Source organism: Streptomyces sp. WM4235 (assembly GCF_001279725.1).
Classification (GTDB): Bacteria; Actinomycetota; Actinomycetes; order Streptomycetales; family Streptomycetaceae; genus Streptomyces.
On record NZ_LGDE01000271.1, the window covers coordinates 1 to 54,735 of the forward strand.

A 54,735-nucleotide genomic window follows, 5' to 3' on the forward strand; every position below is an offset into this window, starting at 1 on the left:
TCCGCCAGAGTCCAGCCGTTCTTCCGCTCCAACGGCGCGATCAGACCCCGCATATACGCAAGCGCCCGACCCCGCGGCTCCGACCTCACGAAACGCGATCCGACCCGGGCATGCAGCCCGCCCAGCACCCCGTCCCACTCCTCAACCAACCCCACCCCGAGCTCAGTCACACACCAACTCAACCACACACAAGTGTGATTGCAGTACTAGCTGTCCAGTCGCATCCACTTCACGAGGGCCTTGGTCAACTGCCGTGTGATGTGGCCTTGTTTGGCCTGACGCTCCCCGACGGGAAGCTCACCGAGGGCCGCCACCCGACGATCGCGTTCCTCGGTCAAGCTGCCAGCCCACATCTGCCCGGCGGCTTTGACGACCTCTAGGACGTCAACGCCGTACCGCTCCGCAAAGGCAAGGTCGGCCTCGATCAGGATGTCTCGCCCCCCGCGGCGCACCTCGTCGAGGGCAGCCCGGACGCCGTCGTCACCCATCACTGTGAAGCTCGCGTCCTCGGCAGACAGCCAAGCCCTCAGCTCGGCGCGCGTGGCCTGCGCCCACGCTTCCGGGAACTCCGATCGCGGGGTGATCATCACGTTGCCCTCGCCGGCGAAGAAGTCGTGTAGCCGGACATCGAGAGCCTGCGCGAGGATCACGAGACTCCCGAGATCCACTGTCTCGCGTCGCGCACTCTCCAGGTCGGAGATTTGGGTGCGCTTCCACTTCAGGCCGGTTAGAGCCAGTTCAGCAGCCAGCGCTCCTTGCGTGACGCGGCGCTCCTGGCGCAGGGCTTTCAGGTTCTCCCCCACGACCTTCCCCACCGTGGGAGGCGCTTCGGGCTCTTGTGTCATAGCCCGAGCCTCCCACATCGCGTGCGTAATGACAACGCGCGAATCTGCTTTCTCGTCCGTGGGTTGACTCGGCATTCCATCTCGTGCACTCTGCTCCTAGGTCGTCTGCGTGATGAGGCGGACACCGAAGATGCAGGATGATCACGCAATCGAGAGGGTTCCTGATGACGCCCCCGACGCTCGACGAGCTGCGCACGTGGCCCGCCACGGTCGATGTGAACCGTGCCGCAATGGCCCTCGGCATCTCGCGGAGTCAGCTGTATGCCCTGATCAAGAGGAACGAGGCGCCCGTCCGGGTCCTCGACTTCGGCTCGAAGCGCGTTGTGACCAGCAGTCTCGTGAAGCTGCTCGAAGCCGCATGAAAGCGGCCCCCAGCAGGTGCGCTAACACCTGTCGCCGGGGGCCCGAAGCACCGCCATCCGATCCGGAACAGCCGAACGGCCGCGCGGGATGCCAGTCCCTGATGCGCGGCCGTAAAGGAGCTTCAAGTGAAGACTAAGACCCTTCCCCGCTTCAACGCCAGTGCACTCGCCCTCCGCGATAACGCCCTCGACCCGTTCGACGCGGACCAGCGCACCCGGATCCCGGCCGCCGCCGGTGTCGCCGCAGTCACCCCGGCTGTTCTCCCGGTCGCGGAGCGGATCGCCGACCGCATCACCACCGAGGTTCCGACGCTCGCCGCGAAGATCAGCCGCGACCACATCGCGAACCTGATGGACGAGACCATCCGCGAGGCCTGCCGGCCGGCCCACCTTCCGCCCCTCCGGCCCGGCGCGGTCCGCGTCCTCGTGCAGATCGCCGAAGCCAAGCGGGATCAGCCGGCCGAGATGGTCGAGTTCCTCGACTACATCGCGGCCTTGATCTGGCGGGCCGGCGACGCCACGGGAATCCTCGACGAGGTCGCCGACCTCATCGACTCCGAGCGCGCGGCCACCCGGTGACCAGCAGCACCGAGGACCGTCCCCGCCCGGCCATGACGGCCGGGCGGGGGCACCTCCGCTCCGTCCCCCCGCACGTCACCCCCGGGCAGGTCACCGGCCTCCGCGCAGAGGCGCAGATCGCCGCGCTCGGCGTCGCGCAGTGGCCCCTGTACGGCTCGATCGGCTGGCTGCAACTCGACCCCACGGACCCGCGTTGCTACGCGGCCACCCTCGAAGCAGCCGAACGGTACCGGCGCATGATGGCCGATCCCGACCTGCCGGACGCCGAATGGGTCGCCGCGGTGTACGGCGACGCGCGCGAACTCGCCGCCCGGAAGCTGGCCGCGACCCGCCGGATCCGGAGCGTGCGAGAGATCCGCGACGCGAGAGCCCAACCCCGCCTCGCCCACCCGCTCAAGGCCACCCCCGGGTGGCCCCCGATCGCGGTCCCGGGCCAGCCCGGCCGCTACCTGGTTCACGGTCAGGAGACCGCCGAGTGACCACCACGCACGACCCCGTAGGCCTGCCGCCGGAATCCATCCTCGCGGCAGGCCTGCGGGGCGTTCCCGCACAGACTCCGGACGCGCCCCCGATCTGGCTCCCCGACGACACCGCCACCACGGCGCCGCCCGGGAAGCTGTGGGTACCCGAGCCCCGGGGCGGCCCGACGTCCGAGGAGCACTTCGAGCAGCGCGTGGCCGCCATGGCGGGCGAACTCCTCGACACCGACGGCCTCGACAAGATCAAGCCGCTGGAACCCCTCCTCGGCGATCTGCTGCACTGCAACACTCTCGCCCGCGCGATCGGCCCCTCCGGCACCTTCAAGTCCTTCGTACTGCTCGACATGTGCGGGCACATCGGGACCGGAATCCCGTGGCACGGCCACTACGTCCGGCAAGGCCTCGTCGTCTACCTCGTCGCCGAGGGTGCGGAGGGCATCCGCAAGCGCGTCCGTGCGTGGGAGCAGCACCGCGGCGTCCGCATGGACAACGTCAGGTTCCTGCCCCGCCCCGTCCAGGCCATGGACCCGGAATGGGAAGTCCTCACCGAGGTCATGCGCCGGCTGGAACCCGTGATGATCGTGGTGGACACGCAGGCCCGAGTCACGGTCGGCATCGAAGAGAACTCCAACACCGAGATGGGCCGCGTCGTCGCCCGCCTCGACCGGCTCCGCGAGGTCACTGGCGCCTGCGTCACCCTCGTCCACCACACCGGCCACATCGGCGAGCACGGCCGCGGCGCGTCGGCGGTCAAGGGCGCTCTGCAATCCGAGCTGATGATCAGCCGCAAGGGCGACCGCCTCAGCAACCTCGTTCTCAGTATCAAGAGCGGCAAGCAGAAGGACGAGGAGGAGGGCGACGGGCACCTGTTCGGCGTGCAGAAGGTGTCCATCGACGGCGAGTTCAAGCCCGACGGCCGGCCCGTCACGTCGCTCGTGCTGGTCTCCCTCGACGCCGTCCCGGACCGGGAACCGCTCGAAAACTCGGTCGAGTGGATTGTGGCCCGCCTCGACGCTGCGAACGTGCCCAGCGACTACGGGCGCCGCCGACTCCGCACCGAACTCCAGAAGCTCGGCATCCCCGCCCGCGACGAGAAGCTCCAAGAGGTGGCGAACCTCCGCAAGGACCGGCGCCCGGACCGGTTCCCGGGCCAAGCACCCCTAGCGGTTCCCGGCACCGGAACCGATGCAGCAGAAAGCGCAGGTCAGACCGGTTCCGCACCGGTCCGGAGCATGCAAGAACCACCCCCATGCACGTCGGTGGTTCCCTCTCTCTTTCTAGAGAGGGAACCGGCGGCGGCGGAACCGCCGATCTGCTCCGTCTGCGGCGGCGAACTCGACGTCGAATGGGCCCAACAGGGCAACGACCACCACGTCATGTGCTGAAGGAGACACCCCCATGAAGCCCCACCACACCACCTACGCCGCCGGCCCCACCGAACTGATCGCCCGCATCGCCGCCAACTACCAGTGCGGGCACTGCAACAGCGAGACCGAAGCCCGCACCGACCAACACGGCACCATCCACCTCGTCACCCACCACGACGACGGATGCCCCGTCCTCGAAGGCACCCTCAGCGCCATCCCCGACACCCTCCGAGCCGCCAACACCCCCTGAACGTCCGGTCGCGGCGGCTCACGTCTCGCGCACGCGAGGCACGGCCGCCGCGCGTACCCGGTTCACACCCCCCTCGCGCGCACTCGCGCGCGAGCCCACCCCTGACCCTCGGAGGACCCTGTGAAGCTCGGCCTTGCTCAACTCCAGTGGAACACCCGCGTCACCGATCACGCCCGCTCCCTCGGATGGATGGCGTACACGCAGATCGGCCCGAACTCCCGCCCCGAGGACCCGTCGCTCATCCTCACGAGAGGCCCCCGCGTCGTCCTGGTGTACCTGCGCACGGGGCGCCGTCGCGCGGACCGTCAACCCCCCGTCGAGCGCTTCCCCGACGGCATGGTGACCGTGTGCTGGTACCCCGAAGACTGGCCGCAGGTGCTCGGGGTGCTGGCTGGCGGGCAGGCGTCCGGTGACATCGCCTGACGGGCCGCGGGTGGCGCCGGATGGGTCGGTCATCGTGCCGGCCCGCCTCGCCTCGACGGTGTTCGCGGCCACCACGCTCTACCTCTCGTCCCGCACACGCACGGACGGCGGTGCGTTGAGCCCCGAGGCCCGCGAACTCCTCCGGGCCCTGCACGCGGCGGCACAGGGTCCCGGTAGCGGATCCGACACCCCGCAGCTCAACTCCCGCACTGTGGAGCACGGGTCAGGTCCCGCGCTCGGTGTGGCCGAGGCGGCTGGCGTCCTGGGGTGCCACCCCTCGTACGTCCGCCGGCTCTGCCACACCGGAGCGCTCCCGGCCCAACGCAACCGGGGCGGCTGGGTGATCGAGGCCAACGCCCTCGACGACTACCGCCACGGGAGTACCGATGGGAAGCCAGGACCAGCACCGACGCCCTGAACTGGGGGGCGCCATCCGCGACCACTACGCGAGCAAGAAGGCCGCCGCGGACGCGAAGGCCGCACCCGAGCGCGAGCAGCAGGAAAAGCAGGCCAAGGCCGACGCCGCCCTGTACGGCACCCCCGCGTGGGACGCACTCAGCGACATCCGCAAGCGCCGCGCCGCCCAGTACGTCTCTCGCAAGGCCGAGAAGGAGGGCGACGCAGCATGACCCCCACCGAAGCACGCGAGACCCTCGACACCGCCCGCACCGAAGCCGCACAGGCGCACGAGACCATCGAGGCCCTCGCCGAGCGCGTACGAGCCGGCGACGAGCACGTGACCGCCGAGCAGATCGCCGGGCAACGTCAGCTCGCCGAACTCGCCGAACTCCGGGTGGAGGCCGCCGAACGCAAGCTCGCCGCCGCGGTCGCCGCCGACCGGGACGCCCGCGCAAATGCCATCGGCGCCGCCGTCCGTGAACTCGTCAACGAGGATGACACGCAGCCCCTGATCGAGGCCGTACAAGCCGCTGTGGCCGCGCTGGAACACCTCGTCAGGCTCGACGCCGCCCGCACCGCCCGCATCCACGCGGTGGCCCGTGACGTCGTAGCCATCAACGAGGAGCTGAAGCAGGTCGACCCGGCCGCCGGCTCCTGGCCCTCCGATGCGTACGACTTCCGAGGCCAGACGTTCCCGGCCTCCGTGACCGCCCTCCGCGAGGGCCGTACCGCCGCCGTGCCGCCCGGCCGCCTCGCCGCGGTCGCCCTCGCCCTCGCCCTCACCAGTGACCGGCAGATGGAGGCCGACGCACGCGAGACCCTCAAGGCCACCACCGACGCCGTGGTCGTCCGTGTGACTGGGGAGGTCCCGGGCCTGGCCGCTGCACTGCGTGTGTCCCCGGAGGAGTGGCAGGCCGCTTCAGTGGAAACCCGCTACCGCCTCAGGCAGCAGGGCCGGAACCCCATCGAGCAGCAGGAGCGTGCAGCATGACCACCTACTCGAAGTGGGGCGGCACCCGCGCCGCCCTCGCTCGCGCCGAGGACCGCCAGGCCGCCGAGACCATCCCGGCAGCCGGCCCCGCACCCGTCGCACCCGCGGCCGTCCCGGAGCTGGGAACGCCCGAGCACATCGAGGCCCTGGCCGACGCCGAGACCGCGCAGGCCGCCCGCGACCTCGAAGCGATCGAAGAGCGCGTCATCAACGGCGACGAGTCCGTGACCCCCGAGCAGGTCGAGCAGGTGCGAGGGCTGGCCCGCTTCGCCCACCTGCGCCGCGAGGCCGCCGCCCGCAAGGCGGAAGCGCAGCGGGAGCGGGAGGCGGAGGAGCGCCGTGTCGCCACCCTCGCCGAGGCACAGCGGCTCATGGACGCCGCGCCGAAGTCGGCGGTGTACGAGAAGCTGGCCGCCGCCCAGCAGGCCGTCAAAGAGCTACGTGAAGCGATCCACGCTTACAACCACGGGGCCCGTGCCGCGTTCGACACCCTCGCCGGTACCCCAGAGGTCGCGCCCGCGCCGTTCGACCCGTCGATCCCGAACCCGATCGGGTTCGGCTACGGCTATCCCATGGGGCAGCCGGCGCTGTGGCTGGACGGTGTCAACGTCCTGACCCTGGACGAGAACGGCATCGTCAAGCGCTCCCTCCACCAGGCCTGACGCTCGATCTAGGCGTCCGGTCCCTCAGGGTGAGGAGCCGGACGCGCTGTTCTCGGAGTCAGAACGGCTTGTCGCCGCTCCCGACGACCTTGATTCGGAAACTCCCTTGAGGGGAACCGAGCCAGTCGCCGACGGCCGGTCGGACGAACTTGCCCTTTCGCTCATCCTGGAGCTTGAGTCGACCTTGGGAGAGGTTCATCAGTTCTGCCAGCTGCTGGTTGGCTGGCACGGAGAGAGGGATCGTTGTAGCTGCTCATGCCCGAGGTTAGCCAGACCTGTGGCGCGCGCAGTCGATCCCTGCGGCTATATCCAGACAGACCACACGCTGGCGGCCGTGCCCGCCGCCAGACCAAGCAGGGCGAGGACTATCGATGCGGTGTTGTCCGCCGCCTGGTCGAGGACGGCAAGCCGGGTTACCTGGTGCAGGTAGTTCACGTCGTTCCAGGTCGACGTGCATAGGAGAGTCTGCCGCCTCAGTTCTTCCTGCTCTTCGGACGGAACCTGGCTCCGCATGATGATGTTGAGACCCCGAAGGCGCCATTCCAGGTCCTTGCGCTCGCGTCGGAGATGGCGCACCCCGCGCGTGACGCCTGCGGCGGCAACGGCACCAGCAGCGATCGCCAACGTTGCGTTGCTGACCTTGAGGCCAGCCAGGACCCCGGCAACCACCGGGGCGAGGACGAGTGCCGCGGCCCCGGCCGCAATGACGGTTCTGTCGTTCATTCAGGGAACCTACTGCGGCCGCACCACAGCGGCATAGGGGCTGCACCGGTCCTGCGAGCAATGGGGCGGGCGCTCTGTTGCTGGCCGGCCGTCCGCCGCTACGGTGCCCACGGAATCGTCACCTCGCACCAGGGAGATGCCCCATGGCCCGCCGCCTCCGCATGGTCGGTACGAACTCAGGGAACAACGGATGCCCGACGCTGTACGAGGACGTCGACACCGGCGAGTACCTCGTTCAGGGCGACGCGGTGACCGACCCCGCCGACGTCGCGCAGCTCCGCAACGTCAAGGCCGGCGAAGGGTTCGTCACCGTGCCTCGGGAACTCCTGGCGAACTTCGGCCCGAAGGAGCCCGTGCACGTGCCGCAGCGCATCAGCTTCGACGAGTTCGACGGCATGTTCAGCAGCCTCGCCCACTCCGCGTGGCGGCTGGAGACCCGCCGCCGGTACGCGTCCGACGAGCAGACCGACACCTACCGCCAGTTCGTCGCGGAAGGCGCGGTCGACTGGGACCTGACCGATCCGTGGTGTGCGGAGCGACGCGAGCAGAGCGCGCTGGGCAAGCGCTTCGAGCGGGTCCGGGTCCTCGACGAGCCGGCGACGACCGGTCAGGAGTACCTCCTCGACAACGCCCGCCGCAACAACGCGGTCGGCGAGGACGTCCGCACCCTGCCGCGGGCCCGCGCCGAGGAACTGCGACTGCCGCAAGAGGACTTCTGGATCTTCGACGGCCGGGTCGTCGCGCTCCTGCACTTCGACGAGGACGACCACATGACGGGCGTGGAACTCCTCACCAACCCCGTCGATGTCCTGCGCTACAGCCAGGCCCGAGAGGCCGCCTGGCACTACGCGAAGCCGGTACCGTCCAAGGAGTGAGCACCGACTACCAGCAGGCCCGACTTTCCCTCGGCGCGCGCCTGCGCGAGCTGCGCGCCGAGGTCACCGGCCGGGACCTCGCGAGCCGGCTCGGCTGGCCGCAGTCGAAGGTCTCGAAGCTGGAGACCGGCCGGCAGACCGCCACCGGCGCGGACCTGGAAGCGTGGGCCGCGGCCACCGGCCACCCCGAGGCCGTCGAGGACCTCAAGGCCCGCTTGCAGGGGCTGGAGTCCCGTTCCCGGTCCTGGCGGCGCCAACTCCGTGCCGGGCACCGGCCCGTGCAAGACGCGCTCACCGTCGAGTACCGGCGCTCCTCGTACCTCCGCGCATGGGAGGGCGCCATGATCGTCGGCATCCTGCAAACCGCGGACTACGCCCGTCACACGTTCACCAGGTACGCCGAGCTGCACCAGTCGATACCGGACGTGGAAGACGCCGTGCGGGCCCGCATGCGCCGCCAGGAGATCCTGTACGAGCCCGGCCGGTCCTTCGACATCGTCATGTGGGAAGCGGCCTTGCACGCCCGAGTGTGCCCGCCGCCCGTCATGGCCGCACAACTCGACCGCCTCGCCGGGGTCGTGGGTCTCGACACCGTGCACCTGGGCATCGTCCCGTTCAACGCGCCCCTGGCGATCCCGCCGGCCAACGGCTTCTGGATATACGACGAGCGGCTCGTGATCGCCGAGGACTGGCACGCCGAACTGTGGCTCGACGACGCCGACACCGTCGCCACGTACGGGCGGGTGTGGTCCACGCTCCGGGATGCGGCCGTGCACGGGGCGGCCGCTCACCGGCTGATCGCACGGGCACGGGCCTACCTCGACCACGCGTAAGCACATCGGAGAATCGCCGGACCGGCGGCGCGAATATTCGAGAATCACGGCGGACGTTGATTCGCCCGCGTCTCTAACGTCCTGGTCATGGCGATCGAGCAGGCCAGCCCGGTGGAGTTCCCCGTCCTCGCCGGCGGCTGGTGCAACTGGCACGACGGGCCCTCGGGGACCGCGCTGGAAGTCCAGTGGGGCGAGTCCAGCTCCGGCCCCCCAAAGCCGCTGTACGCGTGCGCACCGTGCAGGGAGCAGCGCGGCTTGACCCCCGCGCCGGCGCGCTGTCAGGACGTTCCGGTGCCGGGCGTGGCCGCTCTGTCCTGGGAGCAGATCCAGGGCCGGTACTGCATCGCGTGCGGTACCGGGCTCGGCGATGACCGCGTGTGGCGGGACACCGTCGTCGTGCATCAGGACGGGTACGGCCTGCCCTTCGACCTGTGGTGCTGCCCCGAGAGAGCCCCGCGGTGACGTCCCCGCCCACGTACCCGGCCGGCGGACAGACTGCCCAACCGTTCGCGTGCCCGCGGTGCGGAGCGACCCCGCTGCCGCTCGGCGGACCGGAGGGCGGCGCCGTGGTCCACAAGAGGGACTGCCCCCGACGATCCCGCACCCCTAGCTTCTGAGGAGACTTGATGATCGTTACCGACTTCGAGGTCACCAGCACGGACGTGGAGACGTGCGAGGCCTGTTGGCGTGCGCCTGTCGAGGCTGCCCGCCAGTCGTCGCCTGGTAGCCGGGACTTGCTGTGCATCGACTGTGCGGAGGCTGGCTATCCCGCCCGCACCGTGCTGTTCCCGCCGCTCGGGATTCGGGGGCTGACGCGGGCGAAGGTGGAGATGGGCAAGCACAAGGCGCCTGGTCCGCCGAAGATGCCGCCGGATCCGGGTCCGCCGCTGCCCACTCCGAGGCCCACGCCGACGCCGAACAAGCCGCCCGTGTAGGCCGCGTGCTCCCGCTCGTCCGTGGTCCGGCGGAACACGGCAGGGTGGGCAGCAAAGGGCCCCCGACGCGATCCGCACGCGCCGGGGGCTCTTTGTGCAACTGGTTGCAGAACCGTGGGTCAGTGCCCGCAGAACGGCTTACTCCACCACCCGCACGCCTCGCAGTAGTCGGCGCCGAGGAGACTCAACAGGGCACGGATCACGGCCGTTTCACCTCCTGCCGAACCGGGTGGATGATGAACACAACCCCTTCCGGGCCCCTCTCGACCCGATCCACCACGACCGTGTCATCTGCGAAAACGTCGCCAGAAGGGGCCGGCGGAAGCGGTGGGGGAGTGGCGGACGAATCGGACAACCACCAGACCGCCGCCAGCCATGCCGGGGGCACCGCGTAGATGAACTGCGGGGCACGGCCGAGCAGTAGCCCGTAGAACACGCCGCCGCCGAGGGGCACGGCGATCCGGAGCGCGAGGCCGCCGAGGGTGGGCACGTCGAACCAGCGGGACGGCGATTCGAGCAGCAGCCCGTTGCCGAGGGCCAGGCGCCGCCGCAACTCCGCGAGGGACAGCCGGATCCCGGTCACAGCAGGCCCACGATGGCGTCACCGGCGGTCGAGACGACCGGCGACAGGACGTAGCCCGCGACGCCGGCGACACCGGACGCCAGGCCGAGGCAGATCCCGGAGATCAGCGCGCGCACGACGAGCCAGTTGAAGCCGCGCCGCTTCACCCACACCGCGACGAGGACCACCGTCGAGATGAGGACGACCGCGTGCCCGCCGTCCGTGAGGACGAGGTTCGAGCCGCGGGTGACGACCGGGGTGCCGCCGCCGACGCCGTACGTCAGGGCCGCGTCACCGATCGCCGACGATCCCCACAGGGACCAGTCCGCGCCGGCGCCGAGCAGCCCGCCCGCGGAGAGGATGAGCAGCATGCCGTAGAGCCAGACGGCGACGAACGGCACGAGCTTGATCAGGTTCTTGATCTTCCGGGCCTGCTTCAGGCCGGGCCACCAGGTGGCGATCTCCCAGCCGAGGAGCGCGAGGCCGATGGTGACGCCGCCGAGCGACACGATTCCGTACGAGGGCAGGTTCATGGGGGTTCCTCAGTGGACGAGGGCCGCGCCGAGCGCGGCGAGAATGACGATGAGGGCGCACGTGCCGAGGGCGGGCAGCGCGTATAGGTCGCGGGCGCGGGGCGGGCCCGCGAGGCAGAGCCCCGCGAGACCGCCGATCGCCGCCGCGGCGAAGAACACGGCGAGGACCATCAGCCGGTGGCGCACGGGTAGTAGTCCGCGAACGCGTCGGCCTGCGCCGCGAGCTGATCCGCCGCGGCGCGCAGCTCGGCACACCAGCGGCGGGCCGTCTCGTCGTCGGCGAGGGTGTGCGCCGGCCGGGCCTCGACAACCGCGCGAGCTGCGGCGCATGCCTGGCTCACCGCCGTATCGGCCTGCGCCGCCCGGTGCGCCAGACGCTGCGCCACTGTGGTGGCCGGCGCATCTTCCTGGCTGAGGTCGCGGCGGACGGTGTCCTTTGAGACGCCGAGCTGTGCGGCGATCTGCCGGTTGGATGCGCCACCCTGCGCGAGTTGGCGCACGGTGGCGCGCCGCTCGGCTACTTCCGTCGGACTGGTCACCAGTCACCCCCGGCGCGGAGCACGGCCAGGCGCAGGGCCAGCCGGCGGAGTTCGGCCGCCTGCTCGTCGAGGATCGTCGCGAACGCTTCGAGGCCGGGCGGGTCGAGAGTGACGTCGGACGTGTCGACTTCGACGTGCAGGCTCACCGGCACGGGCCGGCTGCCGTACGGGTAGGCGACCAGCTCGGCGCGGAGTTCGATGCCGCCGCCGTAGTGGACGACGTGCTCGTGTCCGGAGTGGTGGACGTCGACGAGGGCCTCGACGGGCCGCTCGTCGTGGCCGGTGCACCATGCGGGTTCGGGGAGGGTGACCGGGCCCCGGTCCAGGGTCTGCACGGTGACCGTGCGGGCCCCGGTCATCGGCTGGCCTCAGCGTCGAGGGCGACGACGAGGGTGCGCAGCGCGTACTGGAGATCGCTGGCCGCGAAGTACATGGCGACCTGATCGCGGACGCTGGCGTTCTCGTGCTTGGCGAGCGCCTCGCGGGCGAGCTGGAGCGCCACCTCGGAGGAGAGCGCGCCCGGGGGAAGCTCGTGTGCGGGGTCGCGGAGCGGGCTGGTGGTCATCGGGCACCGCCTGCGGCCTGGCGCAGCTCCTCGGCGTACCGGCCGCGGCTCGTCCCCGGCTCGACGGCGGGCGCGTGCTTCAGGATCTGCTGTTCGGCCCACTCGGCGCGGGCGGTCCCGTGCCCGTGCCGGCGGGCGGCGAAGGTCAGGGCGAGGGCTTCGCGGATGCTGGGCCGCATGGGGTGCTGGGGGCGCTCGGCGGCGAGGCGCGCGGCGATCTGCTGAAGCAGCGCGCGGGTGTCCGCGTCGGGCAGGCGTGTACGTTCTGACATGGGTCTGGACTCCTTGACGCAGATGGGTCTGGATCAAGGCCTCGGCGGGGTGTTGCTGCACCACGCCGGGGCCGCCCGTCATCTCACGCATGTCTCACAGACCACACGTACAGTGACGGGATATGAGCCCCTGACCGGGATTCCTGCGGGTCCTGGTGGACCCTCTGGAACCCTTGGAAGGTGTCTATGTCGGAAGCGGTGGAGTACGACGTTGTGGTGCTGGGTGCGGGCCCGGTCGGGGAGAACATCGCCGACCGGACCCGTGCCGCCGGGTTGAGCACGGCCGTGGTGGAGAGCGAGCTGGTGGGCGGCGAGTGCTCGTACTGGGCCTGTGTGCCGAGCAAGGCGCTGTTGCGTCCGGCGCTGGCCCGGGCGGACGCGCGCCGGGTGCCGGGCCTGGCGGGCGCGGTCCAGGGCCCCCTGGACGCGGAGGCGGTGTTCGCGCACCGCGACTACTGGACCGGGAACTGGAAGGACGACGGCCAGGTCGACTGGCTGGACTCCATCGGGGCGGATGTCTACCGGGGCCACGGGCGGCTCTACGGGATCCGCAAGGTCGCCGTCACCAGCCCCGAGGGAGAGCACCACGTGCTCGCCGCCCGGCACGCGGTGGTCGTGGCCACCGGCACCAGGGCCGTGATCCCCGAGCTGCCCGGCATCGCCGGCGCCCGGCCCTGGACGAGCCGCGAGGCGACCTCCGCCCGGCAGGTCCCCGGCCGGTTGCTGATCGTCGGTGGCGGTGTCGTCGCCGCCGAGATGGCCACCGCCTGGCAGGCGCTGGGTTCCCGGGTCACCGTGCTGGTGCGCGGCTCGCGGCTGCTGCCGAGGATGGAGCCGTTCGCCGGGGAGCTGGTCGCGCAGGCGCTGGAGGAGGCGGGTGCGGTGGTCCGTACGGGCGTCGCCGTCGAGGCGGTCGTCCGTGACGGTTCCACCGGTCCCGTCACGGTGGTGTTGGAGGGCGGCGAGACCCTGGAGGGCGACGAGTTGCTGATGGCGACCGGTCGCGCGCCGCGCACCGAGGACATCGGCCTCGACACCGTCGGTCTGACCCCCGGCGACTGGATCGCGGTGGACGACGGCTGCCGGGTCCCCGGCCACGACTGGTTGTACGCCGTCGGAGACGTCAACCATCGTGCGCTGCTGACCCACCAGGGCAAGTACCAGGCCCGGATCGCGGGTGCGGCCATCGCCGCGCGCGCGGCCGGGACCGGGCCCCTCGACACCGCCCCGTGGGGCGCGCACACGGCCACCGCCGACACGCGGGCCCTGCCGCAGGCGGTGTTCACCGAGCCCGAGGCGGCGTCGGTCGGCCGGACCCTCGCCGAGGCGGAACGCGCCGGACTGCGGGTCCGCGCCGTGGACTACGACCTCGGCAAGGTCTCCGGCGCCGGGCTCTACGCCGACGGTTACCGGGGCCGGGCCCGGATGGTGGTGGACCTCGACCGAGAAGTCCTGGTCGGAGCCACCTTCGTGGGGCCGGGCGCGGCCGAACTGCTGCACGCGGCCACCATCGCGGTCGCGGGCGAGGTCCCGATCGACCGCCTGTGGCACGCGGTCCCGGCGTTCCCGACCATCAGCGAGATCTGGCTGCGCCTGCTGGAGACCTACCGGGGCTGAGTCACCGCCTTCGAGGGCCCCGCCACCGCGTCCGGTGGCGGGGCCCTCACGCGTTTCGGTCATGCGAGCGGTATTCGGCCGCAGTGTCGGGGAGGGGTTCTGCCCTCGGCCAGATGAGGTTAGCCTTACCTAAGTCGATCTTCCTGTCGACCTCACTCGTTTGTCGGAAAGGTGTTCTCCCATGCGCGCTTCCCGCCTGCCCCGCACCGCCGTACGCCTCGCCGCCCGCGCGGCCTTCGCCGCCACCGCCGCCGTGGCCCTCGCGCTCGGCGTGAGCGCCGGGTCCGCCGCCGCGGCCGGCTCCTCCCGTACGGTCACCGACGGCGGTACGACCTACCACCTCGCCCTCACCTCGCCCGGCACCGCCGCCGCCGGCGGGCAGAACATCACGGTCTCCGGCAGCGGGTACAACACCGGCCGGGGCGTGTACGTGGGACTGTGCGCGGTGAGTGGTCCGCAGGGAGCCTCCAAGCCGACGCCCTGTCTGGGCGGTTCCGACCAGTCGGGCACGACCGGCGCCTCCCACTGGGTCTCCAACACCCTCGGCGGCACCCTGCCCAACACCTCACGGTTCGGCGCGGGCGGCACCTTCACCGTGACGATCCACGTCAAGGCCGACCTCGGCAACGGCCAGATCTGCGGCGAGACCGTCGAGTGCGCCGTCGTGACCCGCGCCGACCACTTCAACTCGGGCAACCGCGCCTACGACGTCCAAGTACCGGTGACCTTCAACTAGGCCGTCCCTTTCGACCCAGGCCGTCCGGCCACCACTCAGGACGATCCACGCCACGAGGACGCCATGAAACCCCACGCCCCCGTACTCGCGAGTGCGCTCGTGCTCGTCTGCGCCCCGGTCGCCCTCGCCGCCACCGGATCGGGCGCGGTGACGCAACCCTCGCGCGCGACCGCCGCCGGCTACCGGGAGGCGGGGGTCTTCACCTCGGCGGGCAAGCCCCGCGACCTGCTGCTGCACCCGGACTCGAAGAGGCTGTACGTGGCCTCGGACGACCGGCCGGAGACCCCCGAGGTCAACGAGAGCGGACTGCACGTCCTGGATCCGAAGACCGGCACGGTACGCGGCACCGTGAGCCAAATGCCCGGCCCCACCGGTGCGTCGAGCCGCCGCGCCGCCCATCGGCTCGTCGCCCCGCTGCCCGGCGACGGGGTGGTCTTCGGGTATCCGCTGCGGGGCATCGGCACGGCCGAGGAGGGCGACGCGGCGGCGAGCGGGGCCTGGATCACGGGAGCCACCGTCACCGACCTCGGCCCGGGACTCGCACCGGGGACGGTACTGGCCGCCCAGGGCCCCGTCCTGTCGGAGGCGGCCGTCGACGGCGCGGTGATCGGACGGTCCCTGACGCTGGAGGGCGGCGACTCCTTCGCGGTGGACCCGGTGCGCAAGGCGGTGTGGTTCGCGGACACGGGCAACCGTCGCCTGTACAAGGTGGACGCGGTCACCCTGACGGTCGCCGCGACCGTGGAACTCCCGCCGGGTGACGGGTTCGCCGGGTTCGTGGAAGTGGATCCGCGAACCGGCGCGGTCTGGGTCGGCCTCGACAACTCCGTGGTCGTCCACGACGCGGCCGGCCGCCGGATCGGCGCCCTGAGTGGGCCGGACCTGCCGCGCGCGGCGCGGTTCGACGAGGCCACCGGGCAGGCTTTCGTGGTCTGGCAGGACTCCGGGGACCGCGCGCAAGCGGGCAGTGACGGGAACGGATCCCTCGCCGTGTACCGCACCGCCGATCTGACGGAGGCGGCGAAGCCCACCGTACTGCCGGGCAACCACGCCCAGTTGGGGGCCGCCTCGCTGGCGGTGCAGCCCGGGGGCGAGGTCGTGTGGGTGGGCGGCCCGGCGCAGGCGACGATCACCCGGCTGGAGCGGTCCGCGCCGGCCGATCCGTCACCGGACCCCTCCACCGACCCTTCCACCGGTCCGTCGCCGGGCCCCTCGCCCGATCCGTCCGCAGCGCCCTCCACGGGGCCCTCGAACGGCCCCACCCCCGGCTCCTCGTCGGGACCCTCCCGACCCTCCGAGCCGTCGGAGTCGTCCCTGTCACCCGTTCCGGCGGGCAGTACGTCCGGACCCGCGCCCGCGCCGGCCGGCGGGCCCGCCCCGGGTGACGGGGGGTCGGCCGCGGACGGGTCCGGGGCGCCGGCGCCCGGCGCCCCGGCGCACGGCTCGCTGGCCGCCTCCGGGGTCGCCGTACTCGCCCTCGCGGGGACCGCCGCCGCTCTGGTCGCCGCCGGTTGGGTGCTCGTCAGGATCCGGCGAGGGACGGTCGAACCTGGCTGATCCGCCGCGTGGGCGGGCCTGTTGAATGGTGGCACCCGAGTGAAGGAGCCACCGTCCGTGAAAGTCATCGCCCACCTCAGCGACGTCCACTTCGACGGCGACACGCGCGCCGCGGATCGCACCCGTGCCGTCATGAGGTACCTGGAAGAGCTGCCGTACGACCTGGACGCCGTCCTGGTGAGCGGCGACATAGCCGACCACGGCAGCCCCGCCGAGTACGCGGAGGCCCGCAAGGAACTGGTCTCGCGCCATCCGCTGGTGGTCTGCCCCGGCAACCACGACGAACGCGTGGCCTTCCGGCGGGACCTGCTCGGCGAGGCGGAGCCGACCGCGGCGCCCGTCGACCAGGTCCTGCGCGGTGCGGGGTTCGTGCTCGCGGTCTGCGATTCGTCGGTGCCCGGCGAGCACCAGGGCTTCCTGGAGGACTCCACGGTGGCCTGGCTGGACGGCGTACTGGACGGGACCCCGCGCGAGGTCCCCGTGCTGGTGGCCTTCCACCACCCGCCCGTTCCCCTGCACATCCCCTACGTCGACGGGATCCGGCAGTTCGGCGAGGAGCGGTTGGCGGACCTCGCCGAACGGCACCCGCACCTCACGGCCTTCCTGTGCGGACACGCCCACACGGGGGCCGCGACCACCTTCGCGGGCCGGCCGCTGCTGGTGGCGCCGGGCGTGGTGTCCACGACCCGGCTTCCCTGGGAGGCCCGCAGCGGGGACAACGAGTACGTCCACCTCGACGAGCCGCCGGTCGTCGCCTTCCACGTGATCGGTGACGACGGGAGGCTGACCACCCACTACCGGGTGGTCGTCACCCGCCGGTAGCTGCCGCCGTCGCGGGTGCGTGCGAGGCGGCCCGAGGTGATCAGGTACCTCCGCAGGGCGGAGCAGTCCTCGTGCACCGTGCGCAGCGCGTCGTTCACCTCGGGCTCGGTGTAGTCCCGGTCCGGGGCGAACAGGGTCTCCGTGAGATGGGCCAGCAGTTGCTCGCGGCGGGCGACCTTGCGGGGGATCGCGACGAGGCGGCCGTCGGAGAAGAGGTCCGAGACGCCCCGGGGGGTGCGCGGGGGTTGTTCGGTGCGGGGCAGCGGCGCGGTGGTGTGTGACATGTCGGGCAGCATCACCCGGCAAGGAGCCCCCGGGCAACGGGATTTCCGCCCGGACCGGCCGCGACGCCCCGCTGCGGGTCGCCCCGCCCGGACACGTCGAAGGCCCGCCGACGCCGGAATCGCTCCGGTACCGGCGGGCCCGCTCGTACGGATGGTTCACGCGTGGTCGTTCACACGCGGATGGCGCACGCGTGGATGGTGCACGGGTGGTTCAGGGGCCGACGGTGATCTGCTGCGCCGGGTTGGTCGTGTCGGTGACCTTGTAGAGGGCGTTGAACGTCGAGGACGTCGCGCTCGTCGGGCACCCGAATCCGCCGGTGACCGTGACCGGCACCGAGGCGTTGGTGAAGGTCAGGCTGGGCGGGGCGCCGTTGGTCCAGGTGCCGCCGACGTTCGCCGGAGCGCTCGGAGCGGCCGTGACGGTGCAGTTGGCCAGGCCGGACGTCGTCACGACGAGTCCGCCGACCGGCACCTTCAGGGTGGCGGTGATCGGCGAGCCGTTCTGCATCGACACCGTCCAGGCGCCGCTGGTGGTGACCGTCGGCGTCACGCCCGGCAGGCTGGCGGAACAGGAGGAGTACGTCGGCGGGGTGATCGGCGAGGTGACCGCACCGGCCGGGTTGTTGTTGCCCGGCGCGGCCGGGACCGTACCGGTGGAGACCGAGACCGTGCAGGTCACGGTGACCGAACCGGCCTTGAGCGTGGCCTTTCCGCTGAGGGTGGCCTTGAAGGCGTGCCCGGCCGGGGTGACGGTGGTCGAACCCGCCAGCGGTAAGGGCGCGGCGGTGGCGGTGGCGGAGGCCACCGTCAGCGCGGCGGCCGCGGCCATCCCGAGGGCGAGAGCGGTGCGCTTGCGGCTCATGGCTGTGCTCCTTGGGGATCGTGGTGCGGGGTGGGGGAGTGACTGCGGTCCCCGTGGGGATCGGGGTCCGCTTCCGTGCCTGCCTCCGGCTCCGTCTCCGGGCCGGCCTTCGGCTCCGTGCCGGGGGCGGCGGAGCCCCCGGCACGTGGTGTGGTGTTCGGCTGCCAGGCGAAGATCATCCCGCCGCCGACGATGCCCAGCAGGGTGCCGATCAGGAACCCGCCGAGGTTCGACAGGACCAGCGTGGCGGTCGCGATCAGGGTGGTGAGGATCCCTGCCAGGGTGCGCTGTTGGGGCGAGAACCAGGCGGTGAGCCCGAGCACGATCAAGATGATCCCCATCAGGACGGACGGGATGCCCGCCACTCCCTGCTGGAGCATGATCTTCAACGGAGCCAGTGGCAGGACGCTGATCCACACCCCGGTGAGGATGGCGAAGAGACCGCCCCAGAAGGGCCTGCTGCGTCGCCATCGCCGCCAGCGGCTCAGAAGCATTCCTTCTTCCCCTTGCTGATGTTCATGCTCAGCCCGGAGAGCTTGAAGGTCCCGGCGTTGGTGGCCCACGCCGTCTGGTGCAGATCGGTGATGCTGACCGTGTCCGCCTGCTGGGCGAACAGGTCCTGCATGCCGATCGCTTCCGCCGGACCCTTGTCGAGGGTGGACGCGTCGCGTCCGATCTCGATGTTGCTGAAGACCGCGTCGCCGGAGAGCTGTGTCGCGTCGACGAAGAGATTGCTCGCCTCGACGGGGTTCTTCTTGCCCGCGGTGAGGTTGAGCGAGATGTCCCCGATCATCGGGAGGGTGGTGACCACCGACTGGCAGAGGCTGTGCAGCTTGGCCTCCTTGATGGCGGTGACCGCCACCGGGATGAGCTCGTTGCGCGCGTTCACGTCGACGCTGCCGTACTGGGCGAATCCCTCGCCCTCCAGACTCGCCGCCGACACCTTGAACTGCTGCCCGGAAACGGCGAAGGAGGCGGCGAGCGCCCCCTGTGCCAGGGCTATCCCGAGTCCCGCGGTCACGGCGATGGCGGGGACGGTCAGAAGTGCGAACTTGCGCCAGCGGACGCGCCCGTCACCTCTGCCGGCGCCGCCGCCGTCGTCGCCCTCGATGCCGGGCGGTTCGGGCAAGTTCGGTGAGACTGCCATGAGATCGTCCCTTATCTCGGCTGTGCACCTTTGTTACCGACGAGTTGAATGTAAGAGTGCCAATGGAGGTTGGCAAGGTTGCCGGAGCGTACCGTTTCGGCCGACTCCTACTGGCCGGTCACTGCTCCGCGCGCAGGAGTTCGGCGACCTCCGCGGCCACCCTCCGCTCCATGGCCCGGGCGAATTCCGAGGCCACGACCTCACCCGCCACCGGGCGCAAAGCGGACACCGCCTCGGACACGTGATCCAGTTGGCCGGCCGAAAGGTGCTCCAGCCCGTCCGGGCCGATCACATGCCGGCGGAACAGTCCGACGAACCGGTCCGCGAGCGCGGCCGCCTGTGCCTGGACGAAGTCGGCCGCGTCCAGGATCTCCGCCAGCGGCACCCCCTGCCGCACCAGCGTCAGGGTCGCCTCCAGCAACCGCCCGCTCAGATGCGTGACCCGGTCCCCGTCGATCCGTACGTACCCCAACTCGACCGCGCGCCTGGTGTCTTCGGCGTTCGCGGTCGGCCCGAACAGTGCGCGCAACTCGGACAACGTCATCGTGACGGGCACCTCTTGCACCCAGTCGCGCGTCATCGCCCGCTCCAGGCCGAGGAGTTGGGACAGTCCGCCACCGCGCTCCCACGCGTCGAGCAGCTCGGAGATGCCGTTCACGGTGTAGCCGCGCCCCAGCAGGTCGTTGATCAGGCGCAGCCGGGTCAGATGGTCTTCGGAGTACCAGGCGACCCGGCCCTCACGGCGCGGCGGCGGCAACAACCCGCGCTCCTGGTAGTAGCGCAGGTTGCGCACCTTGACGCCCGCCGCCCGCGCCACGTCCTCCCGGCGATAGCGCCCACCGGCGCGTCCGTCCTGTTCCCCCTGGCTGTCCACGCGGCAGAGTGTAGGACGTACCGGCAGGTCACATGGCCCTTACGGGCGTTGGTCGCGCTCCATCCGCTTGACCGCCCGCAGCACCACGAACTTCGGCTCGCTCGCGGTGACCTCGCTGTTGCCGAACAGCCGCTTCAGGTGCGTGTGGTAGCCCATGTGGCGGTTGGCGACGACCCAGAGCTCGCCACCCGGCCGCAGCGCCTTGCGCGACTGCGCGAACATGCGCAGCGCCGTGGCGTCCGTCGTCGCCTGGTGGGAGTGGAACGGCGGATTGCACAGGATCAGGTCCACCGAACCCGGGTCCAGCATCGCGACCCCGTCACCGACGAGGAAGTCGGCGCGCTCCCGCTCGTGCGTCACGTTGGCGCGGAACGTGGCCTTCGCGGAGGCCACCGCCTGGTACGACTCGTCCGTGAACACGACCTCGGCCCGCGGGTCCGCGACCGCGACCGCCGTGCCGACGACCCCGTTGCCGCAACCGAGGTCCACGACGCGGGCCCCGTCCGTGTTGGTCGGGATGTTCTGGAGGAAGAAACGCGTGCCGACGTCGAGCCGGTCGGCGCAGAAGATGCCGGCGTGGTTGACCACGGTCAGCCCGGCGCCCGAGCCCCCGTCCTCGTCCACGACGTACGTCAGCGGCCACGGGCCGGGGGTCACGGCGTGCGTGGCCCCGGGGGTGCCCGGCGTACAGAAGATCAGTCGGGCCTTCTTCTCCGCGAGCGAGGTCTTCGTCGGCCCGAGGATCCGCTCGAAGAGCCGCAGTGTGGAGGTGTGGATCTCCTTGACCATGCCCGTGCCGACCACGACCGTGCCCGCGTGGACGTGCGGAGCCAGCCGGTGCAGCTGGTCCTCCAGCAGCGCCAGGCTCTTCGGGACACGGACCAGGAGCACGTCGATCCGCTCCGGCGGAGCGTCCTGCGTGGTCAGCAGCCGCACCGTGTCCTTGGCCGTCCCGATCCCGGCACGATCAAGGTTCGCCATGGTGGCCGACCGCGTCAGCGAGGAGTCGGTGATCTGCGTCGGGTGGAACGCGGCCAGGGCCGTCGTCAGCGTGCCCCAACGGTCCCCGATCACGGTGATCTGCCGATCGCCGGTGAGATCCACCGGACCGCGTTCCCCGGTACCGGATTCGAGGTGCCGCAGCAGGTACTCATCGGCGGCATCCCAGGCGCGGAGACGATCGCGCGGGTCCTGGGGGAAGCGGGTGAGTTCGTAGGAGCCGAAAGGCGTGGTCAGACGGTTCATATTCGACCCAGGCTATCCGAGACGACAGCCCGGCCCCGCATGGGCGGGGCCGGGCGGCGCGCTACTCGGGAAACTCGCCCGCCATCGCGGCGGCGATCCGCAGGTGGGGAGCCGCCTCGACGGCCCTGCCCTGTCGCTCCAGTGTGCGACCGAGGAGCAGCTGCGCGTAGTCCTCCACCGGCCAGCGCTCCAGGATGGCGCGCAGCTCCAGCTCGGCGCGGGACAGCTGGGCGGAGTGGTAGTAGGCGCGGGCCAGCAGCAGGCGGGGAGCCAGCTGCTCGGGGGCCTCGGTGGTCAGCGAGCCCAGGACGCGGGCGGCGGTCGCGTACTCCTTCGCCTCGAAGAAGAGCCCGGCGCGCGCCCAGCGCTCGGCCGGCGTCCCGTGCTCCAGGTACTCCACCGGCGTGTTCATCGCGTTCCTTCCGCCGTTCCGATGCCTCTGTCCGGTCTCCCCCGACAGGGGGACCCGATCTCCCCTACACGGGCGATCCGATCCGCCCAACACGGGAGACCCGACGTGCCCAACACGGGCGATCCACCGAACATTCCATGGAACGCCGGACGCGGCACGGGGCTAAGTTGTGCCCCATGAGCAATCTCGATCGCCAGCCCGCTCTCTCCGCCTGCGGCGGCCGCGGTTTCGTCGTGGCCGAGCCCGTGCGCGAGCTCCTGAGCCCGCGCACCGTCAAGCTCGGGGAGTCCACCGAGGTCCGCCGCCTGCTGCCCAACCTGGGCCGCCGCATGGTGGGCGCCTGGTGCTTCGTCGACCACTACGGCCCGGACGACATCGCCGACGAGCCCGGCATGCAGGTGGCGCCGCACCCGCACTCCGGGCTCCAGACCGTGAGCTGGCTCCACGAGGGCGAGGTGCTGCACCGCGACAGCGTCGGCAGCCTGGAGACCATCCGCCCGCGCGAGCTCGGCCTGATGACCTCCGGCCGCGGCATCAGCCACTCCGAGGAGAGCCCGCGCCCGCACGCCCGCCTCCTGCACGGCGCGCAACTGTGGGTGGCCCTCCCCGACGCCCACCGCGGTGTCGCGCCGCACTTCCAGCACCACACCGACCTCCCGCAGGTCACCGCCCCCGGCCTGGCCGCGACCGTGATCCTCGGCACCCTGGACGGAGCCACCTCGCCCGGCAGCGCCTACAGCCCGATCGTCGGCGCCGACCTCGCCCTGGCGGCGGGCACCGAAACCCGGCTCCCGCTCGACCCCGACTTCGAGTACGCGGTCCTGTCGATGTCGGGCGAGGCCACCGTCGACGGCGTCCCGGTCCTGCCGGGCGCCATGCTCTACCTGGGCTGCGGCCGCACGGAACTCCCCCTGCGGGCGGCCTCGGACGCGGGCCTGATGCTGCTGGGCGGCGAGCCGTTCGAGGAGGAGATCGTCATGTTCTGGAACTGGATCGGCCGGAGCAACGAGGAGATCGTACAAGCCCGCAAGGACTGGATGGAAGGCTCCCGCTACGGCGAAGTGAAGGGCTACGACGGCTCTCCGATCCCTGCTCCCGAACTCCCGCCGGGGCCCTTGAAAGCGCGCGGTCGGGTGCGCTGACCTGCACTTTTCTGGATCGGCTCTCTCAGTCGCGACTGACGAAAGAGAGTCCGGAGCTCCGGCGGAGATTGCTCCGCCGGAGGAGGCGCCGAGGCCCGCCGGAGGCCCTCTTCGGGCTCCCGTCGTTTCCCATGTGTGACCAGCTGAGGTCAGCTTTGCCAGGACCAATGCTGACCCGACGCCGACTTTGGTGCCCGGCGTCGCGGAGCGGGGAGAAGGGCGGTCCCATAGTCCTCATCTGGGGCAGGATCACCCTCGGGGGAGCGCTCGGCGGTACCTCGTCCATATTCGTCACTGTGACGTGAATTTGCCTGAATCGGGCTACGGTTCATCCGGGTTCTGCGATGCTGGAGGCCGATCGAGAGGGGCCGCAGCGATGCAGTGGAAGATCCACGGTGAACGTCCGATCTACGAAAACAAGTGGGTGAACCTGTGGCTCACCGACATCGAGACGCCGGACGGGCACCGCTGGGAACACCACGTCGTCAAGCTGCGCCACCTGGCCGTGGCCGCTGTGGTCAACGATCGCCGAGAGGTCCTGATGATGTGGCGCCACCGCTTCATCACGGACGCGTGGGCTTGGGAGCTGCCCATGGGTCTGGTGGAGGCGGACGAGACCCCCGGCGAGGCCGCTGCCCGGGAAGTCCTCGAAGAGACCGGCTGGCGTCCGGGCCCGATGAAGCCTCTGATCTACGCGGAACCGGCGAACGGCATCACGGACTCCCAGCACCACTTGTTCCGCGCGGACGCTGCGACGTATGACGGGCCTCCGACCGAGAAGAACGAGTCGGACCGGGTCGAGTGGATCCCGCTGGCGAACATCCGGGGCATGATCGACCGCCGCGAGATCGTCAGCAGCGGTGCTCTGGTCGGCCTCCTCTACGTCCTGATGGACGAAGGGGTTCGCTGAACCGGCGGGGGAAGCGTTGCCCGTAGGCGTGCCTCGAAGGCAACCGCGGCCGGCACCTCGCGATAGGGCGCAAGCTGCTCGTAGAACTCGCGAAGGTGTCCGGTCACCCGCTCCGACGACACTGCTGCGGCGGGCACCAGCGCCTCTATCGCCGTGTGACAGGCTTGGTCGAGCTTCCCCCGCTGGAGCTGGGTACGGGCAAGCCAGAAGGCATGGAACGCTCGGCCGCGCTGGTTCGCAGGGTCCTCCCGCGCCAGCGCGTCCGCGATCAATGGTTCGGCGATCGCCGCCTCGCCGAGACGGCCGTGCGCAATGCCCGTGTCCACGATGAGCTTCGGCTCGTCGAAGTAGGTCACCCAGGCCGGGTCCGGGTCACCCTCGTGGATGCGCTCGAACTGGCTGTGGGCCTCCGAGATCGCGGTGTGCGTATCCTTCCTGTCCCCCAAGGTCGCGTGGGCGAAGGCTTCGCGCATGGCCAGCATCGCCCGCACCCTCGGTGTCGTTCCGGCACGGGCCTGGTCCTGGGCGGCAGACACCAGAGCAAGCGCGTCCGCCGGCTTGTCCTGGTAGGTCGCTTGGAGGCTCATGCAGGCCAACACGTTCGCCATGAAGGGATGGTCGTCGATCTCTCTGGCCAGTTGCAGCGCTTCCGAGAAGTACGCGCGGGCCTGGTGGTACTGCCGAGCATCGAAGTACGTCCACCCGGTCAGCCGCGCCAGCTCCGCCGCGACGCCGTACAAGCCGTGCTGGATCGGCGTCGGCCGTCGGTCCTTCAACAGCCCTTCGACGTAGCGGAGCTGGCCTACGACGGCCGGGCGAAGGGTCTCTCCACCGTGCTCGTCGTCGCGTCGCCAATAGTCCTCGATCGAGGACCGGAGTGCCTGGAGAGTGGAGGGGCTCGGATTGGTTCCGGCGGCCATGGCGAGGATGCTGTCCACCTCCACCCCGGGTAAGGCCGCAAGCGGTCCGGGTCCAGCGGGCGGGTGGACCGGCTCGCGCTCGGACACCGCGAGCGCGGCCGGCGTCTCCCACCCCCGCCGGGAAAGCCCGAGCATGTGCCCGGGGATGCGCAAGCCGTCGGCGATTCGCTCGATCACGTCCATGTGGAGGAGCTGCCGCTGGCCCGCGATCACCTCGCCGACCCGACTGGGCGTCAACTCGCACTGGCGCGCGATCATCGAAGGATAGATGCCCGCCCGAGCCTTCACCAGGCGAAAGACCCTCGCGAAGTCGCGTACGCGACACGCGTCGATCATCTCGGAATCGGTGAGCAGACTTACCGGCAGCTCCTTCGTGTGACGCGACTCGGGCATCGGACACGCTCCGGAGGAAGGCTACAGATCGCTTCAGCGTTTCAACGGACCGTGATGTTACCCAAGTTGGGTAACCCGCTGGGCCTTTCTGCCTCATCGCCCTGATCGCGATCCTTCTGCACATGGCGAAGCGACCAAGGACGACTGCCTTGCATGATGCGGCGGGCACTCCTGACACAGAGCGAATGGCCCTCAGTGGAACCTCTGACCTGGGCAGAGAGCCCCGCGTTCTGATGAGCATCCGGGTGTCGCGGGACTCGGGCCGGACGTGGTCGCCGAGCATGCGGGTCCTGGAAGGCGACCCGTTCGACATCCTCTCCAATCCAGGCCGCTACCCCCCGTGCGAGTGCCCCCGCTGTGGCGGTACGTCGTCGGCGGCTCGTGCCCTTCGGCTGGCGCCCATCGAACCGGGGGCGGCGTAGTGGCCGCGTTCCGCCGTTGAAGGCTCCCTTAGAAAGGGAGCCCCGGGTACGTAGTCGAGTACGGCGGGGCTGGCGCCAACAGCTCGCCGTATTCGTCTACGCCGCCGCAGTCACCGTCTTGGTGGTCGTCCTGGCCGTCGCCGGTGATCCCAGCCGCTGACCGTCAACCAGCTCCCGGAAGCCCCGCTCGTTCGAACCGTGGCCTCGCGCCACCCTCCATCTCCTCACTGACCCGCATAGCGGAGTTGGTGAGGCATGCCCCATAGGGGCCGGGCCGGCACCCGTCGGCCCTGGACTTCCACGAATTGGAGACACGCATGGCAGCACAGAAGGAAGACCTGCTGATCGGCGTCGAGAGCCTGATCAAGGTCCAGGACCGCTTCACCGCCGCGGCGGCCGAGTCCGACTCCACGGGCACCTCCGCGGGTGACGACGGCGAGAACCGCGACGGCTTGAACCTCCCGCAGGAGTAGCGCCGCCAGAACACCGCAGCACCAACCCGGGGGCCCGTCATTCACGGCTGGCCCCCGGCCTTCACCCCATGACGTCGACTGGAGGAAGACGTGGACCACCACTTCGTCAGCGCAATGGAGAAAGCTCTCGGCTGGGACGGACCCGGTGCACTCGGAGCCGCTTTCGCCCGGGGGACGATCGAGGACCTCGATCTGCTCGATCGCCTGCTGAACCCCAGGAAGCTGCTGGACCTGGTGATGCGCCGCAGCGTCACTACGCCCCAGTTCCGAATCTTCCAGGACGGGGCTGAACTGCACCCCGGCCGGTACATCCAGCCCTCCGTCACCCGGCGGGGACAGGCCATCCCCATGGCCGACATGCGCCGCGTCGGCGGGCTGATGCGCGAGGGCTGCACCATGGTCCTGGACGAGCTCGACTTCTTCGACCCGGCCATGGAGGCCACCTGTCGCGCGCTCCAGTGGTGGGCCCGCGAGCTGGTGCAGGTGAACGCCTACCTGACCACCCAGGACGCCAGCGGCTTCAAGCTTCACTGGGACGACCACGACACCGTGATCGTCCAGCTTGCCGGCCGCAAGAGCTGGGAAGTCCGCGGTGCCTCCCGCAAGGCTCCGATGTACCGCGACTCCGCTCCTAATGCTGAGCCCAGCGAGGAAATCGTGTGGCAGGGAGTCATGGAGCCCGGCGACGTGATGCACATCCCGCGCGGCTTCTGGCACCAGGCCACCCGGGACGACCAGGGTGACGGCTACAGCCTGCATGCCACCTTCGGCATCGTGAAGCGCGTCGGCGTGAACTGGTTGGCCTGGCTCGCCGACCAGGCCCGCACCAAGGATCTGTTCCGTTACGACCTGGACCGCTGGAACTCTCCGGGCCAGTGGGAGGGGCAGCAGCAGCTCCTGGCCGACGCCGTCGCCGAGATGGCTACGCAGCTGACTCCGCAGAAGTTTCTGCATGCGCGCGAGCGGGAGCGCCTGGCTGCCCGGCACGTCCCGGCCACCGGCCTGTTCGGCAGGTCCGAGGCCGTCGTGTGCGTCACGGACTTCGAGCCCGTGATCGAGCAGCACCACGACACCGTGGAGGTCCTTGCCGCAGGCAAGAAACTCACGTTCGCCGGCAAGGCGTATCCGGCCCTCGCCCTGCTGCTGAGCGGCCACCCCGTCAACATCGCCGACGCCGCCGAGAAGACCGGCCTGGACGTGGAGCAGCTCGCCGAGATCCTGCTGAAGGAGGAACTGTGCACGGAGCTGACCCCCGCCTTGTCCTCGGCCTTCACCGGTCTCGTCACGACCGCGGCCTCCTGACGGCCGCACTTGATCTCGGGGTCACTGCCCTGGACACTGCGGCCCCCTACCTCGGCTTCCGTTCGCACACCACGCTGTCCGAGACGGCGGCTGATCTGCTGCCGAAGTTCACCCTCTCCACGAAGGTGGGATTCTTCCCGGGCGCCGGAGGTGTTGAGCACTCGCTCGATCCGGGCCGACTGCGCCTCGCCGTCGAGGAGGCTGCCCAGGAACTCGGCAGGGAACCAGACACGGTGCTCCTCCACAACCCGGAGCGGAGCCTCACGGGCCTGTCCCTGGCCGATGACCACGCCCTCTTCGGCGGTGCATGCGCGGCGCTGGCCGAGGCCGCCCGCGACGGTCTGTGCCAGGACTGGGGTGTGGCTTCCTGGGACCCCCGGCTGCTCAGCAGGGCCAGGGTGGAGGATCTGCCGTCTCCGGACGTCTTGATGGTCCGGGCCGGGTTCCTCGTGGGGATCGACCTTCTCGATCTCGTGGCCGTCCTACGCGAGGTCTGGAAGGTGGGTGAGACGTGGGGCATGAGCCCCTTCGGCGGTGGCCATGGGAAGGTGTGGGAAGAGTTCGACCCCCGGCCGTTCCTGCGACCGCATCATGGGGATCTGTCGCGCATCCAGGCGGCGTTCCGAACCTCGTTCCATTTGCCCAGTGCTACGGCTGTGGCGGTCGGTACGGACGCCTCCGGCCACCTGGCTGAACTGGTCCAGGCGCTGAGCGCGGAGGTGGACACCGACGCTGTCAGTCAGTACCTCCACGCCCTCCATTCACGCCGTCAGAACTGAAGCTCGGCCACTAGGCGCTCGGCTTCCTTCCGAGCAGGCGCCAGCAGGGGGTCCTCGTCGTACGCGTGGGGCCCGACGATCTTCGACAGGAAGAAGAGCGACATCAGCTTGCCGTCTCGGCTCTCCAAGTCCGCACGCAGTTCCTGCTGGACGCGGTCCGCGAGCGCCGGGACGGCAAGCGCATTGCCCCACAGGGCCGCGGCATCCAAGCCCCGGGGAGCCATGCCCCAGTCCTCCCAGTCGATGATCGAGAACTCCGGCCCCATCACGTTGGCCCAGGTCAGATCCGCATGAGCCGGCACCCATCGCTCGATTCGCGCATCGGTGACACTGGGGAAGACCTCCCCGAGGGCCTGGGCCACCCCCTCCTGCGTGATCGTCACAGTGTCAGGCGTCGCGATCCGTGGCGTCTGCTGCGCGGCAAGCGCGTCCAGCGAAGAGGTCAGCGCCTCCCACCACGAATCCGGCAGGCCAGGGTCTTCGAGTACCAGGGCACCCTTGCCGACAGGTGGCGAGGCAATCAGCTCAAGCTCATCCGCGCGCCACATCACCGGCTCGCCCAACTGGCGCCACGCCACGCCCTGGTACCACTCGGGCATCGCGACCCCCTGTAGCACGGCGGCGGCCTCGGTACCGTTCCAGCCCTGCGAGCCGATCCGCTCGAATCCCCGCCGCTCGATGCGCACCCAAGTACTCCGCTCGGTACGGCCGCCCAAGGACCTGCGCTTGCGTACCAGTGATTGCCGATCCAGTTGCACGTTGAGGGCCTTCTCCACGCGCTCCAGCACGTCTTCCACGGGCTGACGGCGTAGATCCACCTGGGCGGCAACGGGCAGGGATCCAGTCATGGTGACCTCCTCGGCGAACGGATGACCGTAGCAGGAAAAGCCCCGCCGACACGATCCGTCCGTCGACACGGAGCACGTCGAGCCCGCGTAGATCCGTTGTCTTGCGGTCGTTGCCGTCCGGCCCGTTGAGGTTGATGAACACGATGGTCGGTCAGGATGCGCGGATCTGGGTGTCGAGCACGGCCGTGATGGCCTCGATGTTCCCGGCGGCGAACTCGGCCAGCTCCGGCGGCATCAGGTTGAGCTGCCGTAGTGTCTCCGTGTTGAACGGGACGCGCACGACCTCGTAGCTGCCTCGCTCGGGCTCATCGAACTCGGTACCCGTACGCGCCTCGATGTCCAGGCGGCGTCGCTCGTGACGGACGCCCGCCTCCGCGAGTCGAACGTCGAATCGAAGGCGCGGCAGCGCGTCGTAGGCACGAGCAGGTACGGCGCCCCTGAACCCGCGACCGAGGGGGGGCCGGTCTGCCCCGCCGCGAGGACGTCGTGCGGGGTGAGGGCGTCGAGGCTGTCGAACACGTAGAAGACCGCCACCATCCACCTCGCCGGACTCCACCTCGCCGCCCTCTTCATCTGGTCAGCCAGATGATCCGAAGGAGACGGCTTGGTCCGGTGGCCTTGTCCGGCGCTGTGTCCGGTCAGCCCTGTACAGGTCGATGGACAGCCCCGAGGCCTGGCTGTTGACCTTGCCCCGAAGGTAGGCCGGATTGCGATATTTGGAGTACTGGCGACATGTCGTGATTGATAATCAGATATAACTACGCATACAACGTTCCTCGCAGCTCGAACCGGGACACTCCCTGATCGGGTCGTTCGAGGAGGATCCATGCAGCACTTCGCCGTTCGCGGGAATCCGCGTGTGGGGAGCATCCGGGGGTACGTGTCGAAGCACGGCGTTCGGAAAGCATCGTGCACGGTACTCGCTGCCGCAGCCGTTCTGACGCCGTCCGTCGCCCTGGCGGCTCCTGCCGCACCCGGCACGTACGCATACGTCGCCAACACGGGCCAGAACAAGGTCCGGGTGTTCGACACCGCCACGAACGCCCTCGTGACGAGCATCGACACCGGAGCGTTCAGCGGGCCCCTGCAGGTCGCCGCTGCCCGAAACGGCAAGAAGGTCTACGTGACGGAGCGGGACTCGGGCGCCGTGTCGGCGATCGACGCTCTCACCAACACCGTGGTGGCCGAAATCCCCACGGGGAACGGCACTCCGGAGAGCGTGGCCATCTCGCCGGACGACAGTCGCGCCTATGTCACCGTGGAGGGGAACGGACTGGCCAACCGCGTGGTGGCGATCAACACCGCCACCAATGCCGTCGTGGGCACCCTCGAGACGGGGGCGGACACGCTCCCGAACGGGCTGGCGGTATCCCCGGACGGGAAGCGCCTCTACGTCGCCTACCGGGGCGCAGGTGTGGTGGCAGTGATCGACTCCGCCACCATGACGCTCATCACGACGGTGGACGTCGGACCGAGCGCACCGCGAAAGGTGGCCATCTCGCCGAGCGGCGCACGTGTCTACGTCACCGAGAACACCTCGGGCGAGGTATCGGTCATCGACACCGCCACCAACACGGTCGTGGTGCCGATTCCGGTCAACCAGGGGCTGGACGGCGTGGAGGTCTCGCTGGACGGAAAGCGCGTCTACGTCGCCGACCGGAACAACGCCCGGGTGGCGGTCATCGATGCCGCCACGAACAGCGTCGTCACTTCGATCCCCACCTCCGGGGATCCCGCGGAAATGGCGGTTTCCCCCACCGGAGCCCGGCTGTACGTCAGCCACCCCAACGGCGCGCACGGGGTATCCGTCATCGACCTCGCCACCAACTCCGTCTCCGCGACCATCGACAGTCCCCAAGGCGCGCTCATCGGAATCGACCTGGGCTCGGTGCCGGGGACCTCAAAGGTGTCCTGCCCGGCCGGCAGCGTGCTGACGGGCGGCGGCTTCGGATCCACCGGTCCCGCACCGGATCAGCTCGTCAGCAGGCCGGTACCCGGCACCAACGACTGGGAGGTGAACGGGCAGAACAGGACGCGGGACGACGTCACCCTCACCCCGTATGCCGTCTGTGCCACGCCATGACGGCCTCGCGACGACCCGAAGGCAGCCGCCGACTGCCCACGGGCCCCGGGTCCACTTCCAGCGGACAATGATCAGGAGTAAGTGCATGCCGTCTGAAAGCACAGCAGCAACGCGGCGGAGCGGTCCGCCACGCCGGACCGGATGGGTCGCCGGAGCCGTTGTCTCGCTCGTCCTCACAGGTGCCGGTTTCGCGGCGCCCGCAGCCGCCGCCACCCCGCAGGACCCTGCGGACGCGCAGTACCTGACGGTGGATCCGCCTCCGCAGCACGACGAATGCGCCGAGGGGCGGCCATGGGACGAGTCGTGCGAGCCCCACCCCGGAGGGCCTCCGTTTCCTCCCGGACCCCCCGGACCCCCCGGACCTCCCGGACCGGCTGGAACCCCCGGTCCTCCGGGAGCCCAGGGCGCTCCGGGGGTCCCCGGCCCGGCCGGCACCCCGGGATCAGCCGGGCCCGCCGGACCCCAGGGAGTAGCCGGACCTGCGGGCCCTCCTGGTCCCCCCGGACGCGTTTTCACCCTCGTCGTCACGGGCCGGCCCGTCTTGATCCCCGCGGCCCCGTAGCGGCACCGGGCCCCGCGGGGCTGCCGCACCGCACGGCCGGCACCACCACGTGCTGCCGGCCGTGCGGCGCACCCGGCGGCACGAAACCACGGGCGGGAGCGGCTTTGGCGACAGGCACACGGAGCGGTTGCTGCGGACGGTCGGGCCGTTGGGGGGGGGCGACGACCGTACCCAACCGTGACGTGAGCCGTCGGCGCCGTGCGAGTCAGCCGTGGTGCAGAGACCCCAGCAGGCCTTCCGGGAGGTACTCCGAGTGAGCGTCGGCCACCGCCGCCGGGTCGGCGGGCCGGTCGAGAGGAGGGTGTTCGGGCCGGCGCGGCAGCGACACGGGCTCGGCGCTTCCGAGTCGCCGGGCGACGTCCTCGCGCAGCTTCGGCAGCAGCGCGTAGAGCGTGTCACCGGGACACGCGGTGCTGTTGAAGTCCCGGTGCCCGTAGATCTCGGAGGCCGGCACGTCGTACTGGCGGCACACGCGGGCGCACAGGTCGGCGAGGGCGGAGAACTGCGCCGGCGGAGGCTGCACCGTCATGTAGGTGCCCTCGTTCTCGATGCCGATGGCCACGTTGTTCTGGCCGACGCAGTGGGCGCCCCGTACCGTCTGGGCCCCGGCGTCCAGCGCGGCGAGGCTGTGGTGCCGCCCCTCGAGGACGAAGGCACCCCTGCTGATGGTGAAGTGCTGGCCGGTGTCGATCCAGCCCTGCATGTCCATGTGGTACGTCTGGATGGCGCGGGCGAGTCTGAGGGCCCGCTCCCGCGAGTAGTCCGTGACGTTGGCCGTGGCCGTGTGGTGGATGATGATCTTCGCGGGCCGCGAGGCGAGCAGCACGACGGGTTCGGACGCCTCGCGGGCGCCCCAGCCGGTGCAGTCGGTGATCTCGGGTGCCGGGTGGCCGTCGCGGCGCTGGAATGCCCGGGGACCGGTGGAGGCCATGGCCGGGGAGGCGGCGGCGGTGGGCAGGATGGAGGCGGCTCCGACCGCGAGCGCGGCGGATACCAGAGCCCTGCGGGTGAGCCGGGAGTGCGGTGTGAATGTCATGGAGCAGCCGTTCCGGTGGGGGGGGAGACGTCCCATGGAACGAGGCGGGGCCCCCGGGGGCACGCAGGCGCTCCGGGGACGCGGTCCGTTGGTCCTTTGGGAGGACGGCGAGTCGGCCGCACGGTGTATGGCGGCTCCGCTGCCCGGCCGGCCGGGCCACGGCCGACGCAGGTCCTGGCCCGGCCCAGGGCCCGGAGTCGTCACCGGTGGCCGCGGTGCCGCGGAGGCTCACACCCGGCCGGCACTGACGACGTCCGCCGCCGGCCCGGCAAAGCTCAGTCCGTAGGGTGAGGGTCCGGCGGGTGACGGGTTCGCGGTCCGGTCGCCGCCGCTTCTCAGGGGCCTTTGTCGAGTTCCGCGACGATCGAGGCGGGGGTGTGTCCGCTGCCGTCGGACAGGCGGTGGAAGTCGACGGAGACGAAGTTCGGAGTGCGGCCCCCGCCGGCGGTCCGGCACTGCTCCGCGATGCGGTTCCTGAGCTTGGCCCCGTTGTCCAGGGACGCGGTGAGGACCGTGGGCACGTTGCGGTGGTGGCTCATCGTGAACAGCCGCCGGAAGCCGGGTTCCTGGCGGTCCAGGGGCACGTCGGGCCAGCGGGTGACGCACGCGAGGTCGTCGCCCAGGTCGCCGAGGCTCCAGTAGTTGCTCACGGTCCAGGACCTGTCGTACATGACGCCCAAGTGCTCGCGGTCGGACCGGTCCGAGAAGACGATCAGGCGCTTGCCGCCCCAGCCCTTTCGGGCCTGAGCGCCATCGGCGCCGCTGGATCCGCCACATCCCCGAGCCGGCCCCTGAACTCGGGACGCGCTGTACGAGTACGCACGCACCGAGCAGGAGGAGAGCGCCGGACCCGCGCTCCTCGCCTGACGCACTCCCGCGGTCCCGTGCCCTGGATCCGGTCCCGCAACGGCCGACGCCGCCGTTGGCTCGCCGGATTCCGCGCTTCACTGGTCGCTCCAGGCCATCGGTCCTGCCGGACCGTCAAGCCTTGCCGTTTGATGAGTGCATGAATGCATGAGTGCATGAGTGCGCATCCCACCCGTTGTGCCCACAGCGCCAGGCGAACAATCGCGCTGGTGGGCCAGAGGAGAGCCCCGCCGCCCGGGGGACGTTGCGGCGGGGCTCTTCAGTGGTGCGCGCCAACGGGTGGGAGGTGGCGCGCCCCCTCTGGGTGGGGTTCACGCTACGCCCGACATGGCCGGAACAACACCCCTCAACGTGGCTGGATTTAGAGGTTTGCTGTTCCCGGAGTGGGTCGAGGTTTGGCCAGGGACGGCGTGGAGTTGCCGGCGTCGGGCAGTTCGCAGCCGCCGCGGCCGTCTACGCGGCACGAGCCTTTCGTGGGTCCGCCGGAAGGTACGGGCTCGCGCGAGCAGCGCAGTACCGAGGTTCCACGCAGGGTGACCGCGGTCGGCGTCGAGCGGGCGACAGCGAGACGATCCAGCTGTACGTCGTCCACTCGGCCGCCGCGGCGGGGACCAACCTCGGCGACGGGTGGTGACGAGCTCGTGCACGGTGGGCGGGTGAGACGTCGGGGCCAGACCGCGCCCTCGGCGAGCGGCTGAAGGGCGCCCGGTCCAACCTCCGCCCGATGGCCGCGGGGATGCCGCGGTCTCGGGCCGGACGACAGGGCAGGCTCCGTGCGTGTGCGGCGCCTGGCGAGTCAGCCGCCGTAGCCGTCGTCGGTGGCCCGCTTCCGGTGACGATCGGGGTCGTGGATCGCGGTGAGAAACGGCGTGATTCCCAAGGCGTGGAAGCCGTACGCCAGTTGCTGGTACCACGCTCGTTCGTTCTCGAGCTCCTCGGACACCTGAACGGGGACTGCGCCGGTGTGGTCGCCGGTCGACACCATGACGACGAACGTCGTGTCCTCGTCTGCCGAGTCGGACGGATTGGCGATCACCGTGAAGTCCCATGTTGCCGCGCCGGGGATGTCCGAGCCGGCATCCAGGCGCCGCAGGACGAACGTCGGCTGTCCCGGCAGTACTGCGGACTGTGCCCGGATCGCCATCGTCCTCTGTCTCACGATCCGCCAGGGTGGCTCCGGGCGCGTGTGGTGAATGTCGGAGAAGAGTTCCTCCCGCAGTTCCGAGTACGTGGCGGCTGTCCGGGCCAAGGCCCGTGTGAAGTCTCCCGGGGCCCGCTCAGAAGAGTTCCAGGTCCTCGCCGCTGGTGTCCGCGATGACTGGCCGGAACCGGGCAGGGAGGCCGTCCAGGCGGTCAGGACCGGCCGCTGCGGCGACGGCGGGGGCCGTCTCGGCCAACCAGGCGCGAAACCGCTCGGCGGCTTCGCGGTAGGGGACTCGCGCCAGGACGCGGTGCTCGCCGGAGGGGCAGAAGTCGACGGCGACAGTGAGCAGGCAGGAACGGGGAGTGTTCTGACTGCCCGTCCAGGACACGCGCAGGACACCGCAGGGCTTGCGCCCGCGGGGGGCGCGGTGGGTCGGGCGCAGCGATCGGCAGAGTATGTGGGCGGTCCATGCGGCGAGGTGCGGCAGGGGCAGGGTGGTGCGCGCGCGACAGCCGGGGCAGCGGTGCCAGTGGCGGAGCCAGTCGTCGGTGTCGGTGTGGAAGAGGCGTGTGTACCGGTTCGCCACGCGGATGTCGTTGTCGTACAGGTGGTCCGGGCGTTCCTGTGTGTTGCAGGACTGGCAGACGGGGGCGCGGACGTAGCCGTGTTCGTGGCAGTGGTCGAGCACGGTGGCGGGCGCGGTGCGGCAGACGGCGCACGCCCACCCGGCCACCCTGCGGGAGGTACCGGGCTTCCTGCTGAGCACCGAGTACAACTGGCCTTCCAGCTCTTTGTCGTACCGGAGCAGTGAGGCGGTGGGGCCCTCGGGGCCCGTCGTCTGCCGACCGCCGGCGTTGCGGGCCTGTCGGGGAGGGGTGGGCGGCTCGGTGACGGCTGTGCTTGCTCGGCGGGTCCGCGTGGCTTGCACCCACTGTCTTTCGGCGTGCTCGGCCGCGTCCAGCAGCCTGACCACGGCGCGCGGCAGCCACCACGTGCGCTGTGTCCCGTCGCGGGTCTGCTCCACGAGCATCTGTCGCCAGTCGATCCCCGCCAGAGGGTACGGTCGGCCGATTTCACATCGCGCTGCCCGCTCGGGGCCGGCCGGCTCCTGTAGTTCCCCCGTGATGCGTCGGCGCCAACGCAGCGGCGTTTCCTCGTTGCGCTCCTGCCTCGGCGCTCCACGAAACGGACCGATGCGAACCAGGTCCCGCCGATCCATTCCCACCGCGTTCAGTTCCGCGGCCGCCCGGCGCACCTCGACCTCCGGAACACTCCACTGACCGTTGCCCGCCCTCACCATCGCCACCACATGGCCGCCGAGCAGGACGTACCTCACCCGGGCGGGGGCAGGAGAGCGGGTGAGTGCCCCGGAAGCCGTCGGCACAGCACTGGCGGCCGTCAAATCGACCCACAGGGCGTCCGCGGCAACCAGGGTGATCAGGCCGTCCGTGCGACCGGGCATGACACGCTCTGACATACCGACAGGCTAACGGCCCCCGACGCGGCGCGGCGGCGGGTCCCGAGCGCCTCGGTCAACCGGGCCGCCGCCCGCAACTCCACATACCTGAGGCTCTGGTTGGGGAGCGAACCTTTCCCCTCCAGGAGGGAGCGGGCCGAGCCGCCCCCCGGCCCGCCCGGGGCGGGGTCTCCGGCCGGTCACGGGGTGTGACTGCTCCGCGTGGCGGAGGCATGCGCCACCCGGTAGCGTCGAAAGGGCGCGTTCCGTGCAAACCGCTGCGGCCTGACCAGGCAGGGCCGCCGATGTCGGCAGAGGAACGAGACCACATGCCAAAGCACTGCGTCCACGCGGCGGCTGCCGGGGCAGCTCTGGTCTGTCTGGTGGCATTCGGCCCTCCACCCGGCAGCGCCGCGTCAGCACCCGCCCGGCCCGCGGCCGAGCCCACCCCGGCAGGATCGCCGCAGTTCGTTCCCGGCCCCTGTCCGAAGCCGCCCGAGCCCATCGAAGCGCTGAGCGGCGCCCGGTGCGGCCTCCTCGAGGTTCCCGAGAACCGATCCCGCCCCGGCGCCCGGACCATCAAGCTGGCCGTGGCCGTCGTTCCGGCTGTCACGCCGACGAAGCCCGCTCAGGACCCCGTGGTGTTCATGGCGGGCGGCCCCGGTGCCGACACGTTCGACGACATTCCGTTCCTCGTCGACTCCGGCCTGAACAAGGACCGCGAACTGATCATCATGGCCCAGCGCGGCACCCTCTACGACCAGCCGAACCTCGCCTGCCCGGAGGTCGACCGGTTCAACGCGCGGGCGGTCGGCCTGGGCTACGACGCACCAGAGGCGGAACGACTCTTCCTGAAAGCGGTGAAGGACTGCCGGCACCGCCTGACGGCCGCCGGCACCGACCTGAGCGCCTACAACACCACCGAGAACGCAGCCGACTTCGCCGACCTGCGCAAGGCGCTGGGCATCCGCCAGTGGAACGTCTACGGGTACTCCTACGGCAGCAACCTGGCCCTCACGTACCTGCGCCTGCACCCCGAGGGAATCCGCGCGATGGCGATCGACTCGATCACCCCTCCCCAGGTCGTGACCCTGCCGTGGACATGGGGCAGCACCGCCGAGGGGATCGACAACATCTTCGAGGCGTGCGCGGCGCAGCCCGCCTGCAAGGACCGGTACCCGGACCTCCGCCGCACGCTGACGGAGCAGGTGCGCAGGCTGGAGGCACATCCGCTGACGCTGAACGTCGCGCCGCCGAGCGGAGGGAAGCCGGTCAAGGTCGTACTCGACGGGGGCGCACTGCTGAACCTGATCGTCGCCTTCACCCCCCGGCCCAAGGACATCCCGGCGGCGCTGGAGGAACTCGCCAACGGGAACCCGGAGCGCTTCGCGAAGGCCCGTGCGGCCGGCTCGGTCCAGAAGGTCGGCGAGTTCGCCCACGGCCTGACGAACTCGGTGGCGTGCGCTGAGTGGGCGCCGGGGTACTCGGAGTCCGACGTGCTGAAGGCGGGGCGCAAGGCGTACCCCGGGTGGCCGGACACGGTACTGGCCCAGGTGCCGCAACTTCCCTTCCAGTACCCGGCATGCGGGATCTGGGACGTTCCGGACCGAGCCTCCGTCCAGCGGGTGGCCACGGTCAGCTCCGTACCGGCGCTCGTCATCTCCGGCACGTTCGACGTGAAGACCGGGGCGAGTTGGGCGAAGGGCGTCGCGCGCAACCTGTCCGGGTCGACCGCCATTCAGGTCCCCGGAATCGGCCACTGGGTGGTCCCGCAGTCGCCGTGCGCGCAAAGCGTGCTGGCCTCGTTCCTCGCCCGTCCGAAGGCGCCCGACACCAAGTGCGTGGACGGTCTCGAACCCGAACCGTTCACGATCATCCCGAAGTAGCCGGGAGGGCAGATGACACGCCGTCAAGCGCACCGTCGTCGCCGCACCGCACGACGACTCCTGGCCACCTCGGCCGGCGTGGCGACCGGTCTCCTCGTCACCGGCCTGCTCTCCGCGCCCACTCAGACGAAGGCGCACGCCGACGACGGAGCGCCGATCGGCACCGTCGCCCGGACGGTGGGCGACGCCCGCTACGAGCCGGGCCCCTGCCCGAAGACACCGGAACCCGTGGAGGAGCTGGAAGGGGCCCGCTGCGGAACGCTCACCGTGTCCGAGAACCGCGCCGAACCAAGCGGCAAGACGATCGAACTCGGTGTCGCGATCGTGCCCGCCACGGCCGGTACACCGAAGTCCGACCCCATCGTCTGGCTCGCGGGCGGACCGGGAGACGACGCCGTGGGCGAGGCGAAGTTGGCGATCGGCGCCGGCCTGAACCGCGACCGTGACGTGATCCTCATGTCCCAGCGCGGTACGTACTCGGCCGACCCGACGGCCCTCTGCCCCAACATCGACCAATTCAACGCACGCGCGGTCGGCCTCGTCTACGACGCTCCGTCCACCGAACGACTGCACGTCGAGGCCACGAAGGCCTGCCGCGACCAACTGGCGGGCCGCGGGCTCGACCTCAGCGCCTACAACGACACCGAGAGCGCCGCCGACTACGAGGACCTGCGCTCCACTCTGGGCATCAAGCAGTGGAACCTGTACGGCATCTCCTACGGAACCCACCTGGCCCTGGTCTACATGCGCCTGCACCCCGAGGGGCTCCGCTCGGTGGGCATCGACGGCATACTGCCGCCGTCCAGGGCCGGGTCGGCGGCGACGTGGAGCAGCGCCCGGCAGGGCATCGACGGCCTGTTCAAGGCCTGCGCGGACCAGCCGGCGTGCGACAAGCGCTACCCGAACCTGTCGGCCACCTTCGACAAGCTCGTCAGCGACCTCGAAGCCAAGCCGGTCACCACCACCGTCACGCTCCCCGGCCACGACAAGCCGGTCAAGGTCGTACTGGACGGCGGAGCCCTGGTCAACTGGATGACCTCCGCCACCCACGTCGCACCGCAGGTGCCCCGCGCCCTCGACGAGCTGGCCCACGGCAAGCCGCAGCGGATCGCTCGGCAGTGGGCGGGCGGCAAGCTCAGCCCGCAGGCCATCGGCAGGGTTGCGCACGGTCTCGCCTACGGCGTTTTCTGCAGCGCGTGGACGCCGTACGAGAGCCAGGAGCAGGCACTCAAGGGCGGACAGGACGCCTTCCCGTCGTTCCCCCGCTCGGTACAGGCCCAGGCGCCGCAGCTCACCTTCCTCCGCCCGGACTGCGATGTCTGGAACGTCCCCCCTGCGGACCCCTCGATCCGTGACGTCACGCGCGGCGACATCCCCACCCTCGCCCTGTCGGGCAGCTTCGACTCCCAGACCGGGGCGGACAACGGGCCGTACGTCGCCCGCACGCTGAGCAAGGCCAAGGTCGTCACGATCCCCTACCAGCCGCACGTGGTGATCGCCACGTCGAAGTGCGCCCAGGAGATCGCCGTCTCCTTCTTCGATACCCCGGACGCGCCGAAGACCGGCTGCCTGAAGGGCCTGGAGCCGCCCGAGTTCGAGATCGCTCCCTGATCAACGTGCGCACGTGGTCCGCTTCGTGACCACCGCCCTTGTCCTCGGCGGATGCTGCCCGCGGGGACCCGCATCCTGGTGACGAGCACGGTGGGAGCCGACCGGGCGCCACAGCCCCCAGTCGCGGCTGGGGGAGCGGCGCCCGGCCGGCTCCCGGTCCGTGCGTCGTGGAACATCAGTGCTGGGGCAGTGCCTTCAGCGCGGTGTTGAGTTCGAGGACGTTGACGCGTGGTTCGCCCATGAAGCCGAGGGTGCGACCGGTGGTGTGGTCGGTGACGAGCTTCTCGACCTGCTGGACGTCGAGGCCGTTCCGCTCGGCGACGCGGTGGACCTGGATCTTGGCGTACTCGGGGGAGATGTGCGGGTCGAGGCCGGATCCGGAGGAGGTGACGGCGTCGGCCGGCACGTCCTCGGGCCGGACCTCGTAGGAGGCCGTGGAGTTGTCGGCGATGACGGCTTCCTTGGCGGCGACGACCTGGGCGCAGAGGGTGCCTTCCTCCGCGCTCGCCGGGCAGAGGCCGCCCACGGCGCCGTTGTCGGCGGAGCGGTTGGTGGCGCCGGAGAGGATCAGCGCGTACCGGGTGTTGACGCTGTTGGAGCCCAGGCCGTTGGAGGGGCGCGGCTGGAACCACTTCAGGTCCGGCCGGGCCGCCTCCTCGGCGTCGTTCGGATCGTTCTTCGGGAGGTTGTACGTCTGCCCGATGAGGGAGGAGCCGACGACCTGGCCGTTCTTGTCCTTGATCTCGGAGCCGTTGGCGTTGTCGTTGAAGAGGGCCTGGGCGATGCCGGTGACGGCGAGGGGATAGATGACGCCGCAGATCACGGTCAGGACGAGGAGGGCGCGGAGGCCTGCCCCGAGCAACCGTGCTGCGTTTCCTACGGAGTTGTTCATCGCAGATCAGCCGATTCCGGGGATGAGGGAGATGAGGAGGTCGATGACCTTGATGCCGATGAACGGGGCGATCAGACCGCCCACGCCGTACAGGCCGAGGTTGCGGCGGAGCATCTTGTCGGCGCTGGTCGGCCGGTAGCGCACGCCCTTGAGGGCGAGCGGTACGAGCGCGATGATGATCAGCGCGTTGAAGATGACGGCGGAGAGGATCGCGGACTCGGGGGAGGTCAGGCCCATGACGTTGAGCTTGTCGAGGCCCGGGTAGACCACGGCGAACATGGCCGGGATGATCGCGAAGTACTTGGCGACGTCGTTGGCGATGGAGAACGTCGTCAGCGCGCCGCGCGTGATCAGCAACTGCTTGCCGATCTCGACGATCTCGATGAGCTTGGTGGGGTTGGAGTCGAGGTCCACCATGTTCCCGGCCTCCTTGGCGGCCGAGGTGCCCGTGTTCATGGCGACCCCGACGTCGGCCTGGGCGAGGGCGGGCGCGTCATTCGTGCCGTCGCCGGTCATCGCGACCAGCTTGCCGCCGGCCTGCTCGCGCTTGATGAGGGCCATCTTGTCCTCGGGCGTGGCCTCGGCGAGGAAGTCGTCCACGCCCGCCTCCTCCGCGATGGCCTTCGCGGTGAGCGGATTGTCGCCCGTGATCATGATCGTCTTGATGCCCATGCGGCGAAGCTCGTCGAAGCGTTCGCGCATGCCTTCCTTCACGACGTCCTTGAGGTGGATGACGCCCAGGACCCGGGCGCCCCGGTCGTCCTTGACGGCGACGAGGAGGGGCGTGCCGCCGGCTTCCGAGATCCGGTCGGCGAGGACGTCGGCGTCGTCGGAGACCTGACCGCCCTGCTCCTTCACCCAGGTGATGACCGAGCCGGCGGCGCCCTTGCGGGTCTGCCTGCCGTCCATGTCGACACCCGACATACGGGTTTGCGCGGTGAAGGCGATCCACTCGGCCTGCGACAGTTCGCCCTGGTGGCGTTCGCGCAGCCCGTACTTCTCCTTCGCGAGGACCACGATGGAGCGGCCTTCGGGAGTTTCGTCCGCCAGCGACGAAAGCTGCGCGGCGTCCGCCAGTTCGGCCTCCGTGGTGCCCTTGACCGGTACGAATTCGGAGGCTTGGCGGTTGCCGAGGGTGATGGTGCCGGTCTTGTCGAGCAGCAGCGTCGACACGTCGCCCGCCGCTTCCACCGCGCGGCCGGACATGGCCAGGACGTTGCGCTGGACCAGGCGGTCCATGCCCGCGATGCCGATGGCGGAGAGCAGCGCGCCGATGGTGGTGGGGATCAGGCAGACCAGCAGGGCGGTGAGCACGATCATCGACTGCTCGGCGCCCGCGTAGATCGCGAACGGTTGCAGGGTGACGACGGCCAGCAGGAAGACGATGGTCAGCGAGGCGAGCAGGATGTTCAGCGCGATCTCGTTGGGCGTCTTCTGCCGCGCCGCGCCCTCGACCAGCGCGATCATGCGGTCGATGAAGGTCTCGCCGGGCTTCGTCGTGATCTTGACGACGATCCGGTCGGAGAGGACCTTCGTGCCACCCGTGACCGCGCTGCGGTCGCCGCCCGACTCGCGGATGACGGGCGCGGATTCGCCGGTGATGGCCGACTCGTCCACCGACGCGACGCCCTCGACGACGTCACCGTCACCGGGGATGATGTCGCCCGCCTCGCAGATCACCAGGTCGCCGATACGGAGCTCCGCGCCGGGGACCCGTTCCTCCATCGAGCCGTCGAGGCGGCGGGCGACCGTGTCAGTCTTCGCCTTGCGGAGGGTGTCGGCCTGGGCCTTGCCGCGGCCCTCGGCGACGGCCTCGGCGAGGTTGGCGAAGATCGTGGTCAGCCACAGCCAGCCGGTGATCGCCCAACCGAACCAGTCCGTCGGATCCTTGACCGCCAGCACGGTCGTGACGACCGAGCCGATCAGGACCACGAACATGACCGGGGACTTGATCATCACGCGCGGGTCGAGCTTGCGCACCGCGTCCGGGAAGGACTTCAGCAGTGCCTTGGGATCGAAGAGCCCCCCGCCGACACGGCCGGCCGCGGGCGGGTGCCCGGTGGGAACGTCCTCGTGCGGGGCACGGGTGGGAGTGATGGTGCTCATGAGGCGAGCCCTTCGGCGAGCGGCCCCAGCGCGAGGGCGGGGAAGTAGGTCAGGCCGGTGATGATGACGATCGTGCCGACGAGCAGGCCCGCGTAGAGCGGCTTGTCGGTGCGGAGCGTGCCCGCCGTCTCGGGGATGGGCTTCTGCTCGGCGAGCGAGCCCGCCAACGCGAGGACGAACACCATGGGCAGGAAGCGGCCGAGCAGCATGGCGATGCCGATGGTGCTGTTGAACCACTGCGTGTCGGCGTTGAGTCCGGCGAAGGCGGAGCCGTTGTTGTTGGCGCCCGAGGTGTAGGCGTAGAGGATCTCGGAGAAGCCGTGCGCGCCGGAGTTCGTCATGGAGTTGCCCGGGGTGGGCAGGGCCATCGCGGCGGCGGTGAAGCACAGCACCAGGGCCGGGGTGACGAGGATGTAGCAGGCGGCGAGCTTGATCTCGCGGGTGCCGATCTTCTTGCCGAGGTACTCGGGGGTGCGGCCGACCATCAGGCCGGCGATGAACACCGCGATGATCGCCATGATCAGCATGCCGTAGAGGCCGGATCCGACTCCGCCGGGGGCGATCTCGCCGAGCTGCATGCCCAGCATCGCGATGCCGCCGCCGAAGCCGGTGTAGGAGGAGTGGAAGGAGTTGACGGCGCCGGTCGACGTCAGCGTCGTCGCCACGGCGAAGATCGACGAACCGCCGATGCCGAAGCGGGTCTCCTTGCCCTCCATCGCACCGCCGGCGACGTCGAACGCCGGTCCGTGGTGAGCGAACTCGGTCCACATCATCAGCGCGGTGAATCCGATCCAGATGATGCCCATGGTGGCGAGGATCGCGTAGCCCTGGCGCAGGTTGCCGACCATGCGGCCGAAGGTGCGGGTCAGTGCGAAGGGGATGAGGAGGATCAGGAAGATCTCGAACAGGTTCGAGAAGGGGGTCGGGTTCTCGAAGGGGTGGGCGGAGTTGGCGTTGAAGTAGCCGCCGCCGTTCGTGCCCAGCTCCTTGATGACCTCCTGCGAGGCGACCGCCCCGCCGTTCCACTGCCGGCTGCCGCCCATGAACTGGCCGACCTCGTGGATGCCGGCGAAGTTCTGGATGACTCCGCAGGCGACCAGGACGAGGGCGCCGATCACGGAGATGGGAAGAAGAATGCGGAGGGTGCCGCGGACCAGGTCGGACCAGAAGTTGCCGAGTTCACCGGTGCGGGAGCGCGCGAAGCCCCGGACGAGCGCCACCGCGACGGCCATGCCGACGGCGGCGGAGACGAAGTTCTGCACCGCGAGGCCACCGGTCTGTACGACGTGGCCCATGGCCTGTTCGCCGTAGTACGACTGCCAGTTGGTGTTCGCCACGAAGGACGCGGCGGTGTTGAAGGCCTGATCCGGATCGATCGACACGAAGCCGAGGGAACCAGGCAGGCTGCCCTGTAGGCGCTGTATGCCGTAGAGGAACAGGACGCCCACCGCCGAGAAGGCGAGGACGCCGCGCAGGTAGGCGGGCCAGTGCATCTCGGCGTTCGGGTTGGCGCCGATGGCCTTGTAGATCCACTTCTCCGGTTTGTAGTGCTTCTCGGAGGTGTAGACCCGGGCCATGTGGTCGCCGAGTGGGCGGTAGGCCAGCGCGAGTGCGGCGATCAGCGCGAGGAGCTGGAGCACGCCGGCGGTTACGGGGCTCATATCAGTGCTCAGAACCTCTCCGGGTACACAAGGGCGAGGACGAGGTATCCGAGCAGTGAGACGGCCACGACGAGGCCGACAACGTTCTCGACAGTCACAGCCTGGTCACCCCCCGGGCGATGAGAGCCACCAGCGCGAACACCGCGACCGTGGTGACGACGAAGGCCAGATCGGCCATCGCGAGCTCCTGAGTGAAGTGGGAAGAAATGAATCAGCCAGTTGGCTGATGACGAGACAACCGCGTCTTCACCCGGGTGTTAAGCCGCCTTGACGGGGTCCATACGGCCGCCCCGCAACCCTTGACGCCCCTCTTACGGGAGGCCGCGCGGCGGATGTCGAGGAGGGGGAGGACAACCGCAGGCGGGTTCCCTCGACGCGATGCGGAGGTCCGGGGGGTGGTCGGGCCTGGTGAGGAAGCCGGAACGTGCCGCGCGGGAGGAGCGCCCATACGCTTGAGGGGATACCTCCGGACCTGGGCGGGAGGCCGTCACATGAGCAGGCGTTGGACCGCGCGTCTGGCCCTCGCGGCGGGCGTGGCCGCGCTCTTGGTACTGGTGGTCTTCGCCGGGTTCGGCAGCCTCGTGCTCATGGGGGTGGGGTGGGCGGGTCTGGTGCTCACGGCGGCCGGTGGCTGGTGGATGCTCACCCACACCGGCTGGATCCGGGTACTGGCCGTGCTGCTGGTGATCGCCGCGCCGCTCGGTGTCCTGGTCCTGTACGCGTCCGCCGGACTCCTGTGGGTCGTGCTGGTCTCCCTCGGCCTGTGGGCATTGGCCGTTTCCGCCGGCAGGGCCGCGCTTGCGGACGACACCTCGCCGACCATGTCGGAGCGGTCCGCCGGCCGGGCCGAGCACCCGTTCCTGATCATGAATCCGCGCTCGGGCGGCGGGAAGGTCGGCAAGTTCCGCCTGGCGGAGCGGGCCAGGGCCAAAGGCGCCGAGGTCGTCGTACTGGACACGACCGGACGGCAGGACGTGGCCGAGCTGGCGCGGCGGGCCGTCCGGGGCGGGGCCGATCTGCTCGGCGTCGCGGGTGGCGACGGTACACAGGCCCTGGTCGCCGGCGTGGCCGCGGAGCACGACATACCGTTCATGGTGATCGGCGCCGGCACCCGCAACCACTTCGCCATGGACCTGGGCCTCGACCGGGACGACCCCTCCAGGTGTCTGGACGCACTGGACGACGGTGTCGAACTGCGCATCGACATCGGCTACCTCCAGGGGGGACCGCCGGCGGACCGGAGCGCGGAGCGCGTCTTCATCAACAACGCCTCGTTCGGCGTGTACGCGGAAGTCGTGCAGAGTCCCGCCTACCGCGACGACAAGGCCCGCACCATCCTGGAGATGCTGCCGGACCTGCTGACCCACCAGAGCGGCGCCGTGCTGAGTGTCCGTACCGACGAGCTGGCCGTGGAGGGCCCCCAGGCGGTACTGGTGAGCAACAACCCCTATGCGAGGGGCGACTCGGCGGGACTGGGGCGCCGACAGGGACTGGACTCGGGCGAGCTGGGGGGGCTGTGTGTCGGCGTCGGCAACGCCGCCGAGGCCACGGAGCTCCTGCTGCGGGGCGGGCAGGGCCGCGGGCTGACCGCGACCACCGCCCGAGAGGTCGTCGTCGACGCCGACGCCCCGGTCATACCGGTCGGTGTCGACGGCGAGGCCCTGACGCTGCCCACTCCGGTGCGCTGTCGTCTCGCGCCCGGCGCTCTGCGCGTGTGGGTGCCCCGGCACCGGCCCGGCGTGCCGCCCGTCGCACCGCCGATGGACTGGCGCCGGGTACGGACTCTGGCACTGTCGATGGGACGGGCGGCGGCCGGGCGCGGTACCGCTTCATCAGTGGCGGGTATCGGGGCACTCGTCCGGGTCGCCGGGGGCGTCGACGCCTTCCGCGGCGGCCGAGGTGATGCCGGCGAGCGCGTCGGTGAGGTCGGTGGGGACGCGGGTTCAAGGAGGGTGAGCCGGTGGGAATGATCCGTTCCGGTTTCCGTGGCGGGGCTTTCAGCCGGGGTGCTGCTCGGGGACGCGCAGGGCCAGGAGGGCCGTGTCGTCGCTGGTCCATCCTTCGTGCCGGGCGGCCAGGGTGTCGTTGATGTGGCTGATGGTGTCGGTGGCGTTCATGCCGGCCGTGTCGGCGAGGGTGCGGGCCAGGTCGGCGTCGTCGAAGACGTCGTGCTCGCGGTCGGGGGCTCCGGGGCGGGCGCGTGCCTCGGTCGCGCCGTCGGTGTAGAGGAGAAGCAGGTCGCCCGGGGCGAGCCGGAACCTGGCGTCGGCCAGGCGGATGGGGTCGAAGACGCCGAGGAGCTGTCCGGGCCTGCCGATCTCGCGGACGGTGCCGTCGGCTCGCCGGACGAGGGCGGGCGGGTGGCCGGCCAGGGCGAGCGTCCCCGCGAGGCCCCCGCGGGTGGTCCGGAAACGGGCGTAGACGGCGGTGAGGAAGCGAGGAGCGTGCTGGGCGAGCATCGCGGTGTTGAGGCGGTCGAGGAGGCCTGCGGGGGAACGGTTCTCGCCGGCCTCGGCACGGATCGTGTAGCGGGCCATCGAGGACACCTGGGCGGCCTGTACGCCTTTGCCGCACACGTCGCCCAGGACCGCGCCCCAGGAGGAGCCGCGGGTGCGGAACAGGTCGTAGAAGTCGCCGCCGACCTCGATGTCGGAACGGCCCGCACGGGAGGCGGGCAGGTAGGACGCCGCCACCTCCACGCCCGGTACCAGGGGCAGGGCCGGCGGCAGCAGGCCCTGCTGGAGTGAGTGGGCGAGGTCCGCCGACAGGGTGTGCGCGTTCCGGGCGGCGGTCAGGGACCGGCGCAGGCCGATCTCGGCGCCGACCGAGCGGGCGAGCGTCTCCAGCGTGGTCAGATCGGCGGGCGTCCAGACGCGGGGGCTGTCGTCGATGACACAGAAGCTGCCCAGCACCTCGCCGCCCGCTCCGAGGAGGGGGTATCCGGCCCAGGCGCCGATGCGCATCGGTTCGACCGAGGGATGGTCACGGGTGCGGGGGTCGTTGGCGGCGTCGTCCACGATGAAGGGCTCCCCGTCGAGACCGATCAGGAAGAAGCAGAAGCTCTCCTCGACCGGATTCTGCCGGTCCTCGATCGTGGTCGCGTCGACCCCGACGCAGGCCTTCCAGAACGAGCGCCGGTCGTCCACCAGCGTGATGAACGCCCGCCCCGAGCCGGTGACCCGGGCGGCGAGGCCCGCGAGGTCCTCGAAGACCTGCTCCGGCCCGGTGTCGATCAGTTCCGTCGCCGCGACCGCCGCCAACCGGGCCCGGTCCCACAGCTGTCTCGGCAACCCGTCCGTCTTGTTCCGCACCGGCACTCCCGCACCCCTCGTCCCTGCCCTGCCTCTCCGACAACGCCCGAACCAGCCGAACCGCAGTCTTGGAGTGTCTGTCCAGACGACAGCCAACCACGCCCCACCGCGCCCACCAACCTGCGCCGAGGGGGAGCCGTCACCCGAGGGCCCTGCGCACGGCGCTGTGTACGGGCGGGTCCGGTGCCCCGCGGGGGCGGCGGTGGTCCGCCCTCCAGGCGAACCACCCTTGCGAAACGGACTGGCGGTCCGTATGTTTGCCCCATGCGGACCGTCGGTCCGTTTCGAGCGGAACGGAAACCTCGAACATGACCATCCCCATGGCTCCTGAGGAGCTCTACCGTCACGGTCTGCGGTTGCTGCTGGAGAAGGACGTCCCCGCATGGATGGACCTCTGGGACGAGGACGGGATCATGGAGTTCCCCTTCGCGCCTCCGGGTTGGCCCGCGCGGCTGGAAGGGCGCCGGGCCATCGCGGACCACATGCGTCACTACCCGGACCACATCGACCTCCACGACTTCCCCGAGGTGACGGTCCACCGGACCACCGTCCCCGAGACGATCGTGGTCGAGATGCGCGACGTGGGGCGCCTGGTGAAGACAGGAGGCCCCTTCGACATGACGTACATCGCCGTCGTCACGGTCAGGGACGGTCTCATGACCTCCTACCGCGACTACTGGAACCCCCTCGCCGTGCAGGAGCCCGGCGTCGACTTCACGGGCGCCGGGCGATGAGCGACCCCAACGCCACCCTGGTCATCGGCGCCACCGGCACCACCGGCCGCCGGGTCACCGCCGGTCTCCTCGCCGAAGACCACCACGTCAAGGCGGCCGGACGCACCGCCGCCCCGGTGGGCGGCGCGCAGGCGGTCCGCTTCGACTGGAACGAGCCCGCGACCTGGGGCGAGGCCCTGCGCGGGGTCGACCGCGCCTACCTCGTCCCGCCCGTCGGCTCCTCCGACCCGGCCGCGGTCATGCTGCCCTTCCTCCACGAGGCCCGAGCGGCCGGCGTGCGACGCGCGGTGCTGCTCGGGGCGTCGGCGATCCCGGCGGGCGGCCCCGCGGTGGGCCAGGTCCACCAGGCGCTGCCCGGCCTGTTCGACGAGTGGGCGGTACTGCGGCCCTCCTGGTTCATGCAGAACTTCACCGGATCCACCCCGCACGCCCGCAGCATCCGTGAGGGAGGCGTCATCCTGACGGCCTCGGGCGACGGCCGCATCGGTTTCGTCGACGCGCAGGACATCGCCGCCGTCGCCGTGAGGGCCCTGGTCGACGAGAAGTCCCCCGACACCGACCTGATCCTGACCGGACCGCAGACGTTCAGCCACGACGACGTCGCCGCGATCCTCACCGAGTCCACCGGCCGCACCGTCGTGCACCGGCACCTGACCTTCGAGCAACTGCGCGACCGCTGGGCGGCCGAGATCCCGCTGGAGTTCGCCTCCATGCTGGCCGCCATGGACCGCGCCATCGCCGACGGCGCGGAGGACCGCACCACGGACACCGTCGAACGCCTCACCGGTCGTCCTCCGGGCACCTTCCGCGCCTTCGTCGAGAGGGAGATCGCCTGACGGGGGAGTCGCCACCGTGCCGCCCCGGCGGGATCGGCGCCGGTGCGCGGGAACGCGTATCGTCGACTGGCTCGACGACGTCACGAACCGGCCCGCCGCATCCCGGGCGGGCGGGCCGTCGGTGACGGGCCGAAGACCAAGGAGGATCCGTGGCCCAGCGCACGGAACGCGCGGACGCCCTGCGCAACCGAGAAGCCGTCCTGGCGGCAGCGGACGCCCTCTTCGCCGCCAGCGGCAGCCCGCAGAGCGTGTCGATGGACGACATCGCCGCGGCCGCGGGCGTCGGCAAGGGCACCCTCTTCCGCCGCTTCGGCGACCGCGCGGGCCTGATCGGCGCGGTGATCGCCTCCCGCCTCGAACCCCTCCGGCGCGCCGTGCGGGAGGCGCAGGGCGCGCCGGGGTCCTCACCGCGACAGCGGGTGGCGGACCTTCTCGACGCCTCGCTGCGCTTCAAGATCGAGAACCGGAACCTGATGACGGCCGCGGAGGACGCCGGGCTCAGCAGCCCCTACCAGGCCGAGCACTACGGCTGGTGGCACGAGGTCCTTCGCACGGCGCTCGATGAGGTGCCCGGCGTCGACGACGCGGATTTCACCGCCCACGCACTGCTGGCCGCCATCCGCGCCGACCTCGTGGCCCACCTGATCGACGAGCGGGGGGTGGACGCGGAGGGTCTGCGGTCCTCGCTCGCGGGATACATCGACAAGGTTCTCGGAGCCGGCTGAGCCCGCCCGACCGAGGTCGGACGGCTCCCGCACCCCGGACGCCGCACCACCCCCGGACGCCTCGACGCGTGTCGAGGCGTCGGCGCTCGTCGTGTCGAAGCGTCGCCACCCCTGCCCGGATCCGCGTACCGGGCGGGTACGCGCAGGAGCGCCGCGCCGACCGCGCGGACCCGGCCCACCGCAGTGCGTCCGCTGTACACCGCGGTGCACCCCCGCGCCCGAGTCCGTCCTGCGCCGGGCCGGTACGCGATCGGGCACCGGCCCGGGGCCGGCGCGGAGGGGACCGGTTCCTCGCGTACACACACCAGGTGTGACGACCTCGTCACCCCACGCGCCTTACGGAAACCTGCACATCGTGTCCGCGACTGCGACAACTCACCTCCCTCGCCGGCGATATGACCGGAATGTTCCGTCCGGTTGTGGCGGTTTCGAGTCAGTTGGTTCCGTGTAAGGAAGGGAGGCTCCACATCTGTTACTCGATCTTGTGGAGAAGCCGTCACCATTCGGTGAATCAAGCTGCACTTCAGTCGTCGGGGACGCCCGTCCAGCCGTGATGGGGCGTCAACGGGATTGGTCCGCCGGCCCGTTCGCGTGCTTACATCTTGCGCATTGCGGCAGTCGAAATGGGTGGCCCGTTTCGGGCCGCCCCGCCGCCGCATGAATGAATTCCTCCCCCCAATGAAAGGTGCGCGTCATGCGTAACGACATCGAGACCCGCGAGATCGCCGACACCGAGCTGGACGCCGTCTCCGGTGGCATCATCGGCGTGTCCGGTGGCCTCGTGGGCGCCGTGACCAGCGATGTCAGCAACGTCCTGGGCTCCCTGAACACCGTCCAGGCCGCCACGGGCATCGTGTCGCAGGTTCCCGGCGTCGTCACGGGCGTCACCGGCGTTTCGGTGAACACCGGTATCGCCGGTCTCTGATCGGGATATCCCCATGAACCCCGGAGCGTCCCCCACGGCTCCGGGGTTCCTGGCTGCCCGCAGGTCCGTGCGAGACCGCATGTCCGTGCAAGTCCGTATGCCCGTGCAAGTCCGTACGACCGATACGCCCGGCCGATACGAATGCAGTCGAAGGAATAGTCCGTGCAGTTTCGCCAAAAGGCTCTTTCCAAGCTGCAATCGCCCGAAGAACTCGACTTGCCCGTACGCTTCGCGCGCCCGCAGGGCCGGCTCGTCCTGGTCGTCACGGTCATCGTCATGGCCGCCGCGAGTTTCTGGGCCTTCACCGGCACCGTGTCCTCCAAGCTGAGCGCGCCCGGCATCCTCACCCACGCCGAAGGCAGCTACGTACTGCAGACCCCGGTCGCGGGACAGGTCACCGCGGTCCTCGCCGAGGAGGGCCGGCTGCTGACCGCCGGCGCGCCCCTGCTCAACGTCCGTACGGCGCAAGGGGACCGCCCCGTGCGCGTGGTGACCGGCGGCCGGCTGGCGACACTCGTGGCCAAGGTGGGCTCGGTCGTCTCCACCGGTGCGGACGTGGCGACCGTGGAACGCGTGAAGGACCCGCAGGACCCGCTGGTGGCCGTGCTGTACGTGCCCGGCGCCGGCGCCTCGACGATCCCGGTCGGCGCGACCGTGGACCTGACCGTCCAGTCCGTCCCGAAGGAGCGGTTCGGCACGCTGCGCGGCCGCGTCAAGGCGGTCGGCCGCACGCCGCAGACCACGGCGCAGATCGGCGGCTTCCTGGGCGACGGCGGGCTGGCCGAACAGTTCACCCGCGACGGCAACCCGGTCGCGGTACTCGTACAACTGGACCCCTCCACCTCGACCGGGACCGGCTACCGCTGGTCCTCCGGCGACGGCCCCCCGGACGAGGTCCCGTCGGGGACACCGGTCAGCGGCGCCGTCCACCTCGCCGTGCAACGCCCCGTCGACTGGCTGCTGCCGTGACCGCGCCCCGGACCGGCACACCGCCGCGACTCCCTTCGTCCGGACACCGACGGCACCGCCCCGAGTCCAAGGGCGGCACCCGCCGCAAACCCGCACCCGCCCCCAAGGGCAGGACACCCCGCCCAGTACGCACCCCCACCGTGCTGCAGATGGAGGCGGTGGAGTGCGGCGCCGCCGCGCTGGCCATGGTGCTCGGGCACCACGGCCGTTTCGTCCCCCTGGAGGAACTGCGCATCGCGTGCGGCGTCTCCCGCGACGGCTCCCGCGCCGGCAACCTCCTCAAGGCCGCACGCGGTTACGGGCTGACGGCCAAGGGCATGCAGATGGGCCTGGCCGCGCTCGCCGAGGTGAGCGGCCCGGCCATCCTCTTCTGGGAGTTCAACCACTACGTCGTCTACGACGGCATGAGCCGCCGGCTCGGCCGCAAGGGCGTGTACGTCAACGACCCGGGCAAGGGACGCCGGTTCGTCCCCCTGGACGAGTTCGACACCAGCTTCACCGGCGTCGTGCTCACCTTCGAACCCGGCGACGGCTTCCGCCGCGGCGGCCGCAAGCCGGGAGTCCTGGGCGCCATGCCGGCCCGCCTGCGGGGCACTTCGGGAACCATGGCCGCCGCCGTGCTCTCCAGCCTCCTCCTGGTGGCCGTCGGTGCCTCGGTGCCGGCGCTGAGCCGCACGTACATCGACATGTTCCTGATCGGGGAGCAGACCTCCCTGCTGGGAGTGCTGTTCGCCTCGATGGCGGTCGCCCTCGTACTCACCGCGACACTCACCGCGCTGCAACAGGCCAATCTGCTGCGCGGGCGCATCATCTCCTCCACCCTGGGCGGTGCCCGCTTCTTCCGGCACCTCCTGAGGCTTCCGGTCACCTTCTACTCCCAGCGCAACCCGGCGGACCTGGTCCAGCGCCTGCAATCCAACGACACGGTCGCCGAGACCCTCGCCAGGGACCTGGCCGCCGCGGGCGTGGACGCCGTGGTGGTCGTGATCTACGCGGTGCTGCTGTGGACGTACGATCCGCAGCTCACCCTCGTCGGCGTGGCCGTGGCGCTGCTCAACGTGGTGGCCCTGCGGATCGTGATCCGGCTGAGGGCCACCGACACCCAGAAGCTGCGCGCGGAGAGCGCCCGGCTGACCAACACCTCGTACAGCGGTCTCCAACTCATCGAGACCATGAAGGCCACGGGCGGCGAGAACGGCTTCTTCCGGCGCTGGGCCGGACAGCACGCCGTCACCCTCGACGTGCAGCAGCGGCTCGGCGTGCCCAGCGCGTGGCTCGCGATCGTCGCCCCCACGCTGGCCGCGTTCAACAGCGCGCTGATCCTGATGATCGGCGGCCTGCGGGCGGTGGAGGGGCATCTCACCGTGGGTCTCCTCGTCGCCTTCCAGGCCCTGGTGACCAGCTTCACCGCGCCGATCTCCCGGCTGGGCGGCGTCGCGGGAAGGATCCAGGACTTCGCGGCCGACGTCGCCCGTCTCAAGGACGTCGAGAACTTTCCCGTCGACCCGGTCCACTCGCGGCGCGAGCCCGCCGCCGGCACCCGACGCCTCAAGGGCCACGTGGAGCTGGAGCACGTCACCTTCGGCTACAGCCCACTGGACGCCCCGCTGCTCACGGACTTCTCGCTCTCCGTCGGCCCCGGGCAACAGGTCGCGCTCGTCGGCGGATCCGGCAGCGGCAAGTCCACCGTCTCCCGGCTGCTCTCCGGCCTCCACACCCCCTGGGAGGGGGCCATCCGCATCGACGGCATGCGGCTGGAGGACATTCCGCGCGGCGCGCTGGCCGCCTCCGTCTCCTTCGTCGACCAGGACGTCTTCCTCTTCGAGGGCACCGTCCGCGACAACGTCACGCTGTGGGACCCCTCCATCCCGGACGAGGCCGTCGTCGCGGCCCTTCAGGACGCCGCCGTGCACGACGTGGTCGCCCGCCGCCCCGGCGGCATCCACAGCCGCGTCGAGCAGGACGGTCGCAACTTCTCCGGCGGTCAGCGGCAGCGCCTGGAGATCGCCCGGGCGCTGGTGCGCCGCCCCAGCGTGATGGTGCTCGACGAGGTGACCAGCGCCCTGGACGCGGTGACCGAGCAGGTCATCATCGACAACCTGCGCCGACGCGGCTGCGCCTGTGTGGTCATCGCCCACCGGCTGAGCACGGTCCGCGACAGCGACGAGATCGTCGTGCTCGACCGGGGCGCGATCGTGGAACGCGGCCGGCACGAGCACCTGGTCGCCGCGCGGGGCCCGTACGCCGAACTGGTCAAGGAGCACTGAGGTGACGCACGCCCACCACACCACCGCCACGGACGCCGCCACGACCCCCGTCACCGCCGATCGACCGGGCGGGCCCCCGGACCCGGTCGTCGCGGCACTGGGCGCCCTGGGCTCGGCGGTCGACTGCACGGGCCTGCGCAGCCTGTCCCTGGAGGGCCCGCTCGTCCTGTGGCTGGTCGTGCGGGGCGCGTTGGACCTGTTCGCCGTCGACGCCTCGCAGGCCGGACACTGGCACTTCCTGGGCCGGCTGGAGCCGGGCACGCTGCTGCTGGGCCCGGCCGAGGGCCCCGACCACACCCTGGTCGGACGGCCCCTGCAAGGGTGTCGGCTGCGCCGCATCGAGCTGCGGGAGCTGTACCGACCCGAGTACGGCGACCAGTTCCCGGGGGCGGGGTTCCACGGCGGACCGTGGCACGCCGATCAAGGGCAGTACGGCATGCCCGCCGCAGGGCGACCGAGCCCCCTGGAAGACGCCTTCGCGCGCGGCATCGGCCGCGGCCTGCGCGTGCTCTACCAGCCGCCGTTGGACGGCGGCGTCCCCGCCGAACACGACGGGGCCGACGACGACATCCTCTGGATGCAGATCGCCCCGGGCAGCGTCCAGTACGGGGCCGTGTACGAGACGGAGGCGGTGGGCACCCTCCTCGTCGACGCGGCGATGTGGCAGGGCATGGTCGACCAGCAGCACCGGCTGCTGTACGCCCTGGACGACCGGCTCGAAGAGC

At 70.7% G+C, this 54,735-nt stretch carries 63 protein-coding genes and 1 pseudogene (1 of these 64 only partly in view); 34 read left to right on the forward strand and 30 right to left on the reverse strand.

All coding sequences use genetic code 11. The features are described 5' to 3' along the window. Positions 1-155 (reverse strand): annotated as a pseudogene (locus ADK55_RS39870) (IS701 family transposase); the annotation flags it as partial. Between the two features lie 51 nt (positions 156-206). Further along, the gene (locus tag ADK55_RS19015) at positions 207-803 is read right to left on the reverse strand and encodes a helix-turn-helix domain-containing protein (RefSeq protein WP_159041468.1); all 597 of its coding nucleotides are present in this window, start codon (positions 801-803) and stop codon (positions 207-209) included. 179 nt (positions 804-982) lie between these two features. On the opposite strand from ADK55_RS19015, the gene ADK55_RS19020 reads away from it, so the two are divergent. From ADK55_RS19020 to ADK55_RS19065, 10 genes are all read left to right on the forward strand, one after another. Then, positions 983-1,207 (forward strand): hypothetical protein, encoded by a 225-nt coding sequence (locus ADK55_RS19020; protein WP_063839566.1) that lies wholly within the window; start codon positions 983-985, stop codon positions 1,205-1,207. 126 nt (positions 1,208-1,333) lie between these two features. Beyond that, positions 1,334-1,786 carry a hypothetical protein gene (locus tag ADK55_RS19025; RefSeq protein ID WP_053680295.1) on the forward strand — a complete coding sequence of 151 codons (453 nt, stop codon included), beginning with the start codon at positions 1,334-1,336 and terminating at the stop codon, positions 1,784-1,786. Further along, on the forward strand, positions 1,783-2,265 hold the full coding sequence (locus ADK55_RS38650) for a hypothetical protein (RefSeq protein ID WP_053680296.1): 483 nt from the start codon (positions 1,783-1,785) through the stop codon (positions 2,263-2,265). The genes ADK55_RS19025 and ADK55_RS38650 overlap by 4 nt, the downstream gene beginning before the upstream one ends. After that, positions 2,262-3,650, forward strand: coding sequence for an AAA family ATPase (locus ADK55_RS19035; protein WP_053680298.1), 1,389 nt, complete (start codon positions 2,262-2,264; stop codon positions 3,648-3,650). The genes ADK55_RS38650 and ADK55_RS19035 overlap by 4 nt, the downstream gene beginning before the upstream one ends. A gap of 13 nt (positions 3,651-3,663) precedes the next feature. Next, positions 3,664-3,882: a hypothetical protein gene (locus ADK55_RS38655; protein WP_053680300.1), complete on the forward strand. Its 219-nt coding sequence runs from the start codon at positions 3,664-3,666 to the stop codon at positions 3,880-3,882. A gap of 120 nt (positions 3,883-4,002) precedes the next feature. Further along, complete coding sequence (locus ADK55_RS19045; RefSeq protein ID WP_053680302.1) at positions 4,003-4,305, forward strand: hypothetical protein; 303 nt, start codon at positions 4,003-4,005, stop codon at positions 4,303-4,305. A 34-nt stretch (positions 4,306-4,339) separates the two neighbouring features. Beyond that, positions 4,340-4,723, forward strand: coding sequence for a helix-turn-helix domain-containing protein (locus tag ADK55_RS19050; protein WP_159041469.1), 384 nt, complete (start codon positions 4,340-4,342; stop codon positions 4,721-4,723). Further along, positions 4,692-4,934, forward strand: coding sequence for a hypothetical protein (locus ADK55_RS19055; RefSeq protein WP_053680306.1), 243 nt, complete (start codon positions 4,692-4,694; stop codon positions 4,932-4,934). The genes ADK55_RS19050 and ADK55_RS19055 overlap by 32 nt, the downstream gene beginning before the upstream one ends. After that, a complete protein-coding gene (locus ADK55_RS19060; protein ID WP_053680308.1) occupies positions 4,931-5,695 on the forward strand; it encodes a hypothetical protein in 765 nt (254 codons plus the stop codon). The genes ADK55_RS19055 and ADK55_RS19060 overlap by 4 nt, the downstream gene beginning before the upstream one ends. Continuing rightward, positions 5,692-6,357: a hypothetical protein gene (locus tag ADK55_RS19065; protein WP_053680310.1), complete on the forward strand. Its 666-nt coding sequence runs from the start codon at positions 5,692-5,694 to the stop codon at positions 6,355-6,357. Before ADK55_RS19060 ends, ADK55_RS19065 begins: the two co-directional genes overlap by 4 nt. 58 nt (positions 6,358-6,415) lie before the next feature. Here the strand turns inward: ADK55_RS19065 and ADK55_RS38660 are convergent, their stop codons facing one another. Both ADK55_RS38660 and ADK55_RS19070 read right to left on the reverse strand, forming a co-directional pair. After that, positions 6,416-6,586, reverse strand: coding sequence for a hypothetical protein (locus ADK55_RS38660; protein WP_159041470.1), 171 nt, complete (start codon positions 6,584-6,586; stop codon positions 6,416-6,418). Positions 6,587-6,660: 74 nt separating this feature from the next. Next, positions 6,661-7,080: a hypothetical protein gene (locus ADK55_RS19070; protein ID WP_053680312.1), complete on the reverse strand. Its 420-nt coding sequence runs from the start codon at positions 7,078-7,080 to the stop codon at positions 6,661-6,663. Positions 7,081-7,223: 143 nt separating this feature from the next. Between ADK55_RS19070 and ADK55_RS19075 the strand changes: the two genes are divergently transcribed. The 4 genes from ADK55_RS19075 to ADK55_RS19090 all read left to right on the forward strand — a co-directional run bounded on the left by ADK55_RS19075 (position 7,224) and on the right by ADK55_RS19090 (position 9,723). Further along, positions 7,224-7,955 (forward strand): DUF6879 family protein, encoded by a 732-nt coding sequence (locus ADK55_RS19075; protein ID WP_053680314.1) that lies wholly within the window; start codon positions 7,224-7,226, stop codon positions 7,953-7,955. Next, positions 7,952-8,788: a helix-turn-helix domain-containing protein gene (locus ADK55_RS19080; protein WP_053680316.1), complete on the forward strand. Its 837-nt coding sequence runs from the start codon at positions 7,952-7,954 to the stop codon at positions 8,786-8,788. The genes ADK55_RS19075 and ADK55_RS19080 overlap by 4 nt, the downstream gene beginning before the upstream one ends. Positions 8,789-8,875: 87 nt before the next feature. After that, positions 8,876-9,250: a hypothetical protein gene (locus ADK55_RS19085; protein WP_053680318.1), complete on the forward strand. Its 375-nt coding sequence runs from the start codon at positions 8,876-8,878 to the stop codon at positions 9,248-9,250. Between the two features lie 164 nt (positions 9,251-9,414). Further along, positions 9,415-9,723 (forward strand): hypothetical protein, encoded by a 309-nt coding sequence (locus ADK55_RS19090; protein ID WP_053680320.1) that lies wholly within the window; start codon positions 9,415-9,417, stop codon positions 9,721-9,723. Positions 9,724-9,922: 199 nt separating this feature from the next. On the opposite strand, the gene ADK55_RS19095 is transcribed toward ADK55_RS19090, so the two are convergent. Genes ADK55_RS19095 through ADK55_RS19120 form a run of 7 tightly spaced genes read right to left on the reverse strand, consistent with a single transcriptional unit; the run spans position 9,923 to position 12,194 of the window. Further along, a complete protein-coding gene (locus ADK55_RS19095) occupies positions 9,923-10,306 on the reverse strand; it encodes a hypothetical protein (RefSeq protein ID WP_053680322.1) in 384 nt (127 codons plus the stop codon). Then, positions 10,303-10,818 carry a hypothetical protein gene (locus tag ADK55_RS19100; RefSeq protein WP_053680324.1) on the reverse strand — a complete coding sequence of 172 codons (516 nt, stop codon included), beginning with the start codon at positions 10,816-10,818 and terminating at the stop codon, positions 10,303-10,305. The genes ADK55_RS19095 and ADK55_RS19100 overlap by 4 nt, the downstream gene beginning before the upstream one ends. A gap of 9 nt (positions 10,819-10,827) precedes the next feature. Next, entirely contained in the window at positions 10,828-11,004 is a 177-nt protein-coding gene (locus ADK55_RS38665; RefSeq protein WP_159041471.1) for a hypothetical protein, read from the reverse strand. Continuing rightward, complete coding sequence (locus ADK55_RS19105) at positions 10,989-11,357, reverse strand: helix-turn-helix domain-containing protein (RefSeq protein ID WP_078999114.1); 369 nt, start codon at positions 11,355-11,357, stop codon at positions 10,989-10,991. Before ADK55_RS19105 ends, ADK55_RS38665 begins: the two co-directional genes overlap by 16 nt. Continuing rightward, positions 11,354-11,716, reverse strand: coding sequence for a DUF6907 domain-containing protein (locus ADK55_RS19110; protein ID WP_053680328.1), 363 nt, complete (start codon positions 11,714-11,716; stop codon positions 11,354-11,356). The genes ADK55_RS19105 and ADK55_RS19110 overlap by 4 nt, the downstream gene beginning before the upstream one ends. Continuing rightward, the gene (locus tag ADK55_RS19115; protein ID WP_053680330.1) at positions 11,713-11,922 is read right to left on the reverse strand and encodes a hypothetical protein; all 210 of its coding nucleotides are present in this window, start codon (positions 11,920-11,922) and stop codon (positions 11,713-11,715) included. Before ADK55_RS19115 ends, ADK55_RS19110 begins: the two co-directional genes overlap by 4 nt. Next, a complete protein-coding gene (locus ADK55_RS19120) occupies positions 11,919-12,194 on the reverse strand; it encodes a hypothetical protein (RefSeq protein WP_053680332.1) in 276 nt (91 codons plus the stop codon). The genes ADK55_RS19115 and ADK55_RS19120 overlap by 4 nt, the downstream gene beginning before the upstream one ends. 186 nt (positions 12,195-12,380) lie before the next feature. Between ADK55_RS19120 and ADK55_RS19125 the strand changes: the two genes are divergently transcribed. The 4 genes from ADK55_RS19125 (at position 12,381) to ADK55_RS19140 (ending at position 16,926) form a co-directional block, all read left to right on the forward strand. Next, positions 12,381-13,811: a dihydrolipoyl dehydrogenase family protein gene (locus tag ADK55_RS19125; protein ID WP_053680334.1), complete on the forward strand. Its 1,431-nt coding sequence runs from the start codon at positions 12,381-12,383 to the stop codon at positions 13,809-13,811. Positions 13,812-13,992: 181 nt separating this feature from the next. Further along, positions 13,993-14,547: a hypothetical protein gene (locus tag ADK55_RS19130; RefSeq protein ID WP_053680335.1), complete on the forward strand. Its 555-nt coding sequence runs from the start codon at positions 13,993-13,995 to the stop codon at positions 14,545-14,547. Between the two features lie 63 nt (positions 14,548-14,610). Next, entirely contained in the window at positions 14,611-16,104 is a 1,494-nt protein-coding gene (locus ADK55_RS19135; protein ID WP_053680337.1) for a hypothetical protein, read from the forward strand. Positions 16,105-16,161: 57 nt separating this feature from the next. After that, positions 16,162-16,926, forward strand: coding sequence for a metallophosphoesterase (locus ADK55_RS19140; RefSeq protein WP_053680340.1), 765 nt, complete (start codon positions 16,162-16,164; stop codon positions 16,924-16,926). On the opposite strand, the gene ADK55_RS19145 is transcribed toward ADK55_RS19140, so the two are convergent. The 7 genes from ADK55_RS19145 to ADK55_RS19175 form a co-directional block, all read right to left on the reverse strand. Continuing rightward, the gene (locus ADK55_RS19145; RefSeq protein WP_053680408.1) at positions 16,899-17,210 is read right to left on the reverse strand and encodes a DUF2087 domain-containing protein; all 312 of its coding nucleotides are present in this window, start codon (positions 17,208-17,210) and stop codon (positions 16,899-16,901) included. The genes ADK55_RS19140 and ADK55_RS19145 overlap by 28 nt on opposite strands. Positions 17,211-17,421: 211 nt before the next feature. Further along, complete coding sequence (locus ADK55_RS19150) at positions 17,422-18,072, reverse strand: hypothetical protein (RefSeq protein ID WP_053680343.1); 651 nt, start codon at positions 18,070-18,072, stop codon at positions 17,422-17,424. Further along, positions 18,069-18,566 carry a DUF6114 domain-containing protein gene (locus tag ADK55_RS19155; RefSeq protein WP_053680344.1) on the reverse strand — a complete coding sequence of 166 codons (498 nt, stop codon included), beginning with the start codon at positions 18,564-18,566 and terminating at the stop codon, positions 18,069-18,071. Before ADK55_RS19155 ends, ADK55_RS19150 begins: the two co-directional genes overlap by 4 nt. Then, the gene (locus ADK55_RS19160) at positions 18,557-19,114 is read right to left on the reverse strand and encodes a DUF6230 family protein (RefSeq protein WP_199826566.1); all 558 of its coding nucleotides are present in this window, start codon (positions 19,112-19,114) and stop codon (positions 18,557-18,559) included. Before ADK55_RS19160 ends, ADK55_RS19155 begins: the two co-directional genes overlap by 10 nt. A gap of 223 nt (positions 19,115-19,337) precedes the next feature. Further along, positions 19,338-20,093, reverse strand: a complete 756-nt coding sequence (locus tag ADK55_RS19165) for a MerR family transcriptional regulator (RefSeq protein WP_053680346.1) — start codon at positions 20,091-20,093, stop codon at positions 19,338-19,340. Positions 20,094-20,132: 39 nt separating this feature from the next. Next, positions 20,133-21,338 carry a methyltransferase gene (locus ADK55_RS19170; protein ID WP_053680348.1) on the reverse strand — a complete coding sequence of 402 codons (1,206 nt, stop codon included), beginning with the start codon at positions 21,336-21,338 and terminating at the stop codon, positions 20,133-20,135. A 61-nt stretch (positions 21,339-21,399) separates the two neighbouring features. Further along, entirely contained in the window at positions 21,400-21,750 is a 351-nt protein-coding gene (locus ADK55_RS19175; protein ID WP_053680349.1) for a tetratricopeptide repeat protein, read from the reverse strand. A 176-nt stretch (positions 21,751-21,926) separates the two neighbouring features. On the opposite strand from ADK55_RS19175, the gene ADK55_RS19180 reads away from it, so the two are divergent. Both ADK55_RS19180 and ADK55_RS19185 read left to right on the forward strand, forming a co-directional pair. Further along, complete coding sequence (locus ADK55_RS19180; protein WP_053680351.1) at positions 21,927-22,892, forward strand: pirin family protein; 966 nt, start codon at positions 21,927-21,929, stop codon at positions 22,890-22,892. Between the two features lie 376 nt (positions 22,893-23,268). Continuing rightward, positions 23,269-23,802, forward strand: a complete 534-nt coding sequence (locus ADK55_RS19185) for an NUDIX hydrolase (protein ID WP_053680353.1) — start codon at positions 23,269-23,271, stop codon at positions 23,800-23,802. On the opposite strand, the gene ADK55_RS19190 is transcribed toward ADK55_RS19185, so the two are convergent. After that, on the reverse strand, positions 23,772-25,115 hold the full coding sequence (locus tag ADK55_RS19190) for a helix-turn-helix domain-containing protein (protein WP_053680355.1): 1,344 nt from the start codon (positions 25,113-25,115) through the stop codon (positions 23,772-23,774). The two genes, ADK55_RS19185 and ADK55_RS19190, sit on opposite strands and share 31 nt — an antisense overlap. Positions 25,116-25,854: 739 nt before the next feature. Here ADK55_RS19190 and ADK55_RS38670 point away from each other — a divergent pair. The 3 genes from ADK55_RS38670 (at position 25,855) to ADK55_RS19200 (ending at position 28,091) form a co-directional block, all read left to right on the forward strand. Continuing rightward, entirely contained in the window at positions 25,855-26,010 is a 156-nt protein-coding gene (locus tag ADK55_RS38670; protein WP_157853303.1) for a hypothetical protein, read from the forward strand. 90 nt (positions 26,011-26,100) lie between these two features. Continuing rightward, positions 26,101-27,312, forward strand: a complete 1,212-nt coding sequence (locus ADK55_RS19195) for a JmjC domain-containing protein (protein WP_053680357.1) — start codon at positions 26,101-26,103, stop codon at positions 27,310-27,312. After that, positions 27,246-28,091, forward strand: coding sequence for an aldo/keto reductase (locus ADK55_RS19200; RefSeq protein ID WP_078999125.1), 846 nt, complete (start codon positions 27,246-27,248; stop codon positions 28,089-28,091). Before ADK55_RS19195 ends, ADK55_RS19200 begins: the two co-directional genes overlap by 67 nt. Here ADK55_RS19200 and ADK55_RS19205 read toward each other — a convergent pair. Both ADK55_RS19205 and ADK55_RS40485 read right to left on the reverse strand, forming a co-directional pair. Then, on the reverse strand, positions 28,082-28,939 hold the full coding sequence (locus ADK55_RS19205; protein ID WP_053680359.1) for a hypothetical protein: 858 nt from the start codon (positions 28,937-28,939) through the stop codon (positions 28,082-28,084). The genes ADK55_RS19200 and ADK55_RS19205 overlap by 10 nt on opposite strands. A gap of 151 nt (positions 28,940-29,090) precedes the next feature. Continuing rightward, positions 29,091-29,219, reverse strand: a complete 129-nt coding sequence (locus ADK55_RS40485) for a hypothetical protein (RefSeq protein WP_266968866.1) — start codon at positions 29,217-29,219, stop codon at positions 29,091-29,093. A 546-nt stretch (positions 29,220-29,765) separates the two neighbouring features. Here ADK55_RS40485 and ADK55_RS19215 point away from each other — a divergent pair. After that, positions 29,766-31,022: a beta-propeller fold lactonase family protein gene (locus tag ADK55_RS19215; RefSeq protein ID WP_053680361.1), complete on the forward strand. Its 1,257-nt coding sequence runs from the start codon at positions 29,766-29,768 to the stop codon at positions 31,020-31,022. 767 nt (positions 31,023-31,789) lie between these two features. Here ADK55_RS19215 and ADK55_RS19220 read toward each other — a convergent pair. The 4 genes from ADK55_RS19220 to ADK55_RS19235 form a co-directional block, all read right to left on the reverse strand. Next, positions 31,790-32,620 carry a peptidoglycan recognition family protein gene (locus ADK55_RS19220; RefSeq protein WP_078999128.1) on the reverse strand — a complete coding sequence of 277 codons (831 nt, stop codon included), beginning with the start codon at positions 32,618-32,620 and terminating at the stop codon, positions 31,790-31,792. Between the two features lie 335 nt (positions 32,621-32,955). After that, positions 32,956-33,291: a hypothetical protein gene (locus ADK55_RS19225; RefSeq protein ID WP_053680366.1), complete on the reverse strand. Its 336-nt coding sequence runs from the start codon at positions 33,289-33,291 to the stop codon at positions 32,956-32,958. A gap of 992 nt (positions 33,292-34,283) precedes the next feature. Next, entirely contained in the window at positions 34,284-34,631 is a 348-nt protein-coding gene (locus ADK55_RS19230; protein WP_159041472.1) for a hypothetical protein, read from the reverse strand. Between the two features lie 133 nt (positions 34,632-34,764). Beyond that, positions 34,765-36,108, reverse strand: a complete 1,344-nt coding sequence (locus ADK55_RS19235) for an endonuclease domain-containing protein (protein ID WP_053680370.1) — start codon at positions 36,106-36,108, stop codon at positions 34,765-34,767. Between the two features lie 308 nt (positions 36,109-36,416). Between ADK55_RS19235 and ADK55_RS19240 the strand changes: the two genes are divergently transcribed. Both ADK55_RS19240 and ADK55_RS19245 read left to right on the forward strand, forming a co-directional pair. After that, positions 36,417-37,973, forward strand: coding sequence for an alpha/beta fold hydrolase (locus tag ADK55_RS19240; protein WP_053680372.1), 1,557 nt, complete (start codon positions 36,417-36,419; stop codon positions 37,971-37,973). Between the two features lie 12 nt (positions 37,974-37,985). Beyond that, positions 37,986-39,584, forward strand: a complete 1,599-nt coding sequence (locus ADK55_RS19245; RefSeq protein ID WP_078999130.1) for an alpha/beta fold hydrolase — start codon at positions 37,986-37,988, stop codon at positions 39,582-39,584. Positions 39,585-39,759: 175 nt separating this feature from the next. On the opposite strand, the gene ADK55_RS19250 is transcribed toward ADK55_RS19245, so the two are convergent. The 4 genes from ADK55_RS19250 to kdpF are packed head-to-tail and all read right to left on the reverse strand — an operon-like array spanning position 39,760 to position 44,341. After that, the gene (locus tag ADK55_RS19250; protein WP_053680374.1) at positions 39,760-40,476 is read right to left on the reverse strand and encodes a potassium-transporting ATPase subunit C; all 717 of its coding nucleotides are present in this window, start codon (positions 40,474-40,476) and stop codon (positions 39,760-39,762) included. A gap of 6 nt (positions 40,477-40,482) precedes the next feature. Continuing rightward, complete coding sequence (gene kdpB / locus ADK55_RS19255; protein ID WP_053680376.1) at positions 40,483-42,582, reverse strand: potassium-transporting ATPase subunit KdpB; 2,100 nt, start codon at positions 42,580-42,582, stop codon at positions 40,483-40,485. Continuing rightward, a complete protein-coding gene (gene kdpA / locus ADK55_RS19260; protein ID WP_053680377.1) occupies positions 42,579-44,243 on the reverse strand; it encodes a potassium-transporting ATPase subunit KdpA in 1,665 nt (554 codons plus the stop codon). Before kdpA ends, kdpB begins: the two co-directional genes overlap by 4 nt. Before the next feature lie 8 nt (positions 44,244-44,251). After that, complete coding sequence (gene kdpF, locus ADK55_RS35575) at positions 44,252-44,341, reverse strand: K(+)-transporting ATPase subunit F (protein WP_037860493.1); 90 nt, start codon at positions 44,339-44,341, stop codon at positions 44,252-44,254. Positions 44,342-44,734: 393 nt separating this feature from the next. Between kdpF and ADK55_RS19265 the strand changes: the two genes are divergently transcribed. After that, positions 44,735-46,213, forward strand: coding sequence for a diacylglycerol/lipid kinase family protein (locus ADK55_RS19265; protein WP_078999131.1), 1,479 nt, complete (start codon positions 44,735-44,737; stop codon positions 46,211-46,213). A gap of 27 nt (positions 46,214-46,240) precedes the next feature. Here the strand turns inward: ADK55_RS19265 and ADK55_RS19270 are convergent, their stop codons facing one another. After that, positions 46,241-47,554: a PP2C family protein-serine/threonine phosphatase gene (locus ADK55_RS19270; protein ID WP_234350141.1), complete on the reverse strand. Its 1,314-nt coding sequence runs from the start codon at positions 47,552-47,554 to the stop codon at positions 46,241-46,243. A gap of 308 nt (positions 47,555-47,862) precedes the next feature. On the opposite strand from ADK55_RS19270, the gene ADK55_RS19275 reads away from it, so the two are divergent. The 7 genes from ADK55_RS19275 to ADK55_RS19305 form a co-directional block, all read left to right on the forward strand. Continuing rightward, a complete protein-coding gene (locus ADK55_RS19275) occupies positions 47,863-48,288 on the forward strand; it encodes a nuclear transport factor 2 family protein (RefSeq protein ID WP_053680382.1) in 426 nt (141 codons plus the stop codon). Beyond that, on the forward strand, positions 48,285-49,124 hold the full coding sequence (locus ADK55_RS19280; protein ID WP_053680384.1) for an NAD(P)H-binding protein: 840 nt from the start codon (positions 48,285-48,287) through the stop codon (positions 49,122-49,124). Before ADK55_RS19275 ends, ADK55_RS19280 begins: the two co-directional genes overlap by 4 nt. Positions 49,125-49,273: 149 nt before the next feature. Next, the gene (locus ADK55_RS19285; RefSeq protein WP_053680385.1) at positions 49,274-49,849 is read left to right on the forward strand and encodes a TetR/AcrR family transcriptional regulator; all 576 of its coding nucleotides are present in this window, start codon (positions 49,274-49,276) and stop codon (positions 49,847-49,849) included. 694 nt (positions 49,850-50,543) lie between these two features. Beyond that, positions 50,544-50,774: a hypothetical protein gene (locus tag ADK55_RS19290; protein WP_053680387.1), complete on the forward strand. Its 231-nt coding sequence runs from the start codon at positions 50,544-50,546 to the stop codon at positions 50,772-50,774. A 162-nt stretch (positions 50,775-50,936) separates the two neighbouring features. Continuing rightward, complete coding sequence (locus tag ADK55_RS19295) at positions 50,937-51,743, forward strand: HlyD family efflux transporter periplasmic adaptor subunit (protein ID WP_053680389.1); 807 nt, start codon at positions 50,937-50,939, stop codon at positions 51,741-51,743. Then, complete coding sequence (locus ADK55_RS19300; RefSeq protein WP_078999135.1) at positions 51,740-54,010, forward strand: NHLP family bacteriocin export ABC transporter peptidase/permease/ATPase subunit; 2,271 nt, start codon at positions 51,740-51,742, stop codon at positions 54,008-54,010. The genes ADK55_RS19295 and ADK55_RS19300 overlap by 4 nt, the downstream gene beginning before the upstream one ends. A 97-nt stretch (positions 54,011-54,107) precedes the next feature. Further along, positions 54,108-54,735 carry the start of an NHLP bacteriocin export ABC transporter permease/ATPase subunit gene (locus tag ADK55_RS19305; RefSeq protein ID WP_053680415.1) on the forward strand. 2,189 nt of this gene lie beyond the right edge of the window, so the window shows 628 of its 2,817 coding nt (coding positions 1-628); its start codon is at positions 54,108-54,110; the stop codon falls past the right edge of the window.

Excerpts from the sequence above, each read along its gene's own strand:
- ADK55_RS19020 (WP_063839566.1), top strand. The coding sequence starts at position 983 with ATGATCACGCAATCGAGAGGGTTCCTGATGACGCCCCCGACGCTCGAC.
- ADK55_RS38655 (WP_053680300.1), top strand. The coding sequence starts at position 3,664 with ATGAAGCCCCACCACACCACCTACGCCGCCGGCCCCACCGAACTGATC.
- ADK55_RS19055 (WP_053680306.1), top strand. The coding sequence starts at position 4,692 with ATGGGAAGCCAGGACCAGCACCGACGCCCTGAACTGGGGGGCGCCATC.
- ADK55_RS19060 (WP_053680308.1), top strand. The coding sequence starts at position 4,931 with ATGACCCCCACCGAAGCACGCGAGACCCTCGACACCGCCCGCACCGAA.
- ADK55_RS19065 (WP_053680310.1), top strand. The coding sequence starts at position 5,692 with ATGACCACCTACTCGAAGTGGGGCGGCACCCGCGCCGCCCTCGCTCGC.
- ADK55_RS19070 (WP_053680312.1), bottom strand. The coding sequence starts at position 7,080 with ATGAACGACAGAACCGTCATTGCGGCCGGGGCCGCGGCACTCGTCCTC.
- ADK55_RS19075 (WP_053680314.1), top strand. The coding sequence starts at position 7,224 with ATGGCCCGCCGCCTCCGCATGGTCGGTACGAACTCAGGGAACAACGGA.
- ADK55_RS19085 (WP_053680318.1), top strand. The coding sequence starts at position 8,876 with ATGGCGATCGAGCAGGCCAGCCCGGTGGAGTTCCCCGTCCTCGCCGGC.
- ADK55_RS19090 (WP_053680320.1), top strand. The coding sequence starts at position 9,415 with ATGATCGTTACCGACTTCGAGGTCACCAGCACGGACGTGGAGACGTGC.
- ADK55_RS19100 (WP_053680324.1), bottom strand. The coding sequence starts at position 10,818 with ATGAACCTGCCCTCGTACGGAATCGTGTCGCTCGGCGGCGTCACCATC.
- ADK55_RS19110 (WP_053680328.1), bottom strand. The coding sequence starts at position 11,716 with ATGACCGGGGCCCGCACGGTCACCGTGCAGACCCTGGACCGGGGCCCG.
- ADK55_RS19115 (WP_053680330.1), bottom strand. The coding sequence starts at position 11,922 with ATGACCACCAGCCCGCTCCGCGACCCCGCACACGAGCTTCCCCCGGGC.
- ADK55_RS19120 (WP_053680332.1), bottom strand. The coding sequence starts at position 12,194 with ATGTCAGAACGTACACGCCTGCCCGACGCGGACACCCGCGCGCTGCTT.
- ADK55_RS19125 (WP_053680334.1), top strand. The coding sequence starts at position 12,381 with ATGTCGGAAGCGGTGGAGTACGACGTTGTGGTGCTGGGTGCGGGCCCG.
- ADK55_RS19130 (WP_053680335.1), top strand. The coding sequence starts at position 13,993 with ATGCGCGCTTCCCGCCTGCCCCGCACCGCCGTACGCCTCGCCGCCCGC.
- ADK55_RS19135 (WP_053680337.1), top strand. The coding sequence starts at position 14,611 with ATGAAACCCCACGCCCCCGTACTCGCGAGTGCGCTCGTGCTCGTCTGC.
- ADK55_RS19145 (WP_053680408.1), bottom strand. The coding sequence starts at position 17,210 with ATGTCACACACCACCGCGCCGCTGCCCCGCACCGAACAACCCCCGCGC.
- ADK55_RS19150 (WP_053680343.1), bottom strand. The coding sequence starts at position 18,072 with ATGAGCCGCAAGCGCACCGCTCTCGCCCTCGGGATGGCCGCGGCCGCC.
- ADK55_RS19155 (WP_053680344.1), bottom strand. The coding sequence starts at position 18,566 with ATGCTTCTGAGCCGCTGGCGGCGATGGCGACGCAGCAGGCCCTTCTGG.
- ADK55_RS19170 (WP_053680348.1), bottom strand. The coding sequence starts at position 21,338 with ATGAACCGTCTGACCACGCCTTTCGGCTCCTACGAACTCACCCGCTTC.
- ADK55_RS19175 (WP_053680349.1), bottom strand. The coding sequence starts at position 21,750 with ATGAACACGCCGGTGGAGTACCTGGAGCACGGGACGCCGGCCGAGCGC.
- ADK55_RS19180 (WP_053680351.1), top strand. The coding sequence starts at position 21,927 with ATGAGCAATCTCGATCGCCAGCCCGCTCTCTCCGCCTGCGGCGGCCGC.
- ADK55_RS19185 (WP_053680353.1), top strand. The coding sequence starts at position 23,269 with ATGCAGTGGAAGATCCACGGTGAACGTCCGATCTACGAAAACAAGTGG.
- ADK55_RS19190 (WP_053680355.1), bottom strand. The coding sequence starts at position 25,115 with ATGCCCGAGTCGCGTCACACGAAGGAGCTGCCGGTAAGTCTGCTCACC.
- ADK55_RS38670 (WP_157853303.1), top strand. The coding sequence starts at position 25,855 with ATGGCAGCACAGAAGGAAGACCTGCTGATCGGCGTCGAGAGCCTGATC.
- ADK55_RS19205 (WP_053680359.1), bottom strand. The coding sequence starts at position 28,939 with ATGACTGGATCCCTGCCCGTTGCCGCCCAGGTGGATCTACGCCGTCAG.
- ADK55_RS19215 (WP_053680361.1), top strand. The coding sequence starts at position 29,766 with ATGCAGCACTTCGCCGTTCGCGGGAATCCGCGTGTGGGGAGCATCCGG.
- ADK55_RS19220 (WP_078999128.1), bottom strand. The coding sequence starts at position 32,620 with ATGACATTCACACCGCACTCCCGGCTCACCCGCAGGGCTCTGGTATCC.
- ADK55_RS19225 (WP_053680366.1), bottom strand. The coding sequence starts at position 33,291 with ATGTACGACAGGTCCTGGACCGTGAGCAACTACTGGAGCCTCGGCGAC.
- ADK55_RS19230 (WP_159041472.1), bottom strand. The coding sequence starts at position 34,631 with ATGGCGATCCGGGCACAGTCCGCAGTACTGCCGGGACAGCCGACGTTC.
- ADK55_RS19235 (WP_053680370.1), bottom strand. The coding sequence starts at position 36,108 with ATGTCAGAGCGTGTCATGCCCGGTCGCACGGACGGCCTGATCACCCTG.
- ADK55_RS19240 (WP_053680372.1), top strand. The coding sequence starts at position 36,417 with ATGCCAAAGCACTGCGTCCACGCGGCGGCTGCCGGGGCAGCTCTGGTC.
- ADK55_RS19245 (WP_078999130.1), top strand. The coding sequence starts at position 37,986 with ATGACACGCCGTCAAGCGCACCGTCGTCGCCGCACCGCACGACGACTC.
- ADK55_RS19250 (WP_053680374.1), bottom strand. The coding sequence starts at position 40,476 with ATGAACAACTCCGTAGGAAACGCAGCACGGTTGCTCGGGGCAGGCCTC.
- kdpB (WP_053680376.1), bottom strand. The coding sequence starts at position 42,582 with ATGAGCACCATCACTCCCACCCGTGCCCCGCACGAGGACGTTCCCACC.
- kdpA (WP_053680377.1), bottom strand. The coding sequence starts at position 44,243 with ATGAGCCCCGTAACCGCCGGCGTGCTCCAGCTCCTCGCGCTGATCGCC.
- ADK55_RS19265 (WP_078999131.1), top strand. The coding sequence starts at position 44,735 with ATGAGCAGGCGTTGGACCGCGCGTCTGGCCCTCGCGGCGGGCGTGGCC.
- ADK55_RS19275 (WP_053680382.1), top strand. The coding sequence starts at position 47,863 with ATGACCATCCCCATGGCTCCTGAGGAGCTCTACCGTCACGGTCTGCGG.
- ADK55_RS19280 (WP_053680384.1), top strand. The coding sequence starts at position 48,285 with ATGAGCGACCCCAACGCCACCCTGGTCATCGGCGCCACCGGCACCACC.
- ADK55_RS19290 (WP_053680387.1), top strand. The coding sequence starts at position 50,544 with ATGCGTAACGACATCGAGACCCGCGAGATCGCCGACACCGAGCTGGAC.